This is a genomic window from Spirosoma areae (assembly GCF_054781775.1).
This window is the reverse complement of record NZ_BAAGTT010000040.1, coordinates 230,210-287,880: the sequence shown is the minus strand read 5'-3', so window position 1 is coordinate 287,880 and position 57,671 is coordinate 230,210. Positions and strand designations below refer to the sequence as shown.

Genomic DNA, 57,671 nt, shown 5'->3' with positions numbered 1-57,671 from the left:
AGCACCCAGATACTGGTAAATCGACGCGCCGGGACCCGTGCCAACCGGCTGTGTGTCTACCACCTGCATAGTTAGTTTCTGTAACGGTAAATTGCCCGCTGATGCCGTTACGGAAGGATTCTGTCGACAGTTCAAGAAATACCTGTCAACCGCCAGGAATCTCAATACGCAGCGGCTCCATAACCAGACGCTTTCTCATAACACGGTAGTAGGCTACTACATCATTTTTAAAACCGCTCTAAAGCGTGCTGTTCAGGATGGAGTACTATCGAGTAACCCAGGGGAAAACGTAAAGCCATTCAGGCCGAAACAAACCCAACGTGAATTCTTAAGCCTGGCTGGACTACAAGCGCTGGCAAAGGCTGATGGCGATATACCCGAATTGAAACGGGCCGGACTGTTTACGGCCCTCACGGGCTTACGATAAGGTGACGTTGAGAAATTGGTTTGGGCTGAGGTGTAGGACGATGAGAACGGTCCATCTATACGTTTTACGCAGGAGAAAACGGAAGGAGCTGAAACCATGCCCCTTAGCGCCCAGGCACGCGCCCTGTTGGGCGAACGGTTAGCTGATGGCAAAGTATTCCCAAACCTTTTGTATTTGTCACACCAGAACTGTAAGCTGCAACTGTGGGCAACCCGCGCCGGTATAACCCGCCCGATTACGTTCCATGCGTTCCGGCACACCTTCGCTACGCTGCAACTTCAACACGGCACGGATATCTATACAGTCTCCAAACTCCCTGACCACCAGGATTTAGCGACTACTCAGGTATACGCCAAGATTGTCAACGAGCAAAAGCGGGCGGCTGTAAATCGGTTGTCTTTAGATATGCAGGAATAGGAGTATTAGTGAGCGTTTAGATAATTTGGCAGATATCCGAATGGTTCCTTAGATACAAGGCGGAATATCGTACACCATTAGAGCAACGGAAGGTGAATTTCACTTAAACTTTATGATCGGCTGGCCACTCGCCCTTATTGACTAAGTACCCAATTAGGGCTTCTTTTAGTAACCGGGCCGCCGGGCGGCCCGGTTGTGCTGATTTTCAACTATTTACAGAAACGAAGCCTACCATTACAATGATTAAAGACAACAAGACAGTCCACACCAACGGGGAATCCATTCAGAAAATAATTGATGGAGTGAACATCCGAAAGCTAAACACCATCGCAGATGAAAGAGGTAGTATTTGTGAAATGTATGATCTCAGATGGGGCTTTCACGACGAGCCACTGGTCTATGTCTATAACGTTAGCATCAGACCTCGTCAGTATAAAGGGTGGGTCTGCCACAAATGCCAGGACGACCGTCTTTTCTTTGAACTTGGTGAAATCAAGATGGTATTATACGATGGCCGAGAGAACTCTCCGACCTATCAACAATTAAATGAATTTGTATTCGGAACCAACAACCGGGCTTTGATTTCTATTCCGGCCGGGGTTTGGCATCTCTTATTTAACGTCGGAAATGTTGACGCGAATTTTGTCAATATGCCCACGAAACCCTTCAACCACGAAGACCCCGATAAATACCGGTTGCCGTTGAATAATGACATAATACCGTATAGAAATGAATACCTGAACCCTTAACCAAAACGGGTAACATGGTAACGAAATTCCCCACTGTCTCGGTAGTTATTGCTACCTATAACAGTGCAAAAACCCTAAAAACGGCCATTCGGAGTGTACTCTTGCAGGAATACTCCGATTTTGACGTCTGGATTGTGGGCGATGGCTGCACAGACAATAGCCCCGAAGTGGTTGCATCGTTTGCCGACGACAGACTCCATTGGGTCAATCTCCCTCAAAACTCCGGTTCACAGTCCATTCCCAATAATGAGGGAGTCAGACGGGCCAGCGGAATGTATATTGCGTTTCTGGGCCACGACGACCTTTGGCTTCCGGGTCATCTGCGCGTGTTGGTCGAGGCACTTGAGCGCGATAAAGCTGACTTTGTGTATTGCCTGACTGTTTTGCTAAGTTCAGATGGAAACCATGTCGTGTCGGGACAAAAACAGGATTTTTCCGAAAAGGCTTTTGCCACCTCTCAAGCCCACATTCCACCGTCAAGCTGGTTGTTCAAAAAAGAAGTCGCGGCTGATTGTGGCGAATGGATTTCCCCGTCTGAATCCCCATACATCCCCATTGATGTCGAGTATCTGCAGCGAATTGTTGAGAAAGGGAAAAAATTGACTTTTGTTGATGGCGTTTTTGTTGTCAAATTCCCGTCACCCTGGTGGCGACTGTACGACCGAACGAGTAACTTTCCTCAGGAACATTACGTTGAACTGATTCAGACAGACGCTAAAAGTGCCTCAATCGTTATTTTGATTGAACTGGCACATGCTTTCAGCACGAAACTCAATAGTTCTCACACGGTATGGGCAAGTCTTAGAAACGTTATCAAATCGCTCTACCATTCATTTATAGGTTTTTACTCCTACCGCCGATTTCCAATCAATGTGTTTCTGCGGTATCGAACGAGACACCGCCAGACTGAGATTCGGATGAAAAGGGGCCTGCCTGCTACGAGGACGTGAAGTCTATTCAAAAGCAGCAACTCACATCGCTTCTTTCAGCCCCTTCAGCTCGCTGAGCGAGGCCCTGAAGCCGAGGGTAAGGGTGCGATTTCAAATCTGCCCCAATATAAAACCCGGTCCTACTGGCTACATAAAAGCAAGAGGGCCAGGTTTATTTAACTAATTCGCACACTAAACAGCTACCTGCGCTCCTTCCAGAGCAGCCAGTCGGTAGGCCACACCCTGCCGGGCAATCTCAAACAGACCAACCCGGAACTCGGGCAGCTTTTTCGGCCGGCCCTCCGTCCATAGGTCGATGGTATCCACTACCTGCGTATCGTTGGTTTCCCTGAGCAGCGCTAACGCATCGGGCATCGTGAGCAAATGAACGTTAATAACGGGCAATGGCTCATCCGGAGCGAGCGCACGCTGGTAGCGGGCATTCTGGCGGGCTACCTCATACAGCGACTTTCGGAAGAGAGGCTGTTTGTTGAGACAATAATGATAGCGTGATTCCAGCAGGTCGATATCGGCCGTCGAGGTGGTAGTTAACAGCAACTCAATCCGGGCCTCAAGGGTCATGCCGTCAAGGTCCGTAGATGTTAATGGTGTGGTGTTTTGAGTAAGCATTGGGTTTTAGTTAAACTGTGGATTGGTTCGATCTACGCGCGTAATGCGCGTAGAGGGTTTGACTTGTGAAAAATCTTTAATTGGTCCTAAAGGCAGGTACGCGAAGCCAGGCGGGTACCCATCGGCTCCGGAGAGGCCTCTGAATAGAATCACTCAGGGCAGAGTACTGGTCTGAAAAACCAGAAGTCGTCGGTTCGATCCCGACCGGTACCACAAAAGGGAGATGCCGGAGTTGGCTAATCGGGACTGCCTGCTAAGTAGTAGTCGGGAAACTAACACCAGTTATAGGGCTGAGGCATAGTATAGACCCCATTGAGCCGCCTATAAGCAACCTCCAAACTAAGATGATGGTAGGCAATCGGGTTTAATTCAGGTCTTTTTCAGCGATCCAGATATACCAATGAGCAGGGACTTTTTTTGGCTTATAAAATTCCCTTTGTTCTGCTGTAGTAATTACCCGAGTGGGCAAATCAGTATATTTCCCAATTATAGTACGTATTACTGCTCATTGGCTGACAGAACTTTGGTGTTTTGTTCAGCTTAATGGAATTATTCAAACTTAATGATTCCAAAAGTAGCTTTGCTTCGCCCTCAATTTGCCTCATCCACTGGTTGTTACAGGTAGTACTTCACGGTTGATTTGTGAAGGGAAAGGAACCAATAAGGCCCGACAAAATTTAATTTTGTCGGGCCTTACGGGTTCTGGGTGGTACTGCGGCTGCGTTTCGCTCTTAGATTCCAATTTTTGAGTAGGGGACGCGAATCCCTTTGACCCGATAAAAATAGGGGTCAAGGTAGCCGTTTACGCAATCTTCGACCCCACAGGCCGAGAAGTTCAGGCAATAGGTAACCAGCAACTCGTTCCGTCCGTTAACCGCCTGCGGGTGAATGGCCGGTGTATAGTACCGGGCATAGTTGCCATACAGGTACTCTTTGATGCTATACACCTTTTTACGAGCCGTAAACGGCCCCGTTGGGCTGGTGGCCGTAGCGATATAGATGTTGCGGGTAGCATCACAAAGGAAGCCCTGGTCCATAGTTACCAGGATGTATTTTCCATTCAGGTACTCCACATAGCTGCTGGCTAACCCATCGGTTATGCGGGCTGTAGTGCCGGTAACCGGGCGGCTGACCCAAGCCGAGCCGTTCCAGAATGTCCAGGATTGGGGGTTGCTTTGCGGAAAGCGGGCTACGTGAAGGTCCGAGCTATAGCCAAAACCTGTGCCGTGCGAACCAAACGAATAAACGTACCCATCAGTAGCCTTTATCATACCGTTACTATAGCCAATGGCAAACTGTCCGCTCATCCCGGCGGGCGTAGTACGAGTCGCTGACCACTGCGTACCAGCACTCTGGGTCAGGACATACAGCGACTGATTGGTACCCTCTAACCCCCGTCCTTCGCCACACTGGAGATACACGAGGTTGTTTAGTTCAACACCAGGACCGGGCCAGGCAAAGGTGTTGTTGGGTTGTATGTTACAAATCTGTTTGGGGCGGCCCTGAGCGCTGTTGGGGATTGTCATGTTGGGGGTGGCGGTGTTGTCCCAGTTGGTTGCCGATGGCTGAATCAGAATGGAGTTTCCGTAACTAAAGAAATACCGGCAGTCGAATTTGCCATTGGCCTGCAGCGAACTGCCGTCCCAGGCGTCCTGAGTTACCCAGAGCACTTTACCCTTGTTGGCGCCCCAGGTAAGGGGTATGCTGGTGCCCTCGTCGAAGGCAACAGAGCCTTGTGATTTCTGATTGCGGTTAAAGAACCGCACTACCTCGTCGTCGCGGTAGGTATCGGCCGTTTGTGGCGTAAACAACCATTTTTGTTTGTCGGCTGTACCGGCGGTTTCCTGAGTAATTGCCGTACCGTTACTGGTCGAAGCGTTCGCATTGGTTATGGCCAGGCCATTGCCTTTGTTGATAATCCGACCGGTATAGGTGGCGCCAATCTGTTCTACCCGCCAAAGCTGTTTGTCGGCCACAGAAGGCGATTCGGCCGCCTGCTGGAGTTGGGTGCCGGAGACGGTTGTAGCGTTGGGAACTTCCAGAAGTTTCCCGCTGAAGGCATTGCGAATGTGGTAATACTTGGTACTGCCGACGGTCGTTTTGTAGATGACGTGCCATTGCTGCCAGTCGTCGGTATCACCCGTTGTAACGGAAGCCGCATTTTGCACGAGTTTACGCTGGTCATCAAATTTCTCGTTATAGAGCAGATTGCCCGTCACTTCCATGAATTTGCCACCGGCCACGCAGGAAAGCGTGTACATACCGTAATCAGGAAGCTGGACCGCCAGCCGGGCTGAAGCCGCGTTTTCTACCGGCGAAGCAGATTGAAAGCTACTTGTTTTTTCACAGCCTTGCAGAAGCAGTGAGATACACGCAATTGAGCAGAGGAGTAAGTTGTTTTTCATAGTTTGTAAGTAGATGGTTAAAAAAGAAAGGAATTTGTGAAATAAGCGAAATTGTAGTTATCGAACATGGTTAATCGGTTAAATAAGCCAATTATATACTTGAAAATAGCTACCCACCGTTTCAGCTAAGTGGCAGCAGAAGCTGTATCAAGTCGATCCGTAGTAGGCCCGTGTTGATTTGCACGGGTCGGGCTTGAGGTGGTAAATGGGCGACGGGAAGGCGCAGAGAGGTGGAGGCAATTCAGGGCTAAGAGGAAACCGAAGCTAATGTGCTAAACTAAAGCAGAGGTGGCCAGGCTAAAGGTCTGCTAATTTATTGAAGAAGGTTGGCCGGTTTAGCTAAAAAGCAAGTACGTATGATCCCGATAAACAAGCTTTGCCAACTGGGGCTAATCTTATCTACCGGGATCATACGGAAAATTGCTGGCCGTACTTTACACTACATGGTTCATAGTAGCCTGACCGCCTATTCACCTTAGTTAAGGGCGATCTGGCGAATGGAAAGGCTGGGCTGGTGGGTGGCCAGCGTTAGGGCATGGGTCGTCGTTTCTACCCCGTTGGAGATTTCCACCTGGTAGACCCCATCCGCCAGCGCGCTCACGTCTAAGCGGATGCGGGAGACAGTCTGGTTCTTGCCAATGCGTTGAAAGTAGAGCACCCGGCCGTTACTGCTCTTGAGTTGGACCACCACAGATCCACCCGTTTCTTTATCCAGGGCAATATTAAGTTTACCCTCAGCCGTGGTATACAGACCCGTTTTATAGGAAGCTACAGCGGCAGGACGGCCAATGGGGTTGTTGTCAGCAACTGAGGTAGAGAGGCTAATCAGGCTGACCGACACAGCAACGAGCAGGGGTTTGATGAACGTTTTCATGATGATAAGAGGAGTTGTTTAGTTGGTTTTTTATCCGTTTTGGATGAACCAAAGGTCACTGTGTTTGGGCAATTGCTCTGTCATCTATGGGTAAAAAACTGGCAAGTTTGAGTCATCCCAGGTCAGTAGGAGTGGCAGGCCATTCAGGATGATCGATGCCATCGACTAACTGGCCCGCATACTCATTTTTGAGTAGCTCACCGAAGGACTGAATCTTGCGTAGAGGATCCTGCAGATCAGGCGAAGCGATAGCAGCGAATTGTTGCAGGTTTTGACTGGAGCACTGCAAGTCCTGAAGCGGCCTTGCAACTACCCGCTGCGTTGCGCCTGGGCGACTATACTTCTCCCGACTTAGTCGTCAGCTACGCAGTCAATTCCACACGGCGACACCCGCCCGGCGTGGATTCCAGCAGAACTCAGCTCATTGTAAGTTATCTTGTGCCGATACAGATAGAAATGCCGGGAAGGCTATTTTGGCGCCCGTCGCCTACACGGGCAGTGGAATCAGGGGAATAATGACCAGAAACTTTTTCTCATCGTAGTGAACCTCCACCGCCGAATGATAAAGCAGTTTATATTTCATCATAATGTTCTGCAAACCGACCTGATTTGAAGCAACGGTAATCTTCTTTTTCTGTAAATTATTCTCCACGTACAACCGTTTGTTGCTCGTGTAAAGCCGGATCGTTAACGGGCTCTCAGCCGAAATGATATTATGCTTAATAACATTTTCAACCAGCAACTGAAGTGTCAGGGGAGGGATTTGGTAGGTCAGGTACTGGCCTTCAATCTGGTTTTCCATCACTATAGCCGCACCATATCGGGTCTTAAGCAAATGAAAATACGCGTTGATGAATTGAATCTCATCTGCGAGTAGACAAAGATCCCGGTTGTTTTGCTGAAGTAAGTAGCGATACACCGATGATAACTCATCCAGAAAGCGTTCGGCCTGATCGGCATCTGTGGTAATCAGGGCCGATAATGAGTTGAGGTTATTAAAGAGAAAATGAGGATTGATTTGCGTTTTGAGCGAGTCAAGCTGACTTTGCAGGTTTATTTTCTTTAATTCCTGCGTTTCGGTGTAGGACACCTTCCAGCGCTGGTAGAGATAAATGCCTTCGTAAACGGCTGCTATCTGTATTGTGCCAACGACCGAGACAAGCGTGTTGAAAAAGTAGGGATTAAACGCAAAGATCTCAGCAGAATGCCAAAGCCCGATTAGTTGGTAAAATAAGGTTTGTGTGATACGAATAATACTGGCAAATACAATAAACCAGCCAAGCTGGTACATCACTCGCTGCTTCGTTTGCGCCAGTTCGGGGTATCGTCGTCGGGAGAAGATAATTCCCCGTCGATTACTTTCCCATACCAGCACACTGCCAAGCATGAAAAAGAAGGGAATTCGCCAATCATCAGGATAAGGAACATTTGTATAGCCATACATGGCCCACTGTCCCCCCAATGCCAGAAGTGGTACGCCCAGGGTCCGCATCCATGTGTCCTTCAGTTGGTACATTACCCTCTTTAACGGTTCAAGGCCAGGTAACAGATTTTCGCTAAGTAAGGTAATAAGAGTAATTGACGTAGTAGGTGATCCAGGTCTAAAAAAAGTGTTTATGGTGGTTTTATGAGCTAAACCGGAATTTCAGTCGCCAAATTTTCATGTGTTCTCAGCCATTCGTAACCTATCTTGCCGACACAATAACGGCAGGCCTTGTTTTTTTACCCTGTTACGCAGACAAGGCACCGGCAGCGTTAGCCGTTACTCAGGCAGCGAACGTTCCTTCGGCATTAACCAGCCAAATTAGTTAATCGACTTCCTATGCTTCCCAATCCTGTAGGCGTATTTATCAAACGCGCTTTTGTGTTCGCTTGCCTGGTTAGCTATGCAGCCGCCGGCCAGAAAATCGATCAACAAATCCCGATTGTTATCAGTGAAAATCAGATCTATGTCCAGGTGCAGGTCAATGGACACGGGCCGTATAATTTCATGCTCGATTCAGACGTTTCCGGACCCGGACGCATTGATAAGCGGTTAGCCAAAGAGCTTGGCTTAAACATAGTAGGCTTTGAGGAAAACTCGGATGGCCCTCACCGTGAGCGGGGGTTCCTGATTGGCGTTGCTAAGCTTAGCGTTGGGCAGATCACACAGTCAAATCTTAAGTTGAGAGTAGCCGATTATAATGTTGCTCCCAAACAACTACCAATTGATGGAATACTTGGCCGGGATTTCTTCTACAGCTACCTCTTAACCATTGATGGTCCTGGCCGTCGGTTGATCGTGTCGCGGGCTAACTTAGATGCCCAGGCAAGGGGAGTGCTTCAGTACACAAACGCCTTTAGGGTCTTGGGCAAAGTTGGTTTAAGCTCCCTGACATTCAATCTGGATACAGGCTCGGCGCTATCCCTGCTTTTTCCGACAGCCTCACTGGCGGGCCTTGAGTATACCAACACACCGAACCAACGAGTAGTTACTCCGGCAACTCCACCCTTTGTACTACAGGAAGCGGTGGTTCATGATGAACTTGTGCTGGGCGACGTTAGGGTAAAAGGGCAGAAACTGTATTATTCGGACAAGGCCCATCAAATCAATGTGGGAGTAGCCTTCCTAAAAGACCATATTGTCAGCTTCGATCAGCAAAAGAAATTGATCAAAATAGAATAGGAAGCGGACTTACCCGATACCTGCGCTTTATTCATCTTGTCAAATCGACGGGCCTGTCGGCCGACGGAAAGAAGTTCCACCCAATGGTTAAATGGCACTTAATCCATGAAACCACAGGCAAACAAAACAGCCACTTATAGTTTAGTTTAAGTGGCTGATAATCAATGTGCGCTCGTAGGGACTTCGAAAAGATCCTGATAATCAATTATTTATATGTGTATAAATGGGTTGTAAGATTGTAACAAAAGGTTGTGTATTTTGTAATAATAAAAAAAGTTAACATATAGGAGATTATACAACGTCTAAATCTTTGTCAATCATGAAAATTAATTATTTAGGCCTACTTACGCTTAGCCTCGTATGTGTGATTATGATTGCTGTGACTGGTAATTATATATTTGCTCTCCCGGCTGACATTTTCGTTTTAGTAGCTATTTGGCAACGTCGTAGAGTAAATCAATGACTGCTTAAGCTTGAGCACTTTTGTTCGTGCTTAGTAAGACGAATTTCCCCGAATTGATCACTTCTCAATGTCCACAACGCCTATATCTACACTACCAGGCTAGCATATTTGCACTTATATAACAGCAAAATTTAACGTTTATTAATTGACCAATTATCTTCTAACACATTAGTTTTGAGCCTATTCAACTCGTGGTAGGATGTCAGCCAAAAGAATAGGAACTAGGTGGCTCTGGGTAGGGCTTTTGATAACTTTGCTGTGTTATGTTGGTATCTATCTAATACTTTATGCGGGTAAAGATCAGCAGACTGCCCGGTATAGGTCAACACCACTAACGAGTGATTTTAAGTACAACTTTTCACAAAATATAGAAGAACTGAATCTTCAAACTCCACGAGCCGGCCTACTGAACGCTTTACTTTTCAAGGCACCGAGAGCAAAAGGAGTAGTTTGTTTCTGGAAAGGCAATGGGGGAACATTAGCCAATTGGGGGGCAATGGCCCCAACCTTTCTGCAATTTGGTTATGACGTATTAGTAACTGATTATCGGCAACACGGAAAAAGTAAAGGAACCATCAGCTTAGCCAATTTCTATAGTGATGCCCAAACGGTTTACGATTCATTAAAGCATCGGTATCGAGAAGCCGATATTGTCGTTTGCGGCTACTCGCTGGGAGGCCGGGTGGCGGCTCATTTAGCATCTACTAATCGACCAAAATTCACCCTACTGATTGATCCAGCCTCAGCCGGTGGTGACTTTAGCGACCGATTTACTGATATACTTTATTACCCATTTCCCTCTGTGAATGGATTTGTCTTTCCCACCGAAGAGGATATACATAAAGCCCCAAGTCCCGTTGTTGTTGTTAGCACAGATAATCCAAACAGTACAGCTTATAAACTAAAATCATATTTAGGCTCTAACGACCAATTTGTGGCCATAGCAGAGTCAACCCACGAAACCATTTTAACCCATTCTCAAACAACGCAACTCATTAAAAAACTACTCTCGTATCCTTAATCTGTAATCCATTAACATTGTACGAAATCAGTACTGATTCCAGTGGTTTTCTTAACACACTTCTAACTTCATTCACATAGCATAAGAAGTGTTATTCAACAGGCCCATGAATAATTTTACTTATAGCCTGTTGTGGAAAGAAGCTCAAAATTAAATTTTACCAGGGATTTAGTGGGAACGTCAGAGCCACATAAGCTGAGCCTGCTCGGTTGCGAAAACGCTCATTGTTAGCGACTTGATCCCGATTGCTAAGAGCCATTTCGGTGGTCAACCATTGATACCCTACTTTTAAAGCAACATTAGCCCTCAGGTAAACACGCGCATATAGCTCAGTGGTTAACATGCCTCGATCATGATCGCCCAAAAGCCTCACATTGAATCGTGTGGGCGATGCTGGCTGAAAGGCATCTTGCCCCTGAAAGGGCTTTTGTATGGTTTGATCCAGGGAATCGGTTTGATTGAAAAGACCAGTAGATGAATAGACCCTACCAACTCGGGAACGGCCCAAAAACGTTAAGCCAAGCAAGTCTACGCTGGCTCCTAGCTGAAATCTACCCAAATTCCACTCGGCCCGAATGCCTAAATTTAGTGACGTCTGTGACAGACGCCCGAAGCTGACGGTGTCAATAGTCTCCACACGAGTCAGCCGAGCGGGCGCGGTATAGTAGTCCACCTCACTGCCATAGAAGGCGCTTACTCGTGCCGTCCAGCCAACAAAAACAGTCTTGCTTCTGGTAAGACTGGTGAGTTCATAATAAACCAGGCTTGGGTTGAGGTAATTTCTCTTGAATGCAACCCCTAAATCGAAACCACCACTCAGTCCCCTCCGAACCGCAAGGCTTGGTTGTTCAACGATTGATTGACTTTGTGCCTGGCCAGCTATAAATATTAATAGGGCTAGTAAGAGTGGTTTTATCTGAAGGGTACAACTTGGCATTGCAGCGTAGCAGTTTTAATTCCGTTCAACAGTAAAGTATCTGCTGGTTACAAGGTTACTCTAAGAACGAGCACTATTGACCTATGAAAAGGTAAAGTACAATAAATAGACAGTCAAAATATTGGCCAATCATTGTATTTTTTTAGTGTTAGTTGTAACTAATTTTATGTTATGTGAAATTAGTTATATAGTCAAAATGATTCAAAATAAGTCAATAACGAATTAATCATATCGTGCATACTACTCTTTGAACGTTGCTCGGAGGTTTTGCACAGATCTTATTATGGTTTTAAAACGCTCAAACTGGTCTTCCGAAAAAGCCCGTTTAGGTAATGTATGTGCGCTTCCATATTCTGTCACCCGTAGCAAAACAAAGTCGCTTACCTCTTTCACGTCATACAGTTTATTGTAGTCCATACGGGTCAAGAAACTGTCTCCGGTAAGCTGATAGCTTTTTTCATTAAAACTATAAGTAACCTGCTCAGTAATTTGAGCCTTTGATTTTATATATTTTTTAGCCACAAGCTTACTACTAATCTCTACTATAAATGTTAGGTATAATCCACATATTAAAAAGGTGATAGCGAGTATAGCCGTATTAGCTATATCACTGGACAAGAGTAATAAAGCAGATATAACCGAAATGATGCCTATAAGCCTATATACTCTCATAATGGAGCGGCTGCGAGCAATCGCAACTGATGCCTTGTAGAGTTCTGATTTTGTGAATTTAAATGTAATTTCAATCATAAAGTCGGTTGATCTTTGTGTTGCATAAGTGGCACTATGCTAAGCTATACCCAGCAATAAAGCTAGAATTAAAACACTCTTGTAAACAAATTCATAGCTCTAAAAGCAAATCATTAAGTTTTTGACTCCACTTTTTCTGTTCAGATTTGTTGAGAGAATGATTGGTTTCTTCATCATACTGTAGACCCATGAGCTTTGCGTTGGTTAGATGGAGCTGGAAGACTAAATTTATTTTCTCCCTATAGGTGTCTTTCAGTAAGACTGTTGATAAGATAGCCTTTTTGAACTTTAATGCATGTATCCGGGCAATATCAAAATGGCCTTGTTCATGAGCTAAGAGTTCATCGCTTCGCTGAGTCGGTTTTACCCAAGAGTTACCTCTTAACCGGGTAGACACCTGCAAATTAAGGCTGACCTCGCTTCCTCTTATGGAAATTACTTTGTAGGTATAAACAATCTGGTAATGAGTCGTAGCAGCATATGTCGAAGTGGGATCGACAGGACCACTAAAATCCTCCCATTTCAATTTTCCATTCGCAATTATCTTGCTGGTATACTCTGGTTGCACCTGACTAAGTAAAGGGCTAAAAGCTGTTGGAAGGAGCAACAGTATAAATTTGCTTTTGAGCCAACGTGGTAAAATCATAGGTATTTGGCTATGAATTTCCGTTGATGTTTACTACAAGCTTAATGGCAAAGCTGATGGACTTGCTGTGCTATAATCCTCTACTATGTTAACTACGGCACAATTTAGGATAAAAACAGTTTATGTCTGTCATTAAGTCGGACACTTAATGGAGTAATCTATAGTCTTCTCATGAACCACTGATGTTTGTTTGAGATGACCATTTACAATGACAGTAGGCTTCTCTCCTCTCCGGACGACACTGCTCATTTAAGCTCATAATCAGCTAATTAGCTTATCATGTTAGGGTAAGGTATCAAAAGGGTATCAAATTGATATATTGTGTAGATTTGTCAAAAAGGAATAAATGTAATTGGGTAAGATGAAATAGCCAGCGGTTTGAGCTTAGTTAATAGATTATACCTGCCTAATTCTAAGCCATCTTGGATCAGTACGAGATTGTACAAACCTCACCATTAATTGCTCTCGTTTACTGGAGTGATTTTGATATTGACCAAACTGATATAACCCTGATGCGGCAGTTTGTCTATTACCATAAAAATAGTTGAAATTATAATGGTTATTAACCTTTAATAAGTGTGTAAAGTCTCGTTGGCGTAAACCATCGACGCTGAACGGGTTTACTTCTTTTTCGTGTACTTAATGTCTTGAAGTTCCTCTGACCAGTAACAAGATCCACCAATATTGATTGGGGTTACTTTCGTCCTACGCTTAATGTCGACCATCTTTCCATCCGTGAATTTGGGGCCGAATTCGTACCATTCTTCCCCCACTGTCGCGTAAAACAGCACTACTCCGTGTATATCACTTAGCCTAATCCGACGAATAGCAGGCTTATCGAGTAATGATTTCCTTACATCTTGTTCCAAATACCCGTCTTCAGTAATGTACATGTCTGTCATCAAATTCACTAACGATTTCGTTTAAAGACTTCATGGGCGAGTCGTGCACGGTCGTCAGGGTGTGGTTAACTATACCTAAAAACTAAAAGGCCTTACAAATCAGGGATTTATAAGGCCTTTCCAGGAAATCAATGTGCACTCGTAGGGATTCGAACCCCAAACCTCCTGATCCGTAGTCAGGTGCTCTATCCAATTGAGCTACGAATGCGAATAACTCCGTTTCCCAATCCATTAAATTGGGAGTGCAAAAGTAGGGAGAAAAACCGGTCCTGTCAATTTATTTCCCCGAAAAATTTGCTTTGCGCTTCATCAGAAAGGCGCCAATGCCCTCGGCCGCATCGGTCGAGCGACCCAATGCGTCCTGATTATCAGCTTCCTGGTCAAGCTGATGGTCAAGATCAGAATTCAGCGATTGGTTCAGCACCTGTTTCATGGTTCCAATGGCGCGGGTAGGAGCCGCAGCGTAATACGAGACCACGCTATCGACAGCAGCATCCAGATCAGCCGCCGGAACCGACCGGCTCACCAAACCCAATTGAGCCGCTTCGGGGCCGTACACGCGCCGACCCGTACTGCATAACTCGAATGCCCGTTGTGGACCAATGAGCCGGGGCAGAAAAAACGTCGAGCCAGCGTCTGGCATCAGGCCAATGTTCACAAAAATCTGACTGAAATAAGCCTCGTCGGCGCATATGACCACGTCGCAGGCGAGGGCCAGCGAACAACCGGCACCCGCAGCAACGCCATTGATTCGACCGACAACCGGCTTAGGCAGGTTGCGAATGGCCCGAATCATGGGATGGTAGGTAGTCCGCAGCGACTCGCCCAGGTTCAGCGTTCCATCCGCCGACAGGCCCGCAGCTACACCTTCTTTCAAATCAGCCCCGGAGCAAAATGCTTTGTCGCCCGCACCGGTAATGACTACCACCCGCACCCGCTCGTCGGTTCCGGCGGCTTCAATGGCGGTTGTAATGTCGCGAATCAGGCCGGGGCTTAGGGCATTGTATACCTGCGGGCGGTTGAGGGTGATGCGGCAAATGGCATTCGTAACCTCGTAGAGAAGATTGTTGTACATAGAAAATAAGTTTCAGGTTTCAGGTTATGAGTCCGCCGGAAGAATCTTGTCTGACTGGAACCTGAAACTAAATTAAACGAACCAAAACACCGCCATCATGCTCACGCTAAGGCCCAGGGCCAGACCTACCCCAATCTGGGCGGGCGTATGGGCGTTGAGCTTCAGCCGGGCACTGGCCACTAACCCGGTGAGCAGCACCAGGATGAGCAGTGGCGTAAATAACTCAGTTATGCTGAATTTGAGCAGTAAGCTGGCAATAACACCCACAACACCGCCAATGCCGACACTGTGCGCGCTGATTTGCCAGGACAGGCTGATGAACCCCACGAGGAGAATGGAAACGGCAATGCTGGCAAGAAGTAGGCCAATCTCAGGCGCAATGGTCGAAACACCTTCCATCCGGAATCGGAACAGATAAGCCAGAAACGTATAAACCAACGCCGTCAGGAAATACGGCAAACGCCGGTCGGCGAGGGTCTCTAACTGCAAACTGCGAACGTAGCCAATGCGAACGAGGTAATAAATCAGCAGCGCCGGTACGCCAAAGGTGCCAATGAAGATCAGCGCCAGCAGACTAAACCGCAGTGAAGCGGAAAAGGCATCCATCCCCACCACAGCCGGTACCTGAAATAGCAATAGGCCGAACAGCAGCGTCGGCATCAGCAGTGGATGGAAAGCAACGGAAAGAAAGCGGGCAAGCCTGGTAGTCAATGGAGAATGAATAATGGAGAATGAACACTGGTGCAAAAGTACGTTGCGACATTATGCATTGTACATTCTCCATTATTCATTTTTAAAGTTGCTTCCTCAGCCTTGCCACCGGAATGTTAAGTTGTTCGCGGTATTTAGCTACCGTTCGGCGGGCGATGTTGTAGCCCCGGTCGTTAAGGATTTTTTCGAGCTTATCGTCCGACAGCGGGTGAAGCTTGGGTTCGGCGTCAATCAAATCCCGCAGAATATTTTTCACTTCGCGGCTGCTGACATCCTCGCCGGTGTCGGTCGAAATTCCTTCCGAGAAGAAGTACTTTAATGGGTAAATGCCGAATTCAGTTTGTACGGCCTTGCTGTTGGCCACCCGCGACACGGTCGACACGTCCATATCGATCAGCATGGCAATGTCCTTTAAAATCATGGGCCGCAGCCGCGACTCATCGCCCGACAGGAAGAAATCGTACTGAAACCGAACGATGGCGTTCATGGTTTTGAGCAGCGTTTGCTGGCGTTGCTTAATGGCGTCGATAAACCACTTGGCCGCATCTAATTTCTGCTTCACGAACGAGACCGTTTCTTTCAACCCCTTATTTTGTTTTTTGCTCTTGTCGTAGGTGTCGAGCATATCGGCAAACGACCGGCTAATCCGCAATTCGGGGGCGTTTTTCGAGTTGAGCATTAGCTCGAGTTTGCCGCTGCTGTTGGTCAGAATGAAATCGGGAACCAGATACTGGGCTGTGTTCGACTCCCCATCAATGGAGCCGGGCTTGGGATTTAGCTTGATAATGACATCGATGACTTTCTTCAGCGACGCGTCGCTGATGTTGAGTCGTCGCTGAATTTTATCGTAGTGTTTTTTGGAAAACTCATCGAAGAACTCCTCAATAATGCGAATCGCCAGGATGTTGTAGGGGTCGGACGCATCTTTCCGGCGAAGTTGCAGAATTAAGCACTCCTGCAGGGTGCGGGCGCCAATGCCCGGCGGGTCGAATGACTGGATTTTATGGAGAATTTCCTCAACCTCTTCGGCGTCTGTAAACACATTCTGGGCGAAGGCTAAATCGTTCACAATCGCCTGCAACGATCGTCGAATGTACCCATCGGCCTCAATACTGCCAATAAGTTGCAGGCCAACAAGCCGCTGTGTTTCGGTTAAATTCAGGTAGCCAAACTGTTGCATCAGCGCATCGGTCAGGCTCGAACCCGTCGCTAAGGGCATGTCGCGGTCATCGTCGCTGTAGTTGCCATCCCCCTGCATTTTATACCCGGCATAATCTTCATCCTGAATGTAGCTGTCGATGTCTAAGTCATCGTCGCGCTCTTTGTAGTCCTCCACCTCATCAAACGAATCGTCTTCCTCCTTTTGGTCGTACTCCTCGTCCATGCCTTCTTCCAGCGCGGGGTTTATTTCCAGTTCTTCTTCAATACGAGTATCTAACTCGGCGGTCGGAATCTGGAGCAGCTTGATGAACTGTATTTGCTGCGGAGATAGCTTCTGCTGAAGGGATTGGGACAGGCTTAACTTCTGCATGGTGGGCGGGCTATGGGCTATAGAATTTAGTCGATATGTCGAGAAGTTGAGGCTGTTCAAAACAGCCCCTTACAATTATCAGACCAAAATAGTCAGTTTTTTGTTTTTGTTCACATAAATTTTCTGTGAAGTCTTCATGTACTACCTTCGTAAACCATGACGAACAAGCTGTACGACACCTCTCTGAGCCTGCTGACGGACCTTTATCAACTAACAATGGCCTATGGCTACTGGAAATCCCAAACGGCTGAGAAAGAAGCAGTTTTTAATCTGTATTTCCGTAAAAACCCCTTCAACGGTGGTTTCACCATTGCCTGCGGGCTGGCCAATGTGATTGGCTACATCGAAAACTTCAGGTACTCAAAAAAAGATCTCCGTTACCTCAGTACCCTAACCGGCAACGATGGCCAGCCTCTGTTTGACGAAGCTTTTCTGGCCTATCTGGCAGACCTGAAACTTACCTGCGACATCGAGGCTATTCCGGAAGGGACAGTGGTTTTCCCCAACGAGCCATTAGTGCGGGTGCGCGGGCCTATTTTGCAGTGCCAGCTCCTTGAAACAACCCTGCTCAACCTGATCAATTTTGAATCGCTGATTGCCACCAAAGCGGCCCGGCTGCGGTTGGTGGTTGAAACCGATACGCTGCTGGAGTTTGGTCTGCGCCGGGCGCAGGGGGTCGATGGCGGCATGACAGCCAGCCGGGCGGCCTACATTGGGGGGTGCGATGCTACCTCCAATGTGCTGGCCGGGAAACTCTATGGCATTCCCGTTCGGGGAACGCACGCCCATAGCTGGGTTATGTCATTTGCCGACGAACAACTGGCCTTCGATACCTACGCCGAGGTGCTGCCCAACAACGTAACACTGCTGGTCGATACCTACGATACGCTGGAGGGCGTTCGGCATGCCATCGAAACCGGGCGGAAATTAGAACAGCGCGGTCATAAATTAGTGAGCATTCGGCTCGACTCAGGCGATCTGGCTTATCTGAGCATCGAAGCCCGTAAGTTGCTGGATATGGCTGGTTTTACGGATACCGCCATTATCGCCAGCAACGACCTCGACGAAACCATCATTAACAGTCTCAAGCAGCAGGGAGCCAAAATCACCATCTGGGGCGTAGGCACAAAACTCGTCACCGCGTTTGATCAACCTGCCCTGGGGGGCGTTTATAAACTGGCCGCCCTCCGCAACGACGAGTCAGAGCCGTGGGATTATAAGATGAAACTCTCGGAACAGGCCATTAAAATTTCGACACCCGGTATTCAGCAGGTGCGCCGTTTCCGCGACGAGCAGGGCTTTCTGGCCGACATGATTTACGATCAGGAAATGAGTGGGCCTCAGCAGCCATTAGGTCAGAACGGCTCGGTTCACCAGTCGCCGGGCGTTGGTCCAACAACGATGATTGATCCGCTGGATTTTACCAAACGCCGTCGGTTCGATGCTGGTCAGCCTTACGAAGACTTGTTAGTGCCTGTTTTCCAGCGGGGTAACTGTGTGTATTCGGTACCTGATATTCATGCGGTACGGGCGCGGGTGCAGGAGCAGTTAGCCAGTCTGCAGCCGGGGGTGAAGCGCTTTGTGAACCCGCATACTTACCCGGTGGGCCTGGAAAAGAACCTGCACGACTTGAAAACCGAACTGATCATCAAACTGCGCGAAGGTGTTTCGCAATAGGGTATAAAAAATTAAGACTGATTTGTGAGCAGCTCCTTAAATGTTACTAAATCGATTACGTTGATCTGCGGGAAATCGACTTTTCGCAGAAGATTAAAGTGGTTATCATGAGTGACAAGACAAGTTGCATTGGCGGCAATGGTGCAGTCAACAAATTTGTCGTCGTCAGGGTCGGCAACAATAAGGTGCCAACGGTAGTAACGAGTTATTGGCTCTACGTTCGGTAAATAATCGAGCATCTCCATTACCGAGTTAGCGGTACCCGAATTCATTTTTTGAGCGATGATTTCCTCGTATTCATGTAAAATATCTGTCGTAACAGCCAATGTATAATCACCAGCTATTAGTTGCTCAAATAACCAATGAGACGATGAGCGCCGGGAGACAGATACCCAAAAAATATTGGTATCGATGACGGCTCTGATCATGTTGACGGTGTACGCTGATGTTCGTTCATCATTCTAACTGCGTCCTCGTCGGTCCATTGATTCTGGTCCCAAACTTCATCGGCAAGGTTCATTGCCTTTTCGGCAAAATAGTTTGCTAAGAATCTACGAATAGCCAACAGGTCCTCGTCGGATACAGGTCTGGAAAAAACGTTTAAGAGTTCTAATTGCAGATTACTAAGCGGTTGCATAAACGTTTGTGTTTTTTGCAAAAATAATCATTTTTGGGCCTGGATAGTATAAAAGCCTGCAGCCGGGGGTGAAGCGCTTTGTGAACCCGCATACTTACCCGGTGGGCCTGGAAAAGAACCTGCACGACTTGAAAACCGAACTGATCATCAAACTGCGCGAAGGTGTTTCGCAATAAGCGGTTACTCAATTTCTTATTTTCTTAACATCTGGTTAATCGACTGTATCAAAATAATCGGTTGTTTTACAGCCCATTGATTATGTATGATATAGGATATTGGATGTATGAATCCTGTCCGTAATCATGCATCCAATATCCTATATCATACATAACAGCGCGGGAAGCCCCGTCATCATTTGTTTATGCCGGTTGAATTAGTGGTTTTTGACATGGCCGGTACAACCGTAACCGACCACCATGAAGTAGAGCGGTGTTTTGCCGAAGCCGCCACCGAAACAGGTCTGTCCGTGACCGACGAGCGGATTCTGGCCATGCAGGGCTTGTCCAAAAGATACGTGTTCGAGACACTCTGGCAGGAGCAGTCAGGCGAAAACAACGCCCGCCTGACTGAGCATGTCGACCTGTCGTATACGACGTTTCGGCGGATACTCGAAAATCATTACCAAACCCACGGCGCAACGCCCACGGAGGGTTGCTTGGAGACGTTTGCCTGGCTTCGGGAGCGGGGCGTTGCCATTGCGCTCACAACGGGTTTTTACCGGGTTGTTGCCGATATTATTCTGGATAAACTTGGCTGGTTAGCCACGCTCAACGAGCAGCGCATGGGCAAACCGGATAGCCTCATTCAATTATCTATTGCCAGCGATGAAGTCGAACGCGGGCGACCCTATCCGAATATGATTGAGCGGGCTATTGAGGTGCTGGGCGTCAGTAGCCCAAAAGCAGTTGTGAACATTGGCGATACCCCGTCCGACCTGCTGTCGGGGCGGGCCGCTGGCGTTGCGCTCAACCTCGGTATCACCAACGGCACCCACTCCCGCGACCAGTTAGATTCGTATCCGCACGATTTACTGCTGAATTCGCTTCGGGAACTGCCCGCCCTCTTAAAATCTCAGGAATTAGTTACTATCTAAGTAGTTTCAGGTTCTGCTGTGAGATGAAACCTGAAACACGGAACCTGGAACTCGAAACCTCATGCCCTCTTACGACCTGATTGTTATTGGCGCGGGTGTGCTTGGCACATTTCATGCCTATCATGCCGCAAAGGCCGGTCAGCAGGTACTGCTGCTCGAAAAAGACCGCTATCCGGTTGGCGCAACGGTGCGGAATTTTGGGCAGGCAGTGCCTTCGGGGCTGGCCGGGCGGTGGTTTGACTACGGGCGTCGGAGTCTGGAAATCTATCGCAGCATTCAGCAGGAAACCGACCTTACCGTGCGGGCCAATGGCACCATCTACATTGCGTCGGATAGTGACGAATGGACATTGGCCAACGAACTCCACGACCACTACCAGCGCATTGGATACCCCTGCGAATTGCTGACCAAAGCGCAGTGTCTAACTAAGTATCCGACGTTGCAACCCAGCTATGTGGTGGGTGGGTTATTTTTCCCGGATGAGTTGAGCGTTGAGCCGGAGCAGATGATTCATCGGCTGATTGCCTACGTTCAGCGCAACTACAAAGTCGATTACCAGCCTGGTTCAGCCGTGATCGACTGCCAGTCCAACTACTCCGGTGCCATTGTAACCCTGGCCAGCCGACAACGATACCAGGCCAGTCGGGTATTGATTTGTAGCGGGCATGAGGTACGGCTGCTGTTCCCGGAGGTGCTGGCCGACGCTGAACTGGTTGTCAGTAAGCTGCAAATGATGCTGGTGGAGCCGGTTGCGGGCGTTTCGTTGCCGGGCAATATCCTGACCGGCCTCACGATTCGCCGGTATGAAGCTTTTCAGGAATGCCCGTCGTATGCTTCTTTGGAGACGCCTATCCAACTGGCCGAACTCAAAAAGTGGGGTATTCACATTTTATTCAAGCAGGCCGTTGATGGGTCGATTATCGTGGGGGATTCGCACGAATACGCCGGGGCAACACAAGCCGAAGACTTAGGCTATCATACGCAGGATTTCATTAACGACCTGATGCTGGCCGAAGCCCGGCGCATTGTTACTTTTCCGTTAACCGTCAGAAAAACCTGGGCGGGTTTTTACAGCCAGACAAAAGCCGAAATTTTCGAGCACAATGTCGATGAGAACATCCGCATCGTCACGGGCATTGGCGGCAAGGGCATGAGTTCGGGTGCGGGATATGCCGAAGCGAGTATCCGGCAGTGGCTGGGTTTTTTGTAGGATAAGACGCAAGGGATTGTGTCTCTGGCACACTACATTATCTTTCTGTAAACAATAGTCAAATCTGTTCATAATTCATTGACAATCAGTCAATATTGGGGTAACGTGCTCCGCGTACTTTTGCAGAAAATTACTCATGAAGTACTAACCTGCAAACGTATGAAGCTTTATTTACTGCCTTCAACGCTCTCCTCCCGTGCTTCGCGCCGATTGTGGCGGTTGACCGTTGTCAGAGCGTTTTTGTTTTGCCTGTTGCCTGGCCTGTCGGCTCTGGCACAAACGATTACGGGCCGGATTGTTTCCGGCGACGATAACCAGCCGTTGCCGGGCGTGTCTATCGTGGTGAAAGGTACAAATGCCGGGACTACCTCCCGCGCCGATGGAACGTATTCGATTAATGCACAGTCGGCCAGCACGCTGACGTTCTCATTTATCGGTTATGCTACCCAGGAGGCCGCTGTTGGTAATCGCACCACGCTGAATGTGACAATGCTGGCGGGCGACCGCACGCTGAACGAAGTCGTTGTCACGGCCCTCGGCATCAAGAAAGATATTCGGCAAACGGGCGTCTCGATTCAGTCGGTCGATGGGGCGCAACTCCTCAAAGCCCGTGAACCAAACGCCGTGAACTCATTAGTTGGTAAAGTAGCTGGTCTGACCATCGGTGCCTCAGCCGAACTGCTGCGTCGGCCCAACATCGTGCTGCGTGGTAATACCGACGTCCTGTTTGTGGTCGATGGGGTGCCCATTAACTCGGATACCTGGAACATCAGTGCCGACGACATTGAAACGTACTCGGTGCTGAAAGGCGCATCGGCGTCGGCTCTATACGGATTCCGGGGCAAGAACGGAGCCATTCTGATTACGACCAAACGCGGCACGAAAGACAAACGCGGCTTTGCCGTGGAGGTCAACACGAGCCAGATGGTTGACAATGGTTTTCTGGCCATTCCGAAAGTACAGGACGAATATGGCCCCGGCGACCATGGTGTTTATGAATTCGTTGATGGCAAAGGGGGCGGCAAAAACGATGGCGACTACGACATCTGGGGGCCCCGTTTCGAGGGTCAACTGCTGCCGCAGTACGATAGTCCGGTCGATCCGGTAACGGGCAAGCGGACTGGCACGCCCTGGGTAGCGCGGGGCAAAGACAACCTCAAGCGATTTTTGCAGCCGGGCATACTCTCTACCAACAACGTGGCCGTATCGGCATCGGGGGAGAAGTATGACCTGCGTTTCTCGGTCTCGCACAACTACCAGCGCGGCCTGGTGCCCAACACGAAGCTGAACAGCACGACCTTTAAAGTGTCGACAGGTTATAATTTCTCGAACCGGCTGCGGTTTGAAGGCGACGTGCAGGTGAACCGTCAGTACACGCCCAACATCCCCGACGTTGATTACGGTCCTAATTCCATGATTTACAACATCGTAATCTGGGGTGGAGCCGACTGGGATGTTGACCAACTCAAAAATTACTGGCAACCGGGCAAAGAAGGTACGCAGCAGATCTACGCCGAATACCAACGCTATAATAACCCCTGGTTTACGGCCAAAGAATGGCTGCGCGGGCACTACAAAACGGACATTGTCGGGCAGACATCGCTCAAATATACCATTGCCGACGGGCTGGACCTGCAACTACGCACGCAGGTGTCGAGCTGGAACCTGCTGCGGACCGAGAAGTTCCCGTACTCAGCCACAAGCTATAGCCGGGAAGAATCGAAAGGCGATTACCGCGAAGACCGCCGGAATTTGCTGGATAACAACACGGATTTATTGCTGAAATACGACAAACGGATTAGCCCGTTGTTGAACGTGAATGCCATTGCCGGGGGCAACATGCGGATTTACAACTACAACTCGAACTATACGACCACCAACTACCTGAACGTACCGGGGGTGTATAACTTCGCCAACTCGCTCAACAACGTCATTGCCTCGAACTACAATGCCGACATGCGCGTATTGTCGGCCTATTATTCGGCTGACTTTACCCTGAAAGATTTCGTGACGCTGTCCACAACGGGCCGGGTGGATAAACTCTCAACCCTGCCGCAGGGGAACAATACGTTCTTCTATCCGTCGGTGGCGTTGAGCACGGTTCTGTCCGATTACCTGCGGCTTCCCCAGGCCATTTCGTTCCTGAAAGTGCGGGCTTCGTATGCCAACGTGAAGGATGGCCTGACCCAATCGACCATCGGCGTACCGTCGTGGCCGCTGGGCTACGGTGAACAGTACCGGTCGTCATACGATGGGCCAACGTACCAGAATTCTGCCGTGTATGGTACGCCCTATACGGTCAACAACACCTCGACGGCTTATTTCACCAACGCGCTCAACAACCCGGATATCAAACCCAACAGTACGTCGCAGGCCGAAGTGGGCCTGGATTTGCGTTTCCTGAATAACCGGCTGGCTTTCGATGCCGCGTATTACATCAGCAATGACGGGCCGCGTATTTTCAGCCTGCCTATCTCCGAAACAACCGGCTATTCGTCGGTATTGGTGAACGGCATCAAAACCCAGAAAAAAGGCGTCGAACTGTCGCTGACGGGGCAGGTGCTCCGCAACCCGAACGGCCTGAACTGGAGCGTACTGGCAAACTGGTCGACCTATAAAGAAGTGTACAAAGAGTTTTATCCGGGTGTAACGGCGCTGAACACGTTCTTCAAAGTTGGGGATCGGACAGACAAGTACTACACCTCCACCTTTGTGCGTTCGCCCGATGGTCAGATTATCAACGACGCGGGTGGCCGGCCCCTTCGGACGGCGGTTTCCCAGTTTGTGGGCAATATCAATCCCGACTGGGTATGGGGCCTGAACAACCGCTTCAGCTACAAAAATCTGACGTTTAGCTTCCAGTTCGACGGACGCGTGGGCGGAGTTATCTCTGACTATGTACAGCAAAAAACCTACGCCGGTGGCCGCATCATCACTACCGTTGAAGGGGATATGGGTGTTGCGCGCGTGAACGACACGAAAGGGATTAAATCCTATCTGGGCGAAGGCGTTCAGGTCAGCAACGGCGCGCAAATCAATTACGATGCGGACGGCTACGTGACCAACTACGCTGAACTTCAGTTTGTGCCAAACACGACGAAGGCCTTCCTGCAGGATTACATTGCCAGACGGTATGGGTTCGACGGGGGTAACATCATTAGCCGCTCGTATGCCAAACTCCGTGAAGTAGTCATTGGCTACACACTGCCTGCCACGACACTGAGCCGCATCGGCATCAAGCAGGTTTCGGTTTCGCTGGTAGGTCGTAACCTGCTTTATTTCGCCGAGAAGAAAGACATCGACATCGACCAGTTTACGGCCAATGGACGTTCGGATTTGCAAACGCCTACCACACGCCGATACGGAATTAACCTGAATCTGACATTTTAATAATCCTCTCACCCCCGGCCCCTCCCGCAACGGCGGTCCGCCGTTGCGGGAGGGGCCGGGGGTGAGGGATAACTACTATCAACCATGAAAATTCATACACTTGTTTTTTTATTCGCTTTTGGGGGCCTGCTGCTCACCAGTTGCGAGAAATCGTTCGATGAACTCGAAAAAGACCCTAACCGGGCCGTAAATGCGCCCGCTTCGCTGGTGCTCAAGGGTATCCTGAACGATATGTATAACAGTGGCGGTAGCCCATCGGGTTTTGCTGGCGTCACCAACGCTCCCTGGGGGCCAGAACAGCGTTATAATCAGTTCTACGCCAGTAATTACGACTACTATGCTACTAACGACTATAACTGGACGACGACGAGCCTGAATTTTTTCACGCTGAAAGACGTCCTGAAAATGGAAGAAGAAGCTAAACGGGCGGGCGCTGCCGATGTGAATCCCTACTCCGCATTAGGTAAGTTTTTTCGGGCGTATTTCTACGAAAATATGACCCGGCGCGTGGGTGATATTCCACTGACCGATGCGCTGAAAGATCAGGCCAACCTGGCTCCCAAATACGATACGCAGAAAGCCGTTTACGTGCAGATTCTGAAATGGCTCGACGAGGCAAATACCGATATGGCGGCCATCATTACCAAAGGCGACAACACCCTGAACGGCGATTTTTATTTCAATAATAATCTGCGGCAATGGCAGAAGGTTGTAAACGCCTATCGCCTGCGGGTGCTCATTAGCCTGAGTAAGAAAGAGGGAGATACCGAGTTAGGTATCAAACAGAAGTTTGCCGACATGATCGGGAATGTAACGAAGTATCCCTTACTGACGGGTATGAGCGATAACCTTCAGTTTATCCATAACAGCACACAGAGCAAATACCCGCGCAACCAGGATAACTTTGGGCAGAACGCTACCCGTGAAAACATGGCCAAAACCTACGTTGATCTGCTGGTAGCGCGCAAAGATCCGCGCGTATTTGTCGTCGCTGAACCGGCATCGGCCAAGTTAGCCGCCGGTCTGAAACCAACAGATTATGCGGCCTTTGTGGGTGCTTCATCGGGCGAGGATTTGCAGGATATGGCCACCAAAGTGCTCAAAGGAGAGTACTCGTTTCAGAACCGGAAACACTACTATACCTCCTACCTGGGCGAACCTGTTTTCATCATCGGGTATCCTGAACTGATGTTCAACATTGCCGAGGGCATTAATCGAGGCTGGGCCACGGGCAACGCCGACGATTTTTACCAGAAAGGCATTGCCGCGTCGATGGGCTTTTACGGCCTTAAAGATGGTGACAATACGGTCACGTTCTCGCGCGATGGTGGCATTGCCAACTTCGATAACTATACCGTTAAAGTGAGCATGAGCGACTATTTGGCGCAGCCTTTGGTAAAATACGCCGGGAACACTGCTACGGGTCTCAACCAGATTCTGACCCAGAAATACATTGCTTTCTTCCAGAATTCGGGTCTGGAAGCGTTCTATAATCAACGCCGGACGGGGGTTCCTACCTTTCTGACGGGTGTGGGCACGGGCAATAGCGGTCGGATTCCAAAACGGTGGCTGTATCCGCAGAACGAACGGACAACCAACGGCGACAATCTCAAAACGGCGCTAACCAGCCAGTATAGTGGCAATGATGATATCAACGCCACCATGTGGATTTTGCAGTAGACCGTCAGACCCAGGCCTATAGGGTGTTTATACCGTATAGGCCTTTTTTGCTTACTCATGAATCGCCGAACACTCCTCAAAACGGCTTCCCTACTGCCAATTGCTGCTGGGGTTGGTACGGTCGCCACGCCAAATCCTGACCGAAAGCGTAATGTGCGTATCGCCTACATCGGCGATACGCACATTACGACCCAGGCAAAGCCGATGGAAAGCATTGCCAAATGCTTCCATCACCTCCAGAATCAGGCCGACAAACCAGCGTTTATCCTGCACGGGGGCGACACGATTATGGACGCGCTGGCGCAGGACCGCGACAAGGTGCAGAAACAGTGGGATGTCTGGCATCAGGTTGTGAAGGCCGACAACTCGCTATCCATTGAGCACTGCATCGGTAATCATGATGTATGGGGGTTCGAGCGTGCCAAAACCGACCCGTTCTACGGCAAGAAATGGGCCATTGAGCAGATGCAGATTAGCAGCCGATATCGCTCGTTTGACCGCAGTGGCTGGCATTTTGTTGTTCTCGACAGCGTTCAGCCGAAAGGAGATGGCAGTTGGTACACGGCTTTCATCGACCCTGAGCAACTGGACTGGCTGAAAGCTGACTTAGCCAGAACAGACCCCAAAACGCCCGTACTGGTGCTTTCGCACGTTCCGATTCTGACGAGCACGGTGTTAGTTTTTGATAAATTGCAGAAAAAAGAGCAGATGGTTATCCCGGATGGGCTAATGCATACGGATGCCGCCGAACTGATTAACTTATTCTACCAGTACCCAAATGTGAAAGTGGCTCTGAGCGGGCATACACACCTGCTCGACCGCGTCGATTATAATGGTGTGGCTTACCTCTGCAGCGGAGCCGTTAGTGGTAACTGGTGGACGAGTGATACCTACCAACAAACCAAAGCCGGGTATGCCCTCCTTGATTTATACGACGATGGTTTTGTTGAGCGAACGTATTTGCAGTATAGTTAAGACCCATGAGGTTTTTGATTCTTTAGTGGGCTACTCAAAACACATATGGAAACAATTACTGCTCTCTTTGCCCAAAGCGGAGACGATGCCTACTTTGGCGAACCGGTAACCCAACTCGAACACGCGCTGCAATGCGCTCTGTTAGCCGAGCAGGCCGGGGCTGATCAGGAAACCATCAGTGCCGCCTTACTCCACGACATTGGGCATCTGCTGCCCCCAGAACTGGCCAATGTCGAATCCACGACGGGATACATGGATGGCTACGGCACCGTCGACCATGAGAAATTAGGGGCCGACTATCTGCGCGAACAGGGTTTTTCGGAGAAAGTAGCGCAACTCATTGAAAATCATGTGAATGCCAAACGCTATCTGGTGTATAAAAACCCCGATTATTTTGCCCGATTATCAGATGCGAGTTTAAAAACACTGGAGTTTCAGGGCGGCCCTATGACGAGGGGCGAAGCGCTGGCGTTCGAAACCAATCCGTATTTTAAAGGTATTCTGCAACTTCGTGGCTGGGATGAGCGGGCCAAAATCCCCGGATTGCCAACCCCCGATTTAGCGCATTATCTGGCAGTCGTTGACAGCATGATGGCCGGGGCTGGCGAGTGATGAATGATGTAGGACAAGTATATCTTTTCTGACAGGATTACCGCCGGGCCGACGTTCGAATGAACAGGCTGTTTGTTCAACTAAAATCCGAACGTCGGCCCGGCGGTAATCCTGTCAGAAAAATTGGCCGTTGGACCCGTTAAAAATAAACTCGTCCTGCACCCATGATGAATTGCGAAAAAAATAATTCGTCATTCCGTTACGCCAGCGATGAAACATCTTTCCCTTTTCTTCCTTCTTTGCTCGCTACAATCCTTCGCCCAGCCGAAGCCTAAAACCTATACGACCCTACAGGTGCCGGGCCGGGCAGAATTTTGCCGAATAGATACCGCCGGAAAATCGGTGCTGCCCAGTGGCCGCTACGTGACCCCGGCGGGTCGAACAATTCGCGTGACCAACGACCCGTTCGGTTTGGCTATCTCGCCCGATGGCAAACGCGCCGTGTCGCTCCACGATGGCGTATTGACGGTGCTGAACCTCAGTGATTTACGGGCTACCCGCATTCCCGATTATGCCGGTAACATGCCAGCAGCTTTAAAAGATGGCTCCTTTCTGGGCGTAGCCTTCGCAGCAGACAACCGCACGGTTTATCTGAGCAACGGCGACAAAGGCCGGGTGCTCGTTTTCGATACTGACCAACTCCGTACTACCGACAGTATTTCGCTCGATGGCAATGGATACACCGACAGCTTCACATCGGATTTATTGCTGAATGGCGATGAACTATTGGTACTCGACCGGGCTAACTTCCGGCTGGTGCGTATCGACCTGAAAACGAAGCAGATAACAGCCTCTATCCCGACCGGGCGGCAACCCTTTGGTCTGGCCATTAGCCCCAACCGAAAAACAGCGTTTGTTGCCAATGTGGGGTTGTATTCGTACCCTAAACTGCCGGGCGTAACGCCGACCAATAAAGACACCATGATGCTGAAGTTTCCGGCCTACGGAGCGCACACGAAAGAATCTGTTAAGGGCGTTGTCATCGATGGGCAGCGCATTCCAGGACTGGGAAGCCCCCTGTCCGACGAAGCGATGAGCGTCTGGATGGTCGATTTAGCGAACAACAAGGTTGTTGCCAAACTTAAAACCGGCGTTCAGATTGGTGCCATGATTGAAGAAGCCGAGGTCGTTGGCGGCTCCTCGCCCAACTCGGTGGTGGTGGGAAGTCGGTACGCTTACGTTTCCAATGCGACGAATGACAATATTTCGGTAATTGACTACAAAAACCGGAAATTGTTGCCCGCCATTCCATTAAAAATCGACTCTAAAATCGACCGCTACCGGGGCCTGATGCCGTTTGGACTTGCCTTAACAAAAGATGAAAAAACGCTGTATGTCGCGCTGTTAGCGTTTAATGCCGTTGCAATCGTAGATGTGTCGACTCGTAAAATAAGGGGCCTGATTCCAACCGGCTGGGGGCCAACCCGCGTGGCCTTGTCGCCGGTCCATGGCCACGGACCGGCGCGTATGCTTTACGTAACGTCGGCGCGGGGGCACGGAGCCGGGCCAAACGGCGGGCAGGGCTTTGTGAAACCACCCCAGGGGACATACATTGGTGATATTCAGTTAGGAACCTTCCAGGCTATACCCATTCCAGACGCAGCTCGTTTAGCTACCTATACCAAACAAGTCCTCGCCAATACCTACCAGACCGTTACTCTCACCGACGATGGCAGGAATCCGCTGCCCCTGTTGCCCAGGACCCGCCAATCGCCGAACGGCCAGACCCCCATCAAACACATTGTTTATATTACCAAAGAAAACCGGACCTATGACGAGGTTTTGGGCCAACTGCCCACCGGAAAGGGCGATTCGACGCTGGCCCGGTTTGGCGTGGGTGTAACCGTGAAAAACCGCATCGCCACCGACCGGGCCGTCGATGGTCGAACAACGGATCGGCAGGGCGATACAATTCGCATTGCAGCCGCCGATATTATGCCCAACCACGCCCGGCTGGCCCGGCAATTTGCGTTTTCGGATAATTTCTACTGCGATTCCGACGCCAGTATTCATGGCCACCACTGGATGATGGGTACCATTCCGAACGAGTGGGTCGAAGCGAATGCCGCGTCGGCGGGGCGGTTCGATGCGTTCTCCAAAGCCCCCGGTCGGCGGTTTCCGAAGGCATCGGGGGCCATCGACCCCGAAGATTATAACGAGATTGGCGGCTTATGGGAAGCCCTGGAGCGGAACAACGTGTCGTTCTATAACTTTGGGCAGGTCAACGAGTTTGCCGGTAATTCCGAAGAGCCGTTCGACACAACGTTCGGAACGGCGCATCCGGTGCCTTTTCCAATGCCTGCTGCTGCGTTTCGGCACACCTCACGCAATTTTGCGGGCTACAACACCAACATTCCCGACCAGTTCCGAATGGACCAGTTCGAGCGGGAGTTCGCGGCAAAATGGTTGCCCACTACCCGCAAACCAGCTAAAGAGAAACTGCCCCAACTCCTCACGGTCATGCTGCCCAACGACCACGGCGCTGGTCCGCGCCCTCAGGCGGGTTATCCCTATCTGCACTCCTACATGGCCGATAACGACCTGGCGGTTGGGCGAATGCTGCACTTCCTGTCGCGAACGCCGTACTGGAAGAACATGCTCGTCATTATCACCGAAGACGATCCGCAGGGGGGTGTTGACCATATCGACGCACACCGCTCTGTTCTGATGATGGCCGGGCCGTATGTCAGGCGAGGCTACGTGTCGCATACCCATGCTAACTTCGGCTCGATCCTGAAAGTGATTTATAACATTCTTGGCGTTCCCTACGTGAATCAATACGATCTGACAGCATCGCTGCTTCAGGATTTTTTCACGGATAAACCCGACGTCCGGCCCTACGATGCAGTGCTGCCCGACGTCCGCATCTTTAACCCGGAAGCGGCCATGAAGCCCTACAATAAGACCTTTGACTGGCGCAAAATCCAGAAGGGGCCAGAGATGGATGACCGCGCCGATCAGCGGGCCGAACATTACCGGCAGCAAAATGACGGGTATTGAGCAGAGTCAGGATAAATCGTAAACATGTTGATATGGGCAGGCTGTGCACAATTTTATTTTGGTTGATGGGTGTTTTTTGCAACGGGCAAACCCTCACAGGCGTCGTTCGTGACACCCGAACGAGTTTGCCGCTCGCTGGTGTAAGTGTGCGTCTGCTGAATACAACCCAGGGCACTATAACCAATTCGCAGGGTCATTTTATCTTCCGTAACCTGCCCAAAGAGCGTTACACACTACGCATTAGTTCAGTGGGCTACCGAATAACTGATGAGGTAATTAGGGTGATGAATCAGGCAGACCTGCATACGGATATTCAGGTGCAACCCGTTGTCATTCAGCTCAATCAGCAGATTGTAACCACGACGCAACGGACAGAAACTCCCGATTTTGTCCGTCCCGAAATGACAACAGTGCTCTCCGCCCGCGACCTTCGCCAGCGCGCTCCCCGCACCGTTCCTGAAGCGTTAGCCGGGGCAACAGGCATTTTCCTGCAAAAGACCAATCATGGCGGAGGCTCGCCGTTTGTGCGGGGGCTGACCGGTCAGCAGACATTGTTACTGGTCGATGGCATCCGGCTCAACAACGCCACCTTCCGCTCTGGTCCCAATCAATACCTCAATACCATTGACCCGCAGAGCATTAATCAAATTGAAGTCGTTCGCAGTGCGGGTTCGGTGGCCTACGGCTCCGATGCCATCGGGGGCGTTCTTAATGTACTGACTAAAACTCCGCAGTTTACAGACCAGCCTGGGGCTAACGGTAGTCTTTTTGCCAAAGCCACAACGCAGGACATGGAATACACGGGCCGGGCCGAACTGGGGTTTTCGTCTGCTTCATTTGCCGTTCTGGGCGGATTGGCATACCGAAAATTCGGTGATCTGATGGCAGGGCAGGGACTGGGCCGCGAAACACCCACCGGCTATAACCAGCTTTCGGGCGATGTGAAAGCAAGGTTCCGGCTCTCCAACAGGCTCATCGCAACGGTTGCCTATCAGAATCTGAAGCAGGACAGTGTGCCGGTCTATCACCGGGTTCGGCTGGAAAATTATGCCTACTACCAGTTCAATCCGCAACGGCGGCAACTGACCTACGCCCGGCTCGAAGGGTTTTACAGCCGGCCTTTCCTCGAATCGGTCCAGCTAACAGCCTCGTGGCAACGCCAGACCGAGGGCCGCCAGAGCCAGAAAAATGGTAACCCGACAGCGGTGTATGAGCGTGACGAAACCACAACTACCGGCCTGACCCTGCTGGCCAGAGCCACTCCGCACCGCATCTGGCAGATGCAGAATGGCGTGGAGTGGTATTTGGACCGGGTTCGCAGCACGCGCGAAGACGTTAATGCTCAAACCAGGGTCGCTGTAGCGAAACGCGGTTTATACCCTGACCGGGCTTCGATGAACAGCCTGGCCCTGTTTTCGCTCCACACATTGACGCTCCACCGGCTGACACTAACCGGCGGGGTACGGTACAATGCGTTCTGGATCAGAACACCCGAACAAACGCTTGGCGAAGCGGTCATCCGGCCATCGGCATTCGTCGGCAATGTGGGCGCATCGTTTGCGGTGGTGCCTGCGGTGCGGTTGGTGGCCTCGGTGCAGTCGGCGTTTCGCGCACCGAATGTTGATGACTTCGGAACGCTCGGCATTGTTGATTTTCGGTATGAAGTACCCAACAATACCCTACAACCGGAGCGGTCGTTTACCAAAGAAGTGGGCGTAAAAATCCGAACGCAACGCTTATCAGCAACGCTGCTGGCGTATGATAACCGGTTGAGTAATTTCATCAGCCGCGTTCGGGCCGGTACCGATTCGATTCAGGGCTACCCGGTTTATCTAAAGCAAAACAGTGCTGAATCGTATATTCGGGGACTTGAAGCCGATGCTGAATATGAAGTAGTTGCTAACCTCCTGGCCTATGCCGGTGCAACCTACACCTTTGGGCAGAATGTAACGGCTAATGAACCCTTTCGCCGGATTCCACCCCGTAACGGTCGCGTGGGCCTGACTTACCAGCCACTAACAGGCTGGTGGCTGCGGGCCGAACTACTCTGGGCTGGTGACCAAACCCGACTGGCCCAGGGCGACAAAGACGACAACCGAATTGCCAAAGGCGGTACCCCCGCCTGGCAGATTGTGAACCTGAACGGCGGCTACCGCTGGAAAGCGGTAACGCTGAGTGCCGAACTGCAAAACCTGACCAACGAAGCCTACCGAACGCATGGGTCCGGCGTTGATGGCGTTGGGCGAAGTGCGTGGATTTCGGCGTTAGTGACCTGGTGATCAACCCTCACCCCGGACTTTCTTACAAAGGGTGAGAGAAAAGCGGAACAAACTTATAATTAACCCAAATGCGCCCGATTCTCTTCTTTTTTTTCCTGACCCTAAATGCCTTCGCTCAGCCAACTCCGCGTTATGTGATGTCGGCACCGGCGGGTAGTGAGTACACCCACATCGACAAAGCAGGCCGGACCGTTTTACCCAACGGGCGGTTCATCACCCCGCGTGGCCGGCAGATTCAGACCGCTCCGCACCCGTATGGATTAGTGCTAAGCCCAGACGGGCAAACAGTCGTTACGGCTAACTCCGGTATCAATCCGTTTTCGATTTCAATTCTGGGCGATGTGCTTGGTGCAAATCCCAGCGTTCGGCAGGTGCCCGAAGGGGTCAAAACCGACAATGGTATTCTGGAAGCGTGTTTTATGGGATTAGCCATCTCGCCAGAAGCTAAAACGGTGTATGTGGCTGGGGGCCAAACCAATAAAATTTTTCTCTTCGACCTGGCAACGGGCAAACCCGCCGGTAGTATCAACTGTAGCGTGAAGAATGCCACCGCTGACTTTTCGCACGGCTACATTGGCGATATGGCACTCACCCGCGATGGTAAAACGCTTTACGCCCTCGACCAGATTGGCTTCCGTATGGTCGTCATCGACGTGGCCACCAGGAAAATTCTCCACAATGTGCCAACGGGCCGCTACCCCTTCGGCATTACACTCTCGCCGGATGAGAAGGCGGCTTACGTGGCCAACGTGGGTGTTTTTGAGTATAAACCGTTTACGGACTTAGACCGGAAAGACCTCAAACGCACCGCCCACGATTACCCGGCCTCGAAATACGGGTCGAAAGAAATGCGCGAAGGCGACGCTAAAAAAGGTATTCCAGCCCTCGGCGACCCCAACGCACCCGAAGCCTTCTCGGTCTGGAGTTTCAAGCTGGACACAGGCGCTCCGGCTGTAGTGGCGAAAGTCAAAACGGGTTTTCTGGTGGGGCAGATGGTCGAGGATTTTCCGGCGGTGGGCGGGTCAAGTCCGAACTCGGTAGTGGCTACGGAGCAGTATGTGTTCGTGAGCAATGGCAACAACGATTGCGTGTCGGTAATTGACGTAAAAACCAATGCGGTCGTGAAAAACATTGCCCTCTCGCCCGATGCCCGGCTCGGCAAACTGCGCGGAGTGATTCCGTTCGGGCTGGCACTCGCGCCCGATAAGCGAAGATTGTTTGTGGCCGAAGCCGGTATCAATGCGGTTGCCGTGGTCGATGTGCCCACGCTGACGGTCATGGGGCATATTCCGACCGGCTGGTTTCCGTCGAAGCTGAAAGTAAGTTTAGACACTAAAAAACTCATCGTGGCCAATGCAAAAGGCTACGGCAGCGGCCCAAATGGGGGAAGGGCTTTTTCGCTTGGGGCGCAGGGAAGCTACATCGGCAGTTTGATGAACGGTACGGTGTCGGTTATCGACATCCCGACCGATGCTGACCTGAAAGCGGAAACTGAGCAGGTCATTCGAAATAATTTCACGATTCGATCCGTAGCCGACATTCCGAAAACCAGCAATCCAATACCGGCGTTTGCGGGCCAGAAAGAGTCCCCGAACGGAGGTTCTCCCATCAAACATATCGTGTTCATTGCCAAAGAGAACCGGACGTATGACGAGGTGTTCGGGCAGATGCCTAACGGCCAAAACGACTCCACACTGGCCCGCTACGGCGTGGGGGTGACGGTGCGGAGCAGACGCGGCAATCAAACCGTCGAGAAAGCGAATGTAATGCCTAACCACCTCGCGCTGGCCCGGCGGTTTGCCATGTCCGACAATTTCTACTGCGATTCCGATGTCTCTGCCGATGGCCACCGCTGGTTGGTGAATACCTACCCCAACGAATGGGTCGAAACCGGGACGGCGGCTGCTTATGGCGGCAAACGTTCGCTACGGGACTCCTCCAATGCCCCCGGAAACCTGAGTTTCTACGGCTCGGCGGGTTCCATTTATCCCGAAGATTACAACGAAGGCGGCTCCATGTGGGAACACCTCGAACGCTGGAAAAAAGACTTTTTTAACTTCGGCTTCGGGGTCGAAATGGCCGGGACCTACAGCGACAGCACGATGAAATACATCGGCGAAAAATACACCATCAATTACCCGCTTCCCGCGCCCCTGTTCGACCGTTCTTCGCGCACATTCCCAACCTATAACATGGCCATTCCCGACCAGTTCCGGGCCGACGTGTTCATGAAAGAATTTAACGAAAAGTGGAACGGTCCGACGGCTCGGGACGGTAAATCGTTACCCTCCGTTATTACGCTGATGCTGCCCAACGATCACGGCACGAATCCCCGGCCAAAAGCGGGTTTTCCGTTCACGGAGAGCTACATGGCCGACAATGACCTTGCCCTGGGCCGCGTGGTTGAGTTTCTGTCGCAAACGCCCTACTGGAAGAACATGGCTATTTTCGTGGTCGAAGACGACCCGCAGGGCGGGGTCGACCACATCGACGCGCACCGGAGCCTGATGCTGGCCATTTCGCCCTACGTCAAACGAAATTATGTGGGTCATGTGCATTACAGTTTCGGGAGTGTGTTCAAAACGTTCTGGAACATCCTGGGCATTCCTTACCTGAACCAGTACGATGCCGGGGCTACCGATATGGCCGATCTGTTCACTGACCAACCCGATTTTACGCCTTTCCGCGCCCTGCCCGCCGATGTGCGGCTCTTTGACCCGCAGAAAGCGCTGGACCCCTTCGACGAGAAGTTCGACTGGAAAGCGTTTTCGGAATCGGAGGAACTGGACCGCACCGAAACCATGCAGAAACGCCGGGCCGAGGAAGACAACGACCGACGCGAAAAGACCCCGAACAAGCCAAAAACGAAGCGGAAGCCGTAAAGCCCGATTTTGTTTTAACTTGCGAAAAAATAGAAATCATGCGGTATAACGTCAACGTGATTTACGAGAAAGATGAACACGGTTATTACGTCTTTTGTCCACAATTAGAAGGCTGTCAGCGGCCCGTCGTCACGGTCCCAGGGCGACACGTTTGAGGAGGCTCGGACGAATATTCAGGAAGCCATCGAATTATATCTGGAGACGCTCACGAAAGAAGAAATTGCTACTACTTAAACTAATAGAACGCTGATTGGTATGATGGTTATGATTAAAAATGATTAATCATAACCATCATACCAATCAGTGTTCTATTAGTTTGATAGCTGCATCCGAAGATTGTGAAAGAAGTACTGGAAGCCATTGGCGAATTATAACCCCATACGTTACATGCGTTTCCTCCGAAATCCCACTGCGTTCATGCTTTTCGGCGCTACAGCCGCCTTTTGCACCTACGCCTGCATGTACGCCTTTCGACGGGGCATCACCGCTGTTACGTTTGAGGGCATGGTGTTCGCCGGAATCAGCTATAAAATCTGGCTCGTCACGGCGCAGGTGTTCGGCTATGCCGTGTCCAAAGGCATTGGCGTAAAGGTCGTGTCGGAGATGTCGCCGGGCCACCGGGCCATTAGTTTGCTGGGGTTTGTGGGGGTTGCGCTGCTGGCACTGCTGGGATTCGCGCTTGTTCCGGCTCCGTGGAACATCATCTTCTTGTTTCTGAATGGATTACCGCTCGGCATGGTTTATGGCACGATGCTTGGCTTTCTGGAAGGGCGACGGCAAACCGATGGGCTGGTAGCGGGACTGACCGCTTCGTTTATTTTCGCGTCGGGCTTCGTCAAAACCGTGGCGCTCACCATTAAAGCCGACTGGGGTGTGTCGGAGTTCTGGCTGCCGTTCGTAACGGGCAGTTTGTTTGTGGTGCCGATGTTGTTATCGGTTTACGCCCTGACCCTGCTGCCCCCGCCCACCGATGAAGACCGCGTCCTCCGTACCGAACGCAAACCGATGGACGGCACTGAACGCCGGGCCTTCGTCAGGAACTTCGGGCCGGGGCTGATGCTGCTCATTCTGTCCTACGTGCTGCTGTCGGCCTTCCGCGACTTCCGCGATAATTTTGGCCCGGAAATTCTGCGCGACGCGGGCGTCGACAATCCCGGCATTTTCGCCAAAACCGAAACGATGGTGGCCGTGGGCATTCTGATTGTGATGGCCCTGCTCCAGCGCGTAACCGATAATTTCCGGGCGTTTGCCTTGCTCAATGGCCTCATGCTGGCGGGCGGGGCAATGGTGGGCCTGAGCACCTACGCGTACTCGACCGGCGCCCTCTCGCCTGGCAACTGGTTTCTGCTGACGGGCATGGGGCTATACATGGCTTATGTGCCCTGCAACGGCCTGTATTTCGAGCGGTTGATTGCGTCGTTTCGGTACGTCAGCACGGTGGGGTTCATCGTGACACTGGCCGACTGGTACGGGTATCTGGGTAGTGTGGCGGTGCTGTTATACAAGAACTTCGGGCAGGCAACCATCAGCTATCGCGAGTTTTTTATGTACGGTGCCTACATCATGGCCGTGTTATATATCGTGCTGGTAATCGGGTCGTTCGTCTATTTCAGCAGGCGGTTTCGGGGAGAAGTTTCGCTTCGAATCCGGGAAAAGGTTGTTTAACATTAATGCCAAATTTGTATCATTGCACCCATTCTAACCAGGATAAGCCCGGCCTTTCACCCGAACGCCGGGCTTTGTTGATCAACAAATTCCTGTTAGTGAAGCATGAAAAAAGTCTTAATTCTCACTGGCCTCAGTGGCAGTGGCAAATCGACCTTTGCCCGGCAGTTCTGTTCCCAAACCCCAAACTGGCTGCGCGTTAACCGGGACGATCTCCGGCGGAGTTTGTTATCCGTATCTCTGCGGGAGTATTGGGAAACCTGGCCCGACCGGGAGAAGAACCGAATCGAAACCATCGTTAATGAATTACAGAAAACGGCTATTCTGGATGGGTTAGAACGAGGCTGGCATATCCTGATTGATAACACGAACTTAAAACTGAGTTACCTTAATGAATTTCGGCGGCTGCTGGCTGCTCATTTCGATGCCGTGTCGATAAGCTATCAGTTGCTCGACGTACCCGTAGAGGAGTGCGTCCGGCGCGACCGTGAGCGGACCGACTCGGTGGGCGAGGACGTTATCCGGCGGCAGGCCGAACAGGTAGCTGTTATGAAAAAGAACTTTAAATTTCGACCCGAAACTCTGACCCGTGATCCGGTTTTTCAGCGTAAACAGAACGAAATGCTGCCCCGTTGTGTACTGGTCGACATCGACGGCACGGTGGCACAAATGGGTGATCGCTCCCCTTTCGATTGGCACAAGGTAGGGGTAGACACGCCCAAGTGGCCTATTATCAATCTGGTAAAAGCCATGCGGGCGTCGGGCTATGCCATCGTATTCTTCTCGGGCCGGGATGCCGTTTGTCGGCCCGAAACAACGGCCTGGCTCAATCAGCATTTCGGCTGGCAAGCCGACGCCACGCCAACACCCGACTATGAACTGTTCATGCGCCCCAAAAGCGATAACCGCAAAGATGCTATCGTGAAACACGAACTATTCGACGCACACATTGCCGGGCGGTACTACGTAGAGTTTGTCGTTGACGACCGCCAGCAGGTGGTAGACATGTGGCGACGGACACTCGGCCTGACGTGCGTGCAGGTGGATTATGGGGATTTTTAAAAGACTTTTCTCAATCAGATTCAGCTAGTTTTCGACTGGAGCAAACCCGTTTGCAGCATCGGTACGTCGGGCACCGGGTTGCCATCGCTCAGGCGTATTTTCTCAATTTCACGCACAACGTCGATAATACCTTTGAGCGGAATTTTTACCCATGAGGGCCGGTAACTGATTTCGTAGCCCAGTTCGTAGACTGCCTTTTCGAGGAGGTAAATCAGGAGCAGAAAGTTGATTTCGCTGTTGTTCTTAAAGAGCGGATGCGGTGCGCCGAAAACGTCTAAATACGCATCTAAAAACGTGTCGCGAATGAGGTAGAACCACCGGTCGGACACGCGCTGCAAATGATCGGGGTCGAGGGTGTCGGTTTCGGCTGAGTTAAAGAGTTTGGCCGAAACGGCATAATGATACGACCGAATCATGCCGGCAACGTCTTTCAGGGGTGAGTGCTTGATTTTGCGGTCGGTGATGCTGCTTTCGGGTTCGCCCTCGAAATCGATCATCACAAAATCATCTTCTGTGGCTAACACCTGACCGAGGTGGTAATCGCCGTGAATCCGAATCCGCAGCGAGTCGAGTGGGCGGGTGCGAAAATCAGTAATGAACGTTTCGATCATTTCTTTCGCTTCCATAAACACCCAGGCCAGCCGCTGCGCCTGCGGATCGAGTTTAGTGTAGTTATCGATGAGCAGCGCATACCGGCGTTCCAGCAGATCGTCAAATCGGCTTATCAAAAACTGGCGGTACTCATCGGTAAAGGGCTCGGGCGCGAAGGCCGGGTCGGAGGGAACACCCTCCCGAACTGGTTTGTAAAGCGCACAGTGCATTTCGCCCGTTCGGCGGCCCAGCAATTCAACTTTTTCAAAGACGTCTTCCCGAATGGCAAACATGCGCTGCGGCACGCCGTACAAAAAGTCGTTGAGGTGGTCGCCGGTTTGCATCCACGAATCTTTGTCGTTTGGCACCATCCGCTGCACCATGCCCAGCGTTACCTCCGCGTCGGGGCGGTGCCAGACAATGCTGCCGCCAAAGGCCGGAATATGGGGAAACTGGCTTTCATCGGTCAGGAAAGCCACCATGTCGACTTCCGGGTTGGTTTCCTGGAAAAGCTTGCGGTATAGTTTCAGAAAATATTTGTCGCCAAACGTCATGGCCGAGTTGCTCGAATCGACGGGCAACACGCGGGAGGTGAGCAATTCATCGCCCTCGTCGAGTCCCCTGCCCCGATGGAAGGTGAGCTGTCCATTGGGTTGGGGCACCGTCTGGTTCTGGTAGATGGCCGAAAACAACGCCTGCCGGAATCGTTCGTCGTAGATCGCATCGATCAGAATGCCCGCCTGCCCGCCCAGCGTGATGTCGCCAATACGTCCTTTTTCGGGAATATCCGCTGTCTGGAAGGTTAATGTATGCGCGGAGTGATCGGCAATGAACGATAGGGGCAACAGGTAATTTTCGGGAATACCATCGCTATAAGCAGCCTCCAGAATGAGCAGGTACGCTACGCTGCCATCAGCTAAAGGGAGCGTATGCACCGTGCGTGCGGCAAAACCGGTTTGCTGGCGTGCCTTACCGGCAAACCATCGGCAGGTATTCACGTAAGAAGGCAGCAGGGTCCTGGACAGGGTTGACCAAAAATGAGTGTCGGAGGCTACGTCGGGCCAGGCAGTCGGCGAGAGTAAGGAGTGTATCGTCAGCATGTAGTACGTTGAAACAAACCTAAACGGTTTCTAAAAATCGTTTAGGCTTTCGGACCAATGATTAAAAGGCAAAAATTTCTTGAATATAGAATAAAAACAAACTCGCAGGTGCATTGTAACCTAAAACCAGGTTAACTGACAGAACGGTATAGTACCAGCAAAGCCAGTTTCGATAGTCCGAAACTGGCTTTGCTGGTAGATTTTGCCTGATCTTATTTTGGGGCCTTTCGCACGGCTGGACGCACCGTTGGAATGGTGTATTGCGTTTCTTTTTTAACGGTCCAGTCGGGGAGTTTGCGGGCCAGTTCGTAGATGACTTCCTCTTCGTTGACCTCCACCAGCAATGTTTTCCGGCCTGCATCGACCAAATGCGTTTTTGAGCGGATCAGGCGCATATCGTCGGCGGGCAGGGGTGGACTACCCTTGAAATTAAGTATATATCGCTCCTGAGACATGGCTCTGATTGTCATTGAGTTGAGACTTGTTTGCATAGTTAGCGAACAATTCTCAGAGAAACAACATTCCAGTGCCCTCAAAGATTGGGTCGACCCCCAGCGTTTTGACCTTAGTGGCCAGAAGACGCACAATAGCTTCGGCACGGGTGGCTGTTCGGGGCATGGCCAGAATCCCGGTTTCGGCAGCCAGCAGCCGGGCAGCAACGCCCGTTGCCATAGGGCAGGCCATCGAGGTGCCGCTCATGGGCGCATACCCATCCGGCACCGACGAGATAATACCTACGCCCGGCGCGATAAAATCGACTTCAGGGCCAATGTTTGAAAAAGCAGCCACAAAATTCTTTTTGTCGGTGCCGTAAGGAGCGGCCGTATTGGGCGCATCGGTCGTGTTTGCCGGGAACGTACCTTTGCGGCCCATAGCGCCCACGGCCAGCGAAAGGGAATACGAAGCGGGGAAACTCACCGGCTGCCGACCGTCGTTACCCGTCGCCACAAAACACACGGCGCCGTTGTCGTGGGCAAAGCTGATGGCATCTTCGGTGGCATCATCGGCTGGGCCACCGCCGAGGCTCATGTTAATCAAATCGCAGCCATCGGCCACGGCCTGCTCAATGGCTTTGATAATGGCGAAACTGGACGCTCCCTCGCTGTTCTTACTGAACACGCGGTAGGCGAACAGATTAACCCCCGGCGCAACGCCCCGAACCCCGGTGGGTGGCGTGCCCCGTGCGGCAATGATGCCCGATACGTGGGTACCATGCTCGTCGACATCGGCAAAATCGGCTGGGTTTTCGCCCGTAACGGTACTGGCTCCACCCGCAAGAACCAGGTCGGGGTGCGGCCCGGCCCCCGTGTCGATGACGCCCACGTTTACGCCCTTACCCGCCAGCATCGTATCCCGGTAGGGTAGGGTAGAAGAAGTTCCTGGCATCGGTGTAGCCGAGCTTTATGGGCTGAATGGGAAACGTATCGTTGTTTTTGACGGTCATCTTTTTTCGCCAGTAACTCCAGTAGCCCGCTTTTGGATACACATAAAGCTGGTCGATGAGCCGGTTCCCGATGCTTTTGAACCGCACGACCCCCTGCGCGTCGGAGGTGGCCTGCTCCCCCTCGCGCTGCTCGAAATCCGTGAATGCCACGACGACGGCTCCAGCAACAGGTTTATTCGTTTTCGTTTCTTTGAGAAAAATTCTGACGCTGGTGCTGACCTGCTTAGCCAATGCGCTGGGTTTGCTCCTGACTTCCTGCTGCCAGCGTTGGGGAAAGTAGAACACTTCGGGCACAATCCGAAAGCCCGGCAACTGTGCCCGTAGCTCGGGCAGGTCGGCTTCTGCCAGGCGAATGAGTTTGGCGCCATGCTTTCCCGCTGAGTCCAGAACAACGGCCTCATCGGGCAGGTCGCCCTCGAAAATAGTGTCTAAGCGGGCATGAGTTTTCAGGCGGTCAAATACGGCCTGCGTGCCGGAGTTTTCTAAAGCTGTTGAAAACCGGTTCCCGGCTTTGGGCAGCAGGATGTAGTTCTGATAGACGGGCTTAGCCATAACGGAGTGAATGCACAGGCGCAATAGCACTTGTTACTATTATCTGCGAATATGTTAATAATTTTTTTCAGGAGCAAGCTGCGAAACCGGTAAGTCTTACTCAAACAACTTGTGTAGCCGTCCAGTTTATTTTGACCTTCACAGGCAATAAATTGAGCTGCACAACAAAGTCCGGGCCATTAATACGGTTTATTTTTGTTCTATTAATCAATGAGTTATCTCCTCTGGTCTGGCTATGACGAATAGATACGACTTTCTGAAATACCAACCGGAGACCTACCGGCAGTTTGCCTGCAAAGACCTGCTGATTGCCTGTTACGCTTGTTCAGAAGCGGCTCAATTTCGCTCTTGTCCTACTCAACACAACCTAGAAGAGCATGGGTGATATTGTCTTTGACAGCGGTTTTGAGAACGGCTCCCACTTCAGTCGGGTGTTCAAAAAAAAGTTTGGCATTTCGCCTTTGCATTACCGGAAGCAGAATCAGTTGCAGTCAGAACGGGCACTATCCGCTTAAGGTTAATTGGTTGTCAGACAATTTTTGTGGTTAATAATCGGTCCATTTGGGTAAGCGGGTGCATCCTCGGCCTGTGTCCTCACAGGCCGTTTTAATGGGCATTACGTACAAGCGTCCTGTGAGGACACAGGCCGAGGATGCCCTCAACCACAAACAGGGGCTTTTAATCAGGAGCTTTATCTGGATGATGGCTGGCGGTCTATGAACATCTCATCCCGGACGGCTATCTGCAACGACTCAGTAACGATTACCAGCGAATTCATCAACAAAAGGAAGTGCCAGCCCATGCCCTTGACCAGATTTACGAACTGCAAACCAATGAGACAATCAACCGTTTGTCGGAACGTATGCTGGCCTGCTTTAGCGAAATAGCACCGGCGGAAGACATGCTGGAAGAGTGGTTTCGGGAGTTATTTCTGTCTCTTCTGGCCGAACCTCGTAATCAGCCGTTAGTAGCCTACCTCGGCAAGCTGGCCATAAACCCTGGTCCGTGTTTGTACACCGTCATGGAGACGAATTTTATGTACAACCTGTCGCTCAGGGAATTTGCTCAACTGGCTCACCAAAGTTTGCCTACATTTAAGCGGGAATTCAAACGTATTGTCAATACGACACCCGGCGAATGACTCATGCAGAAGCGGTTGACATACGTCGAAGTGCTGCTGAGAACTACGGAGAAAAGTATTAGTGACATTGTGCAGGAAAGTGGTTTCGAGAGCGGACCGCATTTCAGCCGCGTGTTTAAGAGTCAGTTTGGTAAGTCACTGCTCCAATATCGAAAGCAATTGATTGCGAGGTAAATCTCCCCTAACAAGTCATCAGCTCTCTGTTAAACCTCCCTTCCTTTTATCATGAAAATGACTATTGACCTGCAAACTCAAAAAGCACGCTATTGGCCTGTTTGGATACTGGCTGGTTTAGGATTGATAACGGCCTGTCAACCCCGGCAGGAAACCACTGGTAATCAAACGACTGCTCAGGTTATCTGCCGGACTGAGCCAATCGACAAAGCCTGGTATAGTTCGGGCCAGAAGGCCCAGCTTTTTGACAGCCTGGGCGACCTGAATTTCCCGATTACCACCCGGAGCCAGGAAGTTCAGCGGTATTTTAATCAGGGGCTTATGCTGGCCGTTGGCTTCAACCACGCCGAAGCCGCCCGGTCATTCTATGAAGCGACCCGGCTGGATTCAACCTGCGCTATGGCATACTGGGGCTTTAGTTATGTATTGGGGCCAAACTATAACGCAGGCATGGAACCCGATAATTACGAGCGGGCTTATGCCGCCGTCCGGCGAGCGAGTCAACTGTCGGGCAGTTGTACCGATAAAGAAAAGGCGCTAATCAATGCCCTGACAAAACGTTATTCTGCCCGGCCCGTCGATGACCGCAAGCCTTATGATATTGCCTACTCCAATGCGCTGAAACAGGTTCACGAACGATTCCCCGACGATGCGGACATAGCCGCCCTCTACGCCGAATCGTTGATGGACCTGCATCCCTGGGACTTGTGGGAACATGATGGTCGGGCGAAGTCCTGGACACCCGGCATCATCACTGCACTGGAAAAGTTGCTGGTGCATAACCCCAACCATATTGCGCTTAACCACTATTACATTCACGCGGTAGAAGCATCCAGAACACCAGAACGGGGGCTGAAGAGTGCGGCCATACTCAGTAAGGTAGCCCCGAAAGCCAGCCATTTAGTACACATGCCTTCGCACATTTACATCCGCACCGGCGACTACCATGAAGGCTCACTAAGCAACTGGCAGTCCGTGAAAGTAGATAGTGTATATTTGATGGGCATTTATGCACAGGGTGCTTTTCCGCTGAATTATTTCCCCCATAATTACCACTTTCTGGTAGCCACCGCTACGCTCGAAGGCAACTACCAATGGGCCATGGCATCGGCCTGGAAGGTAGCCGAAAATACAAAGAAAACATTGATGGCCGAGCCAGGCTGGAGTACGCTTCAGCATTACTATACGATTCCATATCATGTAGCCATCAAGTTTGCCAGATGGGATGAACTTCTTCGTATGTGCCAGGCTGATACGGTCAGGTTGACCTATCCAACCGCCATTCGGCACTACGCCCGTGGTTTGGCTTTGGTTGGCAAGCATCAACTCCCTCAGGCCAGGCTGGAACTGCAACAACTCGATAAACTGACTGCTGACCCGGATATGGCTAAATTGACCATTTGGCCAGTCAATACAATGCGTTCCATACTGGAGATTGCCCGTCGAATCCTGAAAGCCGAAATTCTGGCGCAGGAGGGAAATGTAGCATCCAGCGTTAGCCTGTTGCGGGAAGCCGTTGCGCTGGAAGATGGTTTAAACTATAACGAGCCGCCGGATTGGTTTTTTTCAGTGCGCCATAACCTGGGTAATGTTCTCCTGAAGGCCAAACGCTATGCGGAAGCTGAAACCGTATTCGCCGATGATTTGGCCGTATTTCCACACAATGGCTGGGCGTTGGCAGGACTTCATAAAGCGCAGGCAGGACAGGGGTTTACCAACAAAGCGCAGCAAACGCAGGAGCTGTTGAGTCAGGCCGTGAAGTGGGCTGATACAGACGTAAGGGCCAGCATGATGAGTGGCTTGTAAGAACAGCAGCCTAAGTTCGGGCCGTTCAACCCTATTCAGGGCGAATTCAAAAAATAGTACCGTCCTGTGGCGGACCATCGCCCTGGAGTTGAAAATTCTATGGCTACGTAGTGAAGATTGTTGTTGCTTTTTCTAATTTACCGTGAAATAGCCTCCTCTTCATGAAAGACGTTCTATCTGCCACCTGTGTGCTCTTAGCCAGCAGTTTATGGTTCTTCTGTCAGGCTCAGGATCGGCTGAGTGGTAAAACCTTTGCGACGCGGGCGGTCGTTATGGCCCGGCATGGTATGGCCTGCACATCGCACCCACTGTCGACGCAGGCCGCCATCGACGTGCTCCGGTCAGGTGGCAATGCCATCGATGCTGCCATTGCGGCTAATGCAATGGAAGGGGTGGTAGAACCGCACATGAACGGCATCGGGGGCGATTTGTTTGCCATTGTCTGGGATGCCAAAACCAAAAAACTTTACGGGCTGAATGCATCGGGCCGGTCGCCGTATAGCCTGACACTGGCCGAGTTTCAGAAACGGGGACTGACGCACATCCCGTCGTATGGCCCCCTGCCTGTGTCGGTGCCGGGCTGTGTGGATGGCTGGTTTGAACTTCATAAACGGTTTGGCCGGACGCCCATGCCCAAAATTCTTGCTCATGCCATCCGCTACGCCCGCGAGGGCTATCCCGTCCACGATGAAGCTGCCTTTTACTGGGCCAGCATGATTAACCGCTTTAGCAAGTATCCGAACGTAAAGGAAACCTACGCGCCCACCGGAACAGCGCCCAAACGGGGCGACCTGTTCCAAAATCCAGCCCTGGCCAATACGCTCGAAAAAATTGCAGCCGGTGGCCGCGATGCGTTCTATAAAGGCGACATTGCCCGCACCATCGACGCATTCATGAAAAAAATGGGCGGCTACCTCAGTGCGAAAGATTTAGCTGATCATACCTCCGACTGGGTTGAACCGGTCTCGACCAATTACCGGGGCTACGATGTGTGGGAGTTGCCGCCCAACGGCCAGGGTATTGCTGCGTTGCAGATGCTGAACATTCTGGAAGGATATGATTTCTCGCAAACGCCCTGGGGAAGCCCCGAACACATTCATCGGTTTGTGGAAGCCAAAAAACTGGCCTTTGAGGACCGAGCCAAATATTATGCCGACCCGGCATTCGCCAAAATTCCGGTTCGGGAATTGATTTCAAAACCCTATGCAGCCGAACGACGTAAACTCATCGACCCCAGCCGGGCTGCCAGCCGGGTGGACGCGGGCAATCCGGCACTCAAACAGGGCGATACCATCTTTCTTACTGTTGCCGATGAGGAAGGTAATATGGTCTCGCTGATTCAGAGCAACTACCGGGGCTTTGGCTCTGGCATGGTGCCCGACGGCCTGGGGTTTATGTTCCAGGACCGGGGCGAACTCTACAGCCTGACCGATGGGCAAAATAATACCTACGCCCCCCATAAACGACCTTTTCAGACCATCATACCCGCTTTTATAACGAAAGACGGAGCCCCCTTTATGAGTTTTGGGGTGATGGGCGGTAGTTTTCAGCCGCTGGGTCATGTCCAGATTATTATGAACATGATTGACTTTGGCATGAACCCGCAGGAGGCAGGCGACGCACCCCGGATCGACCATCAGGGGTCGTCGGAGCCAACGGGCGAGAAAATGATGGATTCGGGCATAATTACGCTGGAGTCTGGCTATCCCTACGAAACCATCCGTGCGCTAATGCTAAACGATCACAAAGTAGGTTATGAACTTGGCCTCTACGGCGGTTATCAGGCCATTATGTACGATGCCAAAAACAAAGTTTATCACGGTGCCACCGATTCCCGCAAAGACGGCCAGGCTGCGGGATTTTAAACTCCCCGGCTTGCGTCCGGGGTTATTGTAATGGGGGTGGGCCGCCGGAGCGGTGGAAACCCGCAATCATAAATGAACAATCGAGGGTTTCTACCGCTCCGGCGACCCACCCCCATTACAAAAGGCAAACCCCCGCTACTGATTGCCAGTAGCGGGGGTTTTGTTAGAGGTGAATGATGGTGGGCCTTGCCCATATGGTCTGATTAATTGAGGGCTACAATGCGATTGGGCGTAGCAGGCTGGTTGGTAGCGATGGTCACGTTATGTGTGGTCGTATCAACCCCGTTCGTAATCTCTAAAGAATAAACGCCGTCTTCCAGGTCGCTCAGGTTTAACCGGACGCGGGTCATCTGATCTTTTTTGCCCAGATGCTGGCTGTACAGCACTTTGCCCGATGCATCTTTCAGGCGAATATCGACGGTACCGCCGGTTGTTTTGTCGAGAGCGATAGCCAGTTTACCAGATACAGTCGAGTAGATCCCGGTTTTAAAGGTAGACACAGTCGCCGGGCGACCAATGGGATTCACATCAGCGAAGGTGGCCGAGGTAGTAGCAAAACCTAAAGAAAGAGCTAAAGCGAGTGATTTGACAAGCGTTTTCATGATTTTATGTGTTTGTTTTTAGTTTAAAAGCTGCCGGGGTCTTCCCGGTTGGTGAAACAAAGATATAGGCGTTAGTTGGTACTATGTAATGCAAACTACTGGAACGGTCGATTCATTGGATGAATGGCGGGAAACTAAGGATAGCCGAGGAAACGGTTAGTTGGATTGTAGTGCGTTACGTTGCAAATTTGACTAACCAATAAGTTTTGTATGCCCATAACTGCTGCCTCCGGGCGTGTTTCTTTCCAGACGCCGGCTCTATTCTCGCCCTTTCCGAACCTGATTGCTGCCGAAAGTACCCGGCATGGGGGCGTTAGCCCGGCTCCATATGCCTCGCTTAACCTGGGCATCAATACTGCCGACGACCCGGCAAATGTGGACGAAAATCGGCGTCGTTTCTTTGAGGCCATTGGTGCAACACCTTTTCAACTGGCTTCTTCGCATCAGGTTCATGGTGTCGAAATCCTGTATGCGACCCAGCCGGGGCGGTTTGATGGCTACGACGCGCTCATCACCAACCAGCCGGGCCTGCTCGTTGGTGTAACCGTTGCCGACTGCGTGCCGATCCTGATCTATGACCAGGCGAATCAGGCTGTAGCCGCTATCCATGCAGGCTGGCGCGGAACCGTTGGCGGCCTTGTGGTGAAAACACTCAGAGCTATGCAGCAACAATTTGGCACATCGGCAGCCGATTGCTATGCCTACATTGGCACTTGTATTGATGAATGCTCGTTTGAGGTCGGCCCCGACGTAGCTGAGCAGTTTGCACCGGTTTTTAAACGCGACAACCTACGCAGCGGAAAGAGTTATATTGACCTGAAAGCGGCTGCTAAGCAGCCTTTAAGCGACTTCGGAGTTCCAGAAGGGCAGATAACCGTGTCCCCATTTTCAACGGTTATTAACCAGGAAGATTACTTCTCCTATCGCGCTGAGAAAGGCCAAACCGGGCGGATGCTGGTAGTGATTGGCCTAAAAATTTAAACAATAATTACTTAAGTCTCGTTAGGTATTTGTTTTTCACTTACACATCTTTTTACTCAACAGTTAATAGCCATGGGAATCTTAGTATCAATTCTGGTAGGTGCAGTGGCCGGATGGTTGGCTGACCTCGTCTTCAAACGGTTTTCGTTTTCGTTGTTCGCCGAAATACTACTTGGTATTGCCGGTGGATTTGTTGGTGGCTGGTTTTTTGGCCGCGATGGCGGTATAGTTGATCAAATCCTGACGGCTTTCGTTGGGGCTGTTATCATTCTTGGTATTGCCGCACTGATCAAAGGCGCACGCCGGACGGTGTAAAATAAAAGAGAAAGGGCCGGGCTACCGGAGCGGGAAGGAGCTGAAAGAGAAAGGGGAACGCTTGTTTTGTTCCTGTCTCCCTTTCATTCCCCTCCCGCTCCGGTAGCCCGGCCCTTTCTCTTTTATTTCAATATCTGTCGCGAGATAACTACTTTCTGGATTTCGCTTGTTCCCTCGCCAATGGTACACAGTTTGGCATCGCGGTAGAATTTCTCGACCGGAAAATCCTTTATGTAGCCATACCCTCCAAAAATCTGAACCGCTTCGTTCGCTACCCGCACGGCGGTTTCCGACGCAAACAATTTTGCCATCGCCGATTCTTTCGTGACCGCTTTCCCGGCATCTTTCATATCGGCAGCCTGATAAACCAAAAGTTTTGACGCTTCAATATCTGTAGCCATATCGGCTAATTTGAAGCTGATTCCCTGAAAGTTAGCAATGGGCTGGCCAAACTGTTCCCGCTCTTTGGCATACGCCAGGGCCGCATCATAGGCCCCATAGGCAATACCCAAACTCAGGGCCGCAATCGAAATTCGACCCCCATCGAGCACTTTCAGCGATTGAATGAATCCATCACCCACATTGCCAAGCCGCTGACTGTCGGGAATCCGGCAATCCTGAAACAGCATCTCGGCGGTTTCGGAGGCCCGCATCCCCAGCTTATCTTCCTTGCGTCCACCCAAAAAGCCGGGCGTGCCCCGCTCAACCACAAAAGCCGTTGCATTGCGGGCGGTATTGGGTTCGTTGGTGCGGGCTATCACAACGGCAACATGGCCACTTTTGCCGTGCGTAATAAAGTTTTTAGCGCCATTCAGCACCCAGTTATCCCCCTCCCGAACAGCCGTTGTTCGCATATTACCCGCGTCGGAACCCGTGTTTGGCTCAGTTAGGCCCCAGGCGCCGAGCCATTCGCCGGTAGCCAGCCGGGGTAAGTACGTTTGCTTTTGATGGTCATTGCCAAACAGCAGAATATGGTTGGTGCAGAGTGAGTTGTGGGCGGCCATCGACAAACCAACCGAACCGTCCACGCGGGATAATTCAACAATTGCTGTCACATACTCCCGGTAGCCCAGTCCAGCTCCACCGTATTCTGCCGGCACCAGCACACCCATTAGCCCCTGTTCGCCCAACTGCCGGAACAAATCGGCCGGGAAGTGCTGATCTTCGTCCCACTGCCGAAGAGTGGGACGAATAAGCCGTTCGCTCAGGTCACGTACCGATTGCGCTATTAATTCTTGATTTTCTACAATTTCGTTTGTCATATGAAGTAGTTCCCGATTACGGGAATGAACAATAATTTAAGAAATAATACGGAATATTCCTCATTTTTTATGCCGAATATGATCTGCGGCCTTTCCAGGGCTTATAAAGCACAAATGGCCTCTACTCTTCGTCATTGCCCAGGTTTTTCTTTATTGTAGGCAGCGATTTTAACCTGTTAGTCATTGAATCCGGGTGCAAATTCATGGAACCTGCGGCTACATACGTACACTACCGCTTACTCACTATTGTTCATGGGTTGTAGGGTACTATTAAAAAATTCCTATTTTTGTGTCCTGGAGTAAATTAGGACGTCTATATACAGTAGTAAACAAATTGTCAAACTTTAGCTGAACAGTTTTATATGAAATTAGCCGTTGTTGGAACCGGATATGTAGGTCTTGTTACCGGTACTTGTTTTGCCGAGACGGGCAACCAGGTAACATGTGTTGATATTGATGAACGTAAAGTTGAAAAACTCAGAAACGGCATTGTGCCTATCTACGAACCAGGGCTGGAAACATTGTTCCACCGGAATGTTGAAGAGGGGCGGTTGTCATTCACCACTGACCTCGAAGAGGGTATCAAAGGAGCCGAAGTTATCTTTCTGGCCCTGCCTACCCCTCCGGGTGAAAATGGCTCGGCCGACCTGAAATACATCCTGAAGGTTGCCAGCGATCTGGGGCCTATTTTGAGCCAGTACGCCGTTATTGTCGATAAAAGTACTGTTCCAGTTGGCACTGCCGAGAAAGTTCACGCGCATATTGCCGACAACGCCAAAGTTGATTTCGACGTTGTATCGAATCCTGAATTTTTGCGGGAAGGGGTGGCCGTCGAAGATTTCATGAAGCCTGACCGGGTCGTGATCGGGACCAAATCAGACCGGGCTAAGGGCGTTATGAACCGACTCTATGCACCGCTGGTTCGGCAGGGGAACCCCGTTATTTTCATGGACGAACGGTCGGCAGAAATGACCAAATATGCCGCTAACGCCTTCTTAGCCACCAAAATCACGTTCATGAACGAGATTGCCAACCTCTGCGAACGGGCTGGCGCCAACGTCGATGATATTCGCCGGGGTATTGGCACCGACAGCCGCATTGGCAAGCGATTCCTATTTGCAGGAATCGGTTATGGTGGTAGCTGCTTCCCAAAAGATGTTCAGGCACTGGCTAAAACCGCTGAAGATTTTGATTACGATTTCAAAGTACTGAAATCGGTGATGGCCGTTAACTACGAGCAGAAGACTAAGCTTATTCCCTTGATTCTTGACTATTTCGGGGGTGACCTGAAAGGAAAAACCATCGCTGTCTGGGGGCTGGCCTTTAAACCTTATACCGACGATATTCGGGAAGCCCCCGCTTTAGACAACATTCGTGCCCTGCTCGATGCCGGTGCGAAAGTTACGGTGTATGACCCCGAAGCAATGGATAATGTGCGGGAGCAACTTGGTAATGCCGTTACGTATGCCCATACTCAGTATGCCGTTCTGGACGATGCCGATGCGCTGGTGATCATTACGGAGTGGCCGCTGTTCCGTACCCCCGATTTCGACAAAATGAATCTGCTGCTAAAAAATAAAGTTATTTTCGATGGCCGAAACGTGTACGAACTCGATCAGATGCGGGAGCAGAATTATACCTATTACAGCGTAGGCCGCGAGCCGGTTCTGGCTCCGGTTGAGCAAACTGTTAAATAATGTATAATGAACAATGAGTACTGTATAAGGCCGCTGAGGCCGGTAAAATCATTATGCATTACTCAGTATACATTCAACTAAATGAAACGAGTTTTAATCACCGGCGGGGCCGGATTTCTGGGGTCGCATTTGTGCGACAGGTTTATTAAAGAAGGCTATCACGTGATAGCCATGGACAACCTCATAACGGGCGACATCCGCAACATCGAACACCTGACTCATCTGCCCAATTTTGAATTCGCTCACCACGATGTATCCAAATTCATCCATGTTAAGGGCGATCTGGATTACATTCTGCACTTTGCCTCACCGGCCAGCCCGATTGACTACCTGAAAATCCCGATTCAAACGCTGAAAGTGGGTTCGTTGGGTATTCATAACTGCCTGGGTCTGGCGCGGGTGAAAAATGCACGAGTGCTGATTGCCTCTACTTCAGAGGTGTATGGCGACCCAACCGTTCATCCGCAACCCGAAGAGTACTGGGGAAATGTGAACCCGATTGGGCCGCGCGGTGTGTATGACGAAGCCAAGCGGTTTCAGGAAGCCATTACCATGGCCTACCATACCCATCACGGCCTGGAAACGCGCATCGTCCGGATTTTCAATACCTACGGCCCCCGTATGCGCCTGAATGATGGTCGTGTACTGCCCGCCTTTATTGGCCAGGCACTGCGTGGCGAAGACCTGACTGTTTTTGGCGATGGCAGCCAGACGCGCTCGTTCTGCTATGTGGATGATTTGGTCGAAGGCATCTACCGCCTGTTGCTGAGCGATTATGCCTATCCGGTCAATATTGGCAATCCATCGGAGATTACAATTAAAGAATTCGGCGAAGAGATTATCAAGCTCACCGGCACGACGCAGAAATTAGTGCTCAAAGATTTGCCTAAAGACGACCCCAAGCAACGTCAGCCCGACATTACCAAAGCAAAGGCGCTGTTGGATTGGGAGCCGAAAGTGGCGCGGGCCGAGGGACTTCGGATAACGTATGACTACTTTAAGAGTTTGCCCAAAGAAGAACTCTATAAGGCAGCCTACCACCGGGAGTTTGTTAAGAATTAATACCATTAACTATAGTAATATTCATAAAAATACGTAAATTTACTTTCGTAACTGCCTTGTGCAGTACACCTTTAGCTGTCAAAAAAAACCTGCGAACCATCTTGTACGCAGGTTTTTTGTTTGTGTTGTAGTGACATATTACCACCAGGTTTCAACCCGGTGGTAATATGTCACACTTTACTAACTCAACCGATCCTTAAAACTTTCGTAGCCGTAGGTTCTAACCAACTGAAAGGACTCATTTTCTTTCCAGATGCCAATGCCCGGCAGGTTTACGCCATTGAACGTCGTGGTCTTCACCATCGTGTAATGAATCATATCTTCGAACACAAGCTTATCACCAATTTCAAGTGGTTTATCGAACGAGTAATCGCCTATGAAATCACCGGCAAGGCAGGTCATGCCGCCTAAGCGATAAGTTGGTTTTCCGGCAACGGGTTCGTGGTAAGAACCCGTGATACGCGGTTTGTAAGGCATTTCGAGCGTGTCGGGCATGTGAGCCGCAAACGACGTATCCAGAATAGCTACCTCAATGCCCTGACTGGTAAGCACATCCAGAACGCTCGATACCAGCACGCCCGTTTGCCAGGCAATGGCCGAACCTGGTTCCAGAATCACATCGACATCATATTTCTGCCGGAATGCCTTGAGCAGTCCAGTCAGGTGGTTCGTGTCATAGCCTTCGCGGGTCATCAAATGCCCACCGCCAAAATTTACCCACCTGGCCTGGTGGAGCAGATCACTAAACCGGCTTTCGAGGGCGTCGAGGGTTCGTTCGAGGGTGAACGAATCGTTTTCGCACAGGGTGTGAAAATGAATCCCCTCCAGCCCCTCGGGCAACTGGTCGGGTAGTTGGTCGCGGGTGACGCCCAGGCGGGAACCCGGCACGCAGGGATTATACATGTCCGTGGCCACTTCCGAGTATTGCGGATTGACCCGAATGCCGCACGACACCCGCCCAACCGCCCGACTTCGGAACCGTTCCCACTGGCTCCACGAGTTGAAAGTCAGGTGGCTGCTAAGACTCACAACCTCATCGAACTCATCCAGGCGGTAGGCGGGCAGGTAGCTGTGGGCTTTCACACCCATGTATTCGTTGACGAGTTTGATTTCGTTGAGCGAACTGGCGGTTGCTCCACTTAGGTACTCGCGCACCAGCGGAAACGCGCTGTACATCGAAAAACCTTTCAGGGCAAGAATAATCGTAACGCCAGCCGCCTGCTGTACTGAATCAATCAGTTTCAAATTTCGGCGGAGTTTAGCTTCTTCCAGTACAAAGCAGGGCGACGGGACAGTCGGTCCGGCGGTTCGGTTGAGGTTTTGCAGTAAGGTCGTATCCATGCCGCAAAGGTATGAAACTAACGCCTTTTAGCTTCCTCATAAGCTATTCCAAAAAGCACAGGCAAATGGAATTTAACCCGTAATAATTTGCCTGACTGGCTACCGGGCGTCCAGCGGGGCATAGCTCTTACTACCCGAATCGCTTCTTCATCACAGCCATAACCAATTCCTTTCACTAATTGAATATAGGTTATACTACCATCTAACTCCACAACAAAAGACATCAGTACCCGGTCTTTCACGCTCGCTTTTCTCGCTTCAGGTGGATAATGTACATTCGTCAGCAGGTACTTCTTCATGGCATCAAAGCCACCTGGAAATACCGGCTGTTGCTCAACGACTGTGTAAATGGTGGTGTCGGTTTTCTGGGCGAAACCAACTGTCGTGAGTAGCAATAACCAGAAAGTAGTTACCAACATGCCAGAGAGATCACGATGACAAAAGAAAAAGGATGTTTGCATAGAAAGCGATGATTTTTGAGGACGTTTTTTTACTCCAGTGTAAATGAAATCGGCAAATTATACGTCACCCGAACGGCCCGGTCCGATTGTTTGCCGGGTTTCCAGCGGGGCATCTTTTGTATCACCCGAATGGCTTCTTCGTCGCAGCCAAACCCAATTCCTTTTAGCACCTGAATATCGGCCAGGCTTCCGTCCGTATTCACCACGAAATGGACAAATACCCGGCCCGAAATACCCGCCGATGCTGCTGTTCCGGGGTATTTCAGGGTACTCCTCAGAAATGCCCGCAGGGCCTCCATTCCCCCAGGGTATTCGGGCTGCTGCTCGACCAGTATGAATACTCCTTCAGTTTTAGGCTCAGCCTCAACGGCTATTTCCCGAAGCGTTGGAGTGGTTGTTTCGGGAGGGAGAATAATATCCATCTCTCCGGTGCCGTCGGTGGTTTGGTTGCTGGGTGCCGCGTCTTTTAATTCGTCAACCGTGGCTACCGGCATCTCTTCGGGAGCATCCATCACGACAACAGGCATCAAATAACGAGCCGTTGGTTGGGCAACCGGCATTGGTACCGGAGACAGGGCTACCGGCATTTCTTCAATGGGTGGTTCGGGCAGTTTCAGCAATTCCGTTTCAACCATTACCTGGTTATGTGGAAACGGGTTGGCTGGAAAAAGACGGGCGTAGATCGTGGGCACCGACAGGCCCAGCAAGAACAAACCGACGCCCAGCCCTAAAGCACGGGTGAGCGTCGGTCGATAGTGTCGGCGCAGGTCGAAAGCGCCGTAGGCTCGGTGGCGAGCCTGAAAAATTAGGTCGTCGTAACTTAACGCAACGGTTTCGGACGTAGTAGAGCGAAGCATGGCCGTAGGTGGTTTTACCACACAGATGCCCGTTCTGGCCCAATTCCACAACGGCCACTACAACGTGTCGTACTGCTGTACTAAGGTCACTGCATCATTTTCGGTTTTAAACCCAAGTTTGTCGGCAAATGATTTCAGCGCATCACTCTTGTCATCGAGGGCATCCAGCAACGACCGTTTTGAGAGTTTCACTTTCGTTATCGTCTGGTCGGATTTGAGAATGTAGTAGACGTTTGCATCGGCGAACGAATCATAGCGAATGCCACTGGAATAAGCAGCCTTGTAATCCGCATTTTGGATCGACTTGGTTACCCGCTTCAGCAGGGCTGTTTTGCCTTCATACAACACCAGAAAATACCCTCCATTTAGTGGTGGCTCGTTGGTTTTGAGCGTCGTATACCGCCTGAACAGGTATTCCTGACCGTCGGCATTGGCCAACCGAAACTGGTTCACGGTTTGCCGGTCGATGATGATGGAGTCATTGCCTTGTTTGGGCCGAAGCAGAATCAACTCCTGACGATGGGAGTCAAACTTAATGGGTACGTTGGTGAACCGACGACCATTGAGCAGTTCGATTTGCCCGTTCGACCAGTTTGGCAAAAAATAGGGTGTTCCGCGAAGCCCTTCATACCGCGTATCGACCCGCCAGATAAGCGGAGCCGTGCCACTGCCATTGAGGGCATTCAGGCGGAGGTTCATCTCGGGGTCCGCCATGGCGTCGGGGCTGCCGAGGTGCTGATTGGGTGCGGTCTTCGGTTTATTGGCCACCAGCGTTGTCGATGCCGGGGGTGTCTGGCCAGCCGCTAACCGGCTGATGGTCAGCAAGAATAAACACAACGTGAGTCGCATAGGCGTACAGAGTTAATTTCCTGTTTGTTAGTATACTAAGGTACAAAACAAACGGGAAACAATTAATATTCGTGTGGCAGGGGCACATTCACGCGCTCGTTGACGGGCAGGCCCTGTTTATTCATTTGTTCGATGAACGGATCGGGGTCCAGTTCTTCGCAGTTCCAGACGCCGGGTTTCAGCCAGACGCCGGTCAGGATGAGCATGGCGCCGATCATAGCCGGTACCCCCGTCGTATAGCTAACGGCCTGCCCGCGCACTTCGCGGTAGGTTTCGG

49 protein-coding genes, 2 tRNA genes and 1 pseudogene (1 of these 52 cut by a window edge) are annotated in these 57,671 nt (G+C 50.9%); 29 read left to right on the top strand and 23 right to left on the bottom strand.

The features are described 5' to 3' along the window. Positions 1 to 52 precede the first annotated feature (52 nt). The 4 genes from ACYVI1_RS24750 to ACYVI1_RS24735 all read left to right on the top strand — a co-directional run bounded on the left by ACYVI1_RS24750 (position 53) and on the right by ACYVI1_RS24735 (position 2,543). Positions 53 to 427, top strand: coding sequence for a phage integrase SAM-like domain-containing protein (locus tag ACYVI1_RS24750; RefSeq protein ID WP_460913537.1), 375 nt, complete (start codon positions 53 to 55; stop codon positions 425 to 427). A gap of 57 nt (positions 428 to 484) precedes the next feature. Beyond that, positions 485 to 844, top strand: a complete 360-nt coding sequence (locus ACYVI1_RS24745) for a tyrosine-type recombinase/integrase (protein ID WP_460913799.1) — start codon at positions 485 to 487, stop codon at positions 842 to 844. Between the two features lie 239 nt (positions 845 to 1,083). Continuing rightward, positions 1,084 to 1,593 (top strand): hypothetical protein, encoded by a 510-nt coding sequence (locus ACYVI1_RS24740; RefSeq protein WP_460913536.1) that lies wholly within the window; start codon positions 1,084 to 1,086, stop codon positions 1,591 to 1,593. Between the two features lie 14 nt (positions 1,594 to 1,607). Continuing rightward, positions 1,608 to 2,543: a glycosyltransferase family 2 protein gene (locus tag ACYVI1_RS24735; RefSeq protein ID WP_460913535.1), complete on the top strand. Its 936-nt coding sequence runs from the start codon at positions 1,608 to 1,610 to the stop codon at positions 2,541 to 2,543. A 171-nt stretch (positions 2,544 to 2,714) separates the two neighbouring features. Here the strand turns inward: ACYVI1_RS24735 and ACYVI1_RS24730 are convergent, their stop codons facing one another. After that, positions 2,715 to 3,152 (bottom strand): hypothetical protein, encoded by a 438-nt coding sequence (locus ACYVI1_RS24730; protein ID WP_460913534.1) that lies wholly within the window; start codon positions 3,150 to 3,152, stop codon positions 2,715 to 2,717. A gap of 150 nt (positions 3,153 to 3,302) precedes the next feature. On the opposite strand from ACYVI1_RS24730, the gene ACYVI1_RS24725 reads away from it, so the two are divergent. Next, positions 3,303 to 3,365, top strand: a tRNA-Phe gene (locus ACYVI1_RS24725). Between the two features lie 518 nt (positions 3,366 to 3,883). Here ACYVI1_RS24725 and ACYVI1_RS24720 read toward each other — a convergent pair. The 3 genes from ACYVI1_RS24720 to ACYVI1_RS24710 all read right to left on the bottom strand — a co-directional run bounded on the left by ACYVI1_RS24720 (position 3,884) and on the right by ACYVI1_RS24710 (position 7,947). Next, positions 3,884 to 5,557 carry an RICIN domain-containing protein gene (locus ACYVI1_RS24720; protein WP_460913533.1) on the bottom strand — a complete coding sequence of 558 codons (1,674 nt, stop codon included), beginning with the start codon at positions 5,555 to 5,557 and terminating at the stop codon, positions 3,884 to 3,886. Positions 5,558 to 6,032: 475 nt separating this feature from the next. After that, a complete protein-coding gene (locus ACYVI1_RS24715; RefSeq protein WP_460913532.1) occupies positions 6,033 to 6,431 on the bottom strand; it encodes a T9SS type A sorting domain-containing protein in 399 nt (132 codons plus the stop codon). A 487-nt stretch (positions 6,432 to 6,918) separates the two neighbouring features. Continuing rightward, a complete protein-coding gene (locus ACYVI1_RS24710; protein WP_460913531.1) occupies positions 6,919 to 7,947 on the bottom strand; it encodes a sensor histidine kinase in 1,029 nt (342 codons plus the stop codon). A 306-nt stretch (positions 7,948 to 8,253) separates the two neighbouring features. Between ACYVI1_RS24710 and ACYVI1_RS24705 the strand changes: the two genes are divergently transcribed. Further along, positions 8,254 to 9,096: a retropepsin-like aspartic protease gene (locus ACYVI1_RS24705; RefSeq protein ID WP_460913529.1), complete on the top strand. Its 843-nt coding sequence runs from the start codon at positions 8,254 to 8,256 to the stop codon at positions 9,094 to 9,096. A 662-nt stretch (positions 9,097 to 9,758) separates the two neighbouring features. Further along, positions 9,759 to 10,580 (top strand): alpha/beta hydrolase, encoded by an 822-nt coding sequence (locus ACYVI1_RS24700; protein ID WP_460913528.1) that lies wholly within the window; start codon positions 9,759 to 9,761, stop codon positions 10,578 to 10,580. A gap of 157 nt (positions 10,581 to 10,737) precedes the next feature. Here the strand turns inward: ACYVI1_RS24700 and ACYVI1_RS24695 are convergent, their stop codons facing one another. From ACYVI1_RS24695 to rpoN, 7 genes are all read right to left on the bottom strand, one after another. Then, positions 10,738 to 11,517 (bottom strand): hypothetical protein, encoded by a 780-nt coding sequence (locus tag ACYVI1_RS24695; protein ID WP_460913527.1) that lies wholly within the window; start codon positions 11,515 to 11,517, stop codon positions 10,738 to 10,740. Positions 11,518 to 11,757: 240 nt separating this feature from the next. Continuing rightward, positions 11,758 to 12,267 carry a YcxB family protein gene (locus ACYVI1_RS24690; protein ID WP_460913526.1) on the bottom strand — a complete coding sequence of 170 codons (510 nt, stop codon included), beginning with the start codon at positions 12,265 to 12,267 and terminating at the stop codon, positions 11,758 to 11,760. Positions 12,268 to 12,358: 91 nt separating this feature from the next. Next, the gene (locus tag ACYVI1_RS24685) at positions 12,359 to 12,913 is read right to left on the bottom strand and encodes a DUF922 domain-containing protein (RefSeq protein WP_460913524.1); all 555 of its coding nucleotides are present in this window, start codon (positions 12,911 to 12,913) and stop codon (positions 12,359 to 12,361) included. Between the two features lie 1,036 nt (positions 12,914 to 13,949). Next, positions 13,950 to 14,023 (bottom strand) — tRNA-Arg (locus ACYVI1_RS24680). A gap of 69 nt (positions 14,024 to 14,092) precedes the next feature. Next, the gene (locus ACYVI1_RS24675) at positions 14,093 to 14,890 is read right to left on the bottom strand and encodes an enoyl-CoA hydratase/isomerase family protein (protein ID WP_460913523.1); all 798 of its coding nucleotides are present in this window, start codon (positions 14,888 to 14,890) and stop codon (positions 14,093 to 14,095) included. Between the two features lie 72 nt (positions 14,891 to 14,962). Beyond that, positions 14,963 to 15,601 (bottom strand): hypothetical protein, encoded by a 639-nt coding sequence (locus tag ACYVI1_RS24670; protein WP_460913522.1) that lies wholly within the window; start codon positions 15,599 to 15,601, stop codon positions 14,963 to 14,965. A gap of 82 nt (positions 15,602 to 15,683) precedes the next feature. Continuing rightward, positions 15,684 to 17,132, bottom strand: coding sequence for an RNA polymerase factor sigma-54 (rpoN, locus tag ACYVI1_RS24665; RefSeq protein WP_460913521.1), 1,449 nt, complete (start codon positions 17,130 to 17,132; stop codon positions 15,684 to 15,686). A gap of 156 nt (positions 17,133 to 17,288) precedes the next feature. On the opposite strand from rpoN, the gene ACYVI1_RS24660 reads away from it, so the two are divergent. Further along, positions 17,289 to 18,809, top strand: a complete 1,521-nt coding sequence (locus ACYVI1_RS24660) for a nicotinate phosphoribosyltransferase (protein ID WP_460913520.1) — start codon at positions 17,289 to 17,291, stop codon at positions 18,807 to 18,809. A gap of 11 nt (positions 18,810 to 18,820) precedes the next feature. Here the strand turns inward: ACYVI1_RS24660 and ACYVI1_RS24655 are convergent, their stop codons facing one another. Next, a complete protein-coding gene (locus tag ACYVI1_RS24655; protein ID WP_460913518.1) occupies positions 18,821 to 19,237 on the bottom strand; it encodes a putative toxin-antitoxin system toxin component, PIN family in 417 nt (138 codons plus the stop codon). A 265-nt stretch (positions 19,238 to 19,502) separates the two neighbouring features. On the opposite strand from ACYVI1_RS24655, the pseudogene ACYVI1_RS24650 reads away from it, so the two are divergent. The 12 genes and pseudogenes from ACYVI1_RS24650 to ACYVI1_RS24595 form a co-directional block, all read left to right on the top strand. Next, a pseudogene (locus ACYVI1_RS24650) lies at positions 19,503 to 19,622 on the top strand (hypothetical protein); the annotation flags it as partial. Between the two features lie 185 nt (positions 19,623 to 19,807). Continuing rightward, positions 19,808 to 20,539, top strand: coding sequence for an HAD family hydrolase (locus tag ACYVI1_RS24645; protein ID WP_460913516.1), 732 nt, complete (start codon positions 19,808 to 19,810; stop codon positions 20,537 to 20,539). 61 nt (positions 20,540 to 20,600) lie between these two features. Then, on the top strand, positions 20,601 to 21,749 hold the full coding sequence (locus ACYVI1_RS24640) for a TIGR03364 family FAD-dependent oxidoreductase (protein ID WP_460913514.1): 1,149 nt from the start codon (positions 20,601 to 20,603) through the stop codon (positions 21,747 to 21,749). A gap of 159 nt (positions 21,750 to 21,908) precedes the next feature. Then, complete coding sequence (locus ACYVI1_RS24635; RefSeq protein ID WP_460913513.1) at positions 21,909 to 25,139, top strand: SusC/RagA family TonB-linked outer membrane protein; 3,231 nt, start codon at positions 21,909 to 21,911, stop codon at positions 25,137 to 25,139. Positions 25,140 to 25,223: 84 nt separating this feature from the next. Next, complete coding sequence (locus ACYVI1_RS24630; RefSeq protein WP_460913511.1) at positions 25,224 to 26,819, top strand: SusD/RagB family nutrient-binding outer membrane lipoprotein; 1,596 nt, start codon at positions 25,224 to 25,226, stop codon at positions 26,817 to 26,819. Between the two features lie 57 nt (positions 26,820 to 26,876). Next, positions 26,877 to 27,794, top strand: coding sequence for a metallophosphoesterase family protein (locus tag ACYVI1_RS24625; protein WP_460913510.1), 918 nt, complete (start codon positions 26,877 to 26,879; stop codon positions 27,792 to 27,794). 45 nt (positions 27,795 to 27,839) lie between these two features. Then, complete coding sequence (locus ACYVI1_RS24620) at positions 27,840 to 28,406, top strand: HD domain-containing protein (RefSeq protein WP_460913509.1); 567 nt, start codon at positions 27,840 to 27,842, stop codon at positions 28,404 to 28,406. Between the two features lie 210 nt (positions 28,407 to 28,616). Beyond that, positions 28,617 to 31,406, top strand: a complete 2,790-nt coding sequence (locus ACYVI1_RS24615; protein WP_460913508.1) for a bifunctional YncE family protein/alkaline phosphatase family protein — start codon at positions 28,617 to 28,619, stop codon at positions 31,404 to 31,406. Between the two features lie 65 nt (positions 31,407 to 31,471). Then, entirely contained in the window at positions 31,472 to 33,685 is a 2,214-nt protein-coding gene (locus ACYVI1_RS24610) for a TonB-dependent receptor (protein WP_460913507.1), read from the top strand. A gap of 137 nt (positions 33,686 to 33,822) precedes the next feature. After that, entirely contained in the window at positions 33,823 to 36,567 is a 2,745-nt protein-coding gene (locus tag ACYVI1_RS24605) for a bifunctional YncE family protein/alkaline phosphatase family protein (RefSeq protein ID WP_460913798.1), read from the top strand. A 387-nt stretch (positions 36,568 to 36,954) separates the two neighbouring features. Further along, positions 36,955 to 38,232 carry a DUF5690 family protein gene (locus tag ACYVI1_RS24600; RefSeq protein WP_460913506.1) on the top strand — a complete coding sequence of 426 codons (1,278 nt, stop codon included), beginning with the start codon at positions 36,955 to 36,957 and terminating at the stop codon, positions 38,230 to 38,232. A 105-nt stretch (positions 38,233 to 38,337) separates the two neighbouring features. Further along, positions 38,338 to 39,294, top strand: coding sequence for a phosphatase domain-containing protein (locus ACYVI1_RS24595; protein ID WP_460913505.1), 957 nt, complete (start codon positions 38,338 to 38,340; stop codon positions 39,292 to 39,294). A gap of 20 nt (positions 39,295 to 39,314) precedes the next feature. Here the strand turns inward: ACYVI1_RS24595 and ACYVI1_RS24590 are convergent, their stop codons facing one another. The 4 genes from ACYVI1_RS24590 to ACYVI1_RS24575 form a co-directional block, all read right to left on the bottom strand. Then, a complete protein-coding gene (locus ACYVI1_RS24590; RefSeq protein ID WP_460913504.1) occupies positions 39,315 to 40,985 on the bottom strand; it encodes a putative maltokinase in 1,671 nt (556 codons plus the stop codon). Between the two features lie 212 nt (positions 40,986 to 41,197). Beyond that, positions 41,198 to 41,476: a hypothetical protein gene (locus ACYVI1_RS24585; protein WP_460913503.1), complete on the bottom strand. Its 279-nt coding sequence runs from the start codon at positions 41,474 to 41,476 to the stop codon at positions 41,198 to 41,200. Between the two features lie 16 nt (positions 41,477 to 41,492). Beyond that, positions 41,493 to 42,371, bottom strand: a complete 879-nt coding sequence (locus tag ACYVI1_RS24580; protein ID WP_460913502.1) for a S8 family serine peptidase — start codon at positions 42,369 to 42,371, stop codon at positions 41,493 to 41,495. Further along, entirely contained in the window at positions 42,319 to 42,981 is a 663-nt protein-coding gene (locus ACYVI1_RS24575; RefSeq protein WP_460913501.1) for a hypothetical protein, read from the bottom strand. The genes ACYVI1_RS24580 and ACYVI1_RS24575 overlap by 53 nt, the downstream gene beginning before the upstream one ends. 377 nt (positions 42,982 to 43,358) lie before the next feature. Here ACYVI1_RS24575 and ACYVI1_RS24570 point away from each other — a divergent pair, with 377 nt between their 5' ends. The 5 genes from ACYVI1_RS24570 (at position 43,359) to ggt (ending at position 47,967) form a co-directional block, all read left to right on the top strand. Continuing rightward, positions 43,359 to 43,496: a helix-turn-helix domain-containing protein gene (locus ACYVI1_RS24570; protein ID WP_460913500.1), complete on the top strand. Its 138-nt coding sequence runs from the start codon at positions 43,359 to 43,361 to the stop codon at positions 43,494 to 43,496. Between the two features lie 191 nt (positions 43,497 to 43,687). Next, complete coding sequence (locus ACYVI1_RS24565) at positions 43,688 to 44,122, top strand: helix-turn-helix transcriptional regulator (protein WP_460913797.1); 435 nt, start codon at positions 43,688 to 43,690, stop codon at positions 44,120 to 44,122. Between the two features lie 3 nt (positions 44,123 to 44,125). Continuing rightward, complete coding sequence (locus ACYVI1_RS24560; protein ID WP_460913499.1) at positions 44,126 to 44,296, top strand: helix-turn-helix domain-containing protein; 171 nt, start codon at positions 44,126 to 44,128, stop codon at positions 44,294 to 44,296. A gap of 51 nt (positions 44,297 to 44,347) precedes the next feature. Then, positions 44,348 to 46,102, top strand: a complete 1,755-nt coding sequence (locus tag ACYVI1_RS24555; RefSeq protein ID WP_460913498.1) for a tetratricopeptide repeat protein — start codon at positions 44,348 to 44,350, stop codon at positions 46,100 to 46,102. Positions 46,103 to 46,374: 272 nt separating this feature from the next. Further along, a complete protein-coding gene (gene ggt / locus ACYVI1_RS24550; protein ID WP_460913795.1) occupies positions 46,375 to 47,967 on the top strand; it encodes a gamma-glutamyltransferase in 1,593 nt (530 codons plus the stop codon). A gap of 203 nt (positions 47,968 to 48,170) precedes the next feature. Here ggt and ACYVI1_RS24545 read toward each other — a convergent pair whose 3' ends face one another. Continuing rightward, on the bottom strand, positions 48,171 to 48,569 hold the full coding sequence (locus ACYVI1_RS24545; protein WP_460913497.1) for a T9SS type A sorting domain-containing protein: 399 nt from the start codon (positions 48,567 to 48,569) through the stop codon (positions 48,171 to 48,173). Between the two features lie 210 nt (positions 48,570 to 48,779). Between ACYVI1_RS24545 and pgeF the strand changes: the two genes are divergently transcribed. Then, complete coding sequence (gene pgeF / locus ACYVI1_RS24540) at positions 48,780 to 49,550, top strand: peptidoglycan editing factor PgeF (RefSeq protein ID WP_460913496.1); 771 nt, start codon at positions 48,780 to 48,782, stop codon at positions 49,548 to 49,550. A 72-nt stretch (positions 49,551 to 49,622) separates the two neighbouring features. Continuing rightward, positions 49,623 to 49,865 carry a GlsB/YeaQ/YmgE family stress response membrane protein gene (locus ACYVI1_RS24535; protein ID WP_460913495.1) on the top strand — a complete coding sequence of 81 codons (243 nt, stop codon included), beginning with the start codon at positions 49,623 to 49,625 and terminating at the stop codon, positions 49,863 to 49,865. Positions 49,866 to 49,987: 122 nt separating this feature from the next. On the opposite strand, the gene ACYVI1_RS24530 is transcribed toward ACYVI1_RS24535, so the two are convergent. Beyond that, on the bottom strand, positions 49,988 to 51,127 hold the full coding sequence (locus ACYVI1_RS24530) for an acyl-CoA dehydrogenase family protein (protein WP_460913494.1): 1,140 nt from the start codon (positions 51,125 to 51,127) through the stop codon (positions 49,988 to 49,990). Between the two features lie 362 nt (positions 51,128 to 51,489). On the opposite strand from ACYVI1_RS24530, the gene ACYVI1_RS24525 reads away from it, so the two are divergent. Together ACYVI1_RS24525 and ACYVI1_RS24520 are read left to right on the top strand one after the other, a co-directional pair. After that, entirely contained in the window at positions 51,490 to 52,824 is a 1,335-nt protein-coding gene (locus ACYVI1_RS24525) for a UDP-glucose dehydrogenase family protein (protein ID WP_460913493.1), read from the top strand. 81 nt (positions 52,825 to 52,905) lie between these two features. Beyond that, positions 52,906 to 53,886 (top strand): UDP-glucuronic acid decarboxylase family protein, encoded by a 981-nt coding sequence (locus ACYVI1_RS24520; RefSeq protein WP_460913492.1) that lies wholly within the window; start codon positions 52,906 to 52,908, stop codon positions 53,884 to 53,886. A 180-nt stretch (positions 53,887 to 54,066) separates the two neighbouring features. Here the strand turns inward: ACYVI1_RS24520 and nspC are convergent, their stop codons facing one another. From nspC to ACYVI1_RS24495, 5 genes are all read right to left on the bottom strand, one after another. Next, on the bottom strand, positions 54,067 to 55,227 hold the full coding sequence (gene nspC, locus ACYVI1_RS24515; protein ID WP_460913491.1) for a carboxynorspermidine decarboxylase: 1,161 nt from the start codon (positions 55,225 to 55,227) through the stop codon (positions 54,067 to 54,069). A gap of 17 nt (positions 55,228 to 55,244) precedes the next feature. After that, positions 55,245 to 55,688, bottom strand: coding sequence for an energy transducer TonB (locus ACYVI1_RS24510; protein WP_460913490.1), 444 nt, complete (start codon positions 55,686 to 55,688; stop codon positions 55,245 to 55,247). Positions 55,689 to 55,717: 29 nt separating this feature from the next. Continuing rightward, positions 55,718 to 56,545 carry an energy transducer TonB gene (locus ACYVI1_RS24505; protein WP_460913489.1) on the bottom strand — a complete coding sequence of 276 codons (828 nt, stop codon included), beginning with the start codon at positions 56,543 to 56,545 and terminating at the stop codon, positions 55,718 to 55,720. 57 nt (positions 56,546 to 56,602) lie between these two features. Next, complete coding sequence (locus ACYVI1_RS24500) at positions 56,603 to 57,394, bottom strand: hypothetical protein (RefSeq protein ID WP_460913488.1); 792 nt, start codon at positions 57,392 to 57,394, stop codon at positions 56,603 to 56,605. A gap of 62 nt (positions 57,395 to 57,456) precedes the next feature. Next, positions 57,457 to 57,671, bottom strand: the end of a protein-coding gene (locus ACYVI1_RS24495) for a saccharopine dehydrogenase family protein (protein ID WP_460913487.1). It continues 994 nt past the right edge of the window; 215 of the gene's 1,209 nt are visible here — the last part of the coding sequence; the start codon falls outside the window, past its right edge; its stop codon occupies positions 57,457 to 57,459.

Excerpts from the sequence above, each read along its gene's own strand:
- rpoN (WP_460913521.1), bottom strand. The coding sequence starts at position 17,132 with ATGCAGAAGTTAAGCCTGTCCCAATCCCTTCAGCAGAAGCTATCTCCG.
- ACYVI1_RS24730 (WP_460913534.1), bottom strand. The coding sequence starts at position 3,152 with ATGCTTACTCAAAACACCACACCATTAACATCTACGGACCTTGACGGC.
- ACYVI1_RS24615 (WP_460913508.1), top strand. The coding sequence starts at position 28,617 with ATGAAACATCTTTCCCTTTTCTTCCTTCTTTGCTCGCTACAATCCTTC.
- ACYVI1_RS24510 (WP_460913490.1), bottom strand. The coding sequence starts at position 55,688 with ATGCAAACATCCTTTTTCTTTTGTCATCGTGATCTCTCTGGCATGTTG.
- ACYVI1_RS24530 (WP_460913494.1), bottom strand. The coding sequence starts at position 51,127 with ATGACAAACGAAATTGTAGAAAATCAAGAATTAATAGCGCAATCGGTA.
- ACYVI1_RS24655 (WP_460913518.1), bottom strand. The coding sequence starts at position 19,237 with ATGATCAGAGCCGTCATCGATACCAATATTTTTTGGGTATCTGTCTCC.
- ACYVI1_RS24595 (WP_460913505.1), top strand. The coding sequence starts at position 38,338 with ATGAAAAAAGTCTTAATTCTCACTGGCCTCAGTGGCAGTGGCAAATCG.
- ACYVI1_RS24640 (WP_460913514.1), top strand. The coding sequence starts at position 20,601 with ATGCCCTCTTACGACCTGATTGTTATTGGCGCGGGTGTGCTTGGCACA.
- ACYVI1_RS24610 (WP_460913507.1), top strand. The coding sequence starts at position 31,472 with ATGGGTGTTTTTTGCAACGGGCAAACCCTCACAGGCGTCGTTCGTGAC.
- ACYVI1_RS24590 (WP_460913504.1), bottom strand. The coding sequence starts at position 40,985 with ATGCTGACGATACACTCCTTACTCTCGCCGACTGCCTGGCCCGACGTA.
- ACYVI1_RS24735 (WP_460913535.1), top strand. The coding sequence starts at position 1,608 with ATGGTAACGAAATTCCCCACTGTCTCGGTAGTTATTGCTACCTATAAC.
- ACYVI1_RS24535 (WP_460913495.1), top strand. The coding sequence starts at position 49,623 with ATGGGAATCTTAGTATCAATTCTGGTAGGTGCAGTGGCCGGATGGTTG.
- ACYVI1_RS24600 (WP_460913506.1), top strand. The coding sequence starts at position 36,955 with ATGCGTTTCCTCCGAAATCCCACTGCGTTCATGCTTTTCGGCGCTACA.
- ACYVI1_RS24545 (WP_460913497.1), bottom strand. The coding sequence starts at position 48,569 with ATGAAAACGCTTGTCAAATCACTCGCTTTAGCTCTTTCTTTAGGTTTT.
- ACYVI1_RS24710 (WP_460913531.1), bottom strand. The coding sequence starts at position 7,947 with ATGTACCAACTGAAGGACACATGGATGCGGACCCTGGGCGTACCACTT.
- ACYVI1_RS24685 (WP_460913524.1), bottom strand. The coding sequence starts at position 12,913 with ATGATTTTACCACGTTGGCTCAAAAGCAAATTTATACTGTTGCTCCTT.
- ACYVI1_RS24555 (WP_460913498.1), top strand. The coding sequence starts at position 44,348 with ATGAAAATGACTATTGACCTGCAAACTCAAAAAGCACGCTATTGGCCT.
- ACYVI1_RS24715 (WP_460913532.1), bottom strand. The coding sequence starts at position 6,431 with ATGAAAACGTTCATCAAACCCCTGCTCGTTGCTGTGTCGGTCAGCCTG.
- pgeF (WP_460913496.1), top strand. The coding sequence starts at position 48,780 with ATGCCCATAACTGCTGCCTCCGGGCGTGTTTCTTTCCAGACGCCGGCT.
- ACYVI1_RS24700 (WP_460913528.1), top strand. The coding sequence starts at position 9,759 with ATGTCAGCCAAAAGAATAGGAACTAGGTGGCTCTGGGTAGGGCTTTTG.
- ggt (WP_460913795.1), top strand. The coding sequence starts at position 46,375 with ATGGCCCGGCATGGTATGGCCTGCACATCGCACCCACTGTCGACGCAG.
- ACYVI1_RS24705 (WP_460913529.1), top strand. The coding sequence starts at position 8,254 with ATGCTTCCCAATCCTGTAGGCGTATTTATCAAACGCGCTTTTGTGTTC.
- ACYVI1_RS24660 (WP_460913520.1), top strand. The coding sequence starts at position 17,289 with ATGACGAACAAGCTGTACGACACCTCTCTGAGCCTGCTGACGGACCTT.
- ACYVI1_RS24505 (WP_460913489.1), bottom strand. The coding sequence starts at position 56,545 with ATGCTTCGCTCTACTACGTCCGAAACCGTTGCGTTAAGTTACGACGAC.
- ACYVI1_RS24740 (WP_460913536.1), top strand. The coding sequence starts at position 1,084 with ATGATTAAAGACAACAAGACAGTCCACACCAACGGGGAATCCATTCAG.
- ACYVI1_RS24605 (WP_460913798.1), top strand. The coding sequence starts at position 33,823 with ATGTCGGCACCGGCGGGTAGTGAGTACACCCACATCGACAAAGCAGGC.
- ACYVI1_RS24525 (WP_460913493.1), top strand. The coding sequence starts at position 51,490 with ATGAAATTAGCCGTTGTTGGAACCGGATATGTAGGTCTTGTTACCGGT.
- ACYVI1_RS24575 (WP_460913501.1), bottom strand. The coding sequence starts at position 42,981 with ATGGCTAAGCCCGTCTATCAGAACTACATCCTGCTGCCCAAAGCCGGG.
- ACYVI1_RS24500 (WP_460913488.1), bottom strand. The coding sequence starts at position 57,394 with ATGCGACTCACGTTGTGTTTATTCTTGCTGACCATCAGCCGGTTAGCG.
- ACYVI1_RS24580 (WP_460913502.1), bottom strand. The coding sequence starts at position 42,371 with ATGCCAGGAACTTCTTCTACCCTACCCTACCGGGATACGATGCTGGCG.
- ACYVI1_RS24570 (WP_460913500.1), top strand. The coding sequence starts at position 43,359 with ATGGGTGATATTGTCTTTGACAGCGGTTTTGAGAACGGCTCCCACTTC.
- nspC (WP_460913491.1), bottom strand. The coding sequence starts at position 55,227 with ATGGATACGACCTTACTGCAAAACCTCAACCGAACCGCCGGACCGACT.
- ACYVI1_RS24560 (WP_460913499.1), top strand. The coding sequence starts at position 44,126 with ATGCAGAAGCGGTTGACATACGTCGAAGTGCTGCTGAGAACTACGGAG.
- ACYVI1_RS24720 (WP_460913533.1), bottom strand. The coding sequence starts at position 5,557 with ATGAAAAACAACTTACTCCTCTGCTCAATTGCGTGTATCTCACTGCTT.
- ACYVI1_RS24645 (WP_460913516.1), top strand. The coding sequence starts at position 19,808 with ATGCCGGTTGAATTAGTGGTTTTTGACATGGCCGGTACAACCGTAACC.
- ACYVI1_RS24625 (WP_460913510.1), top strand. The coding sequence starts at position 26,877 with ATGAATCGCCGAACACTCCTCAAAACGGCTTCCCTACTGCCAATTGCT.
- ACYVI1_RS24585 (WP_460913503.1), bottom strand. The coding sequence starts at position 41,476 with ATGCAAACAAGTCTCAACTCAATGACAATCAGAGCCATGTCTCAGGAG.
- ACYVI1_RS24675 (WP_460913523.1), bottom strand. The coding sequence starts at position 14,890 with ATGTACAACAATCTTCTCTACGAGGTTACGAATGCCATTTGCCGCATC.
- ACYVI1_RS24620 (WP_460913509.1), top strand. The coding sequence starts at position 27,840 with ATGGAAACAATTACTGCTCTCTTTGCCCAAAGCGGAGACGATGCCTAC.
- ACYVI1_RS24520 (WP_460913492.1), top strand. The coding sequence starts at position 52,906 with ATGAAACGAGTTTTAATCACCGGCGGGGCCGGATTTCTGGGGTCGCAT.
- ACYVI1_RS24630 (WP_460913511.1), top strand. The coding sequence starts at position 25,224 with ATGAAAATTCATACACTTGTTTTTTTATTCGCTTTTGGGGGCCTGCTG.
- ACYVI1_RS24635 (WP_460913513.1), top strand. The coding sequence starts at position 21,909 with ATGAAGCTTTATTTACTGCCTTCAACGCTCTCCTCCCGTGCTTCGCGC.
- ACYVI1_RS24690 (WP_460913526.1), bottom strand. The coding sequence starts at position 12,267 with ATGATTGAAATTACATTTAAATTCACAAAATCAGAACTCTACAAGGCA.
- ACYVI1_RS24695 (WP_460913527.1), bottom strand. The coding sequence starts at position 11,517 with ATGCCAAGTTGTACCCTTCAGATAAAACCACTCTTACTAGCCCTATTA.